At 50.9% G+C, this 57,671-nt stretch carries 52 protein-coding genes, 2 tRNA genes, 1 other RNA gene, 1 pseudogene and 1 other annotated feature (1 of these 57 running past the window's edge); of the genes and pseudogenes, 29 read left to right on the top strand and 27 right to left on the bottom strand.

Annotation, left to right across the window (positions count from 1 at the left end):
- Positions 1 to 33 carry the 3' portion of a gamma-glutamylcyclotransferase gene (locus tag NNO08_RS05470; RefSeq protein ID WP_101743259.1) on the top strand. Its footprint begins 663 nt before the window's first position, so 33 of the gene's 696 nt are visible here — the last part of the coding sequence; its start codon lies beyond the left edge, outside the window; it ends in the stop codon at positions 31 to 33.
- 60 nt (positions 34 to 93) lie between these two features.
- Here NNO08_RS05470 and NNO08_RS05465 read toward each other — a convergent pair whose 3' ends face one another.
- Complete coding sequence (locus NNO08_RS05465; protein ID WP_042318612.1) at positions 94 to 339, bottom strand: DUF1883 domain-containing protein; 246 nt, start codon at positions 337 to 339, stop codon at positions 94 to 96.
- A 263-nt stretch (positions 340 to 602) separates the two neighbouring features.
- Positions 603 to 956, bottom strand: coding sequence for a DsrE/DsrF/TusD sulfur relay family protein (locus tag NNO08_RS05460; RefSeq protein ID WP_271456308.1), 354 nt, complete (start codon positions 954 to 956; stop codon positions 603 to 605).
- A gap of 208 nt (positions 957 to 1,164) precedes the next feature.
- Here NNO08_RS05460 and NNO08_RS05455 point away from each other — a divergent pair, with 208 nt between their 5' ends.
- On the top strand, positions 1,165 to 2,550 hold the full coding sequence (locus NNO08_RS05455) for a YchO/YchP family invasin (RefSeq protein WP_271456307.1): 1,386 nt from the start codon (positions 1,165 to 1,167) through the stop codon (positions 2,548 to 2,550).
- A gap of 11 nt (positions 2,551 to 2,561) precedes the next feature.
- Here NNO08_RS05455 and narL read toward each other — a convergent pair whose 3' ends face one another.
- The gene (narL, locus tag NNO08_RS05450) at positions 2,562 to 3,212 is read right to left on the bottom strand and encodes a two-component system response regulator NarL (protein WP_061068018.1); all 651 of its coding nucleotides are present in this window, start codon (positions 3,210 to 3,212) and stop codon (positions 2,562 to 2,564) included.
- Positions 3,205 to 5,001 (bottom strand): nitrate/nitrite two-component system sensor histidine kinase NarX, encoded by a 1,797-nt coding sequence (narX, locus tag NNO08_RS05445; RefSeq protein WP_271449259.1) that lies wholly within the window; start codon positions 4,999 to 5,001, stop codon positions 3,205 to 3,207. The genes narL and narX overlap by 8 nt, the downstream gene beginning before the upstream one ends.
- 339 nt (positions 5,002 to 5,340) lie before the next feature.
- Here narX and NNO08_RS05440 point away from each other — a divergent pair, with 339 nt between their 5' ends.
- The 5 genes from NNO08_RS05440 to narI all read left to right on the top strand — a co-directional run bounded on the left by NNO08_RS05440 (position 5,341) and on the right by narI (position 13,911).
- Complete coding sequence (locus NNO08_RS05440) at positions 5,341 to 6,732, top strand: NarK family nitrate/nitrite MFS transporter (protein ID WP_271456306.1); 1,392 nt, start codon at positions 5,341 to 5,343, stop codon at positions 6,730 to 6,732.
- A 516-nt stretch (positions 6,733 to 7,248) separates the two neighbouring features.
- A complete protein-coding gene (locus NNO08_RS05435) occupies positions 7,249 to 10,992 on the top strand; it encodes a nitrate reductase subunit alpha (RefSeq protein ID WP_271456305.1) in 3,744 nt (1,247 codons plus the stop codon).
- Entirely contained in the window at positions 10,989 to 12,527 is a 1,539-nt protein-coding gene (gene narH, locus NNO08_RS05430) for a nitrate reductase subunit beta (protein WP_137381696.1), read from the top strand. The genes NNO08_RS05435 and narH overlap by 4 nt, the downstream gene beginning before the upstream one ends.
- On the top strand, positions 12,524 to 13,234 hold the full coding sequence (gene narJ / locus NNO08_RS05425; protein ID WP_271440925.1) for a nitrate reductase molybdenum cofactor assembly chaperone: 711 nt from the start codon (positions 12,524 to 12,526) through the stop codon (positions 13,232 to 13,234). The genes narH and narJ overlap by 4 nt, the downstream gene beginning before the upstream one ends.
- Complete coding sequence (gene narI, locus NNO08_RS05420; protein WP_045443634.1) at positions 13,234 to 13,911, top strand: respiratory nitrate reductase subunit gamma; 678 nt, start codon at positions 13,234 to 13,236, stop codon at positions 13,909 to 13,911. The genes narJ and narI overlap by 1 nt, the downstream gene beginning before the upstream one ends.
- A 181-nt stretch (positions 13,912 to 14,092) precedes the next feature.
- Here narI and NNO08_RS05415 read toward each other — a convergent pair.
- From NNO08_RS05415 to NNO08_RS05395, 5 genes are all read right to left on the bottom strand, one after another.
- Positions 14,093 to 14,223: non-coding RNA, RtT sRNA (locus tag NNO08_RS05415), on the bottom strand.
- 44 nt (positions 14,224 to 14,267) lie between these two features.
- Positions 14,268 to 14,352, bottom strand: a tRNA-Tyr gene (locus NNO08_RS05410).
- Between the two features lie 36 nt (positions 14,353 to 14,388).
- Positions 14,389 to 14,473: transfer RNA gene (locus NNO08_RS05405), tRNA-Tyr, on the bottom strand.
- 157 nt (positions 14,474 to 14,630) lie between these two features.
- Positions 14,631 to 15,473, bottom strand: a complete 843-nt coding sequence (gene purU / locus NNO08_RS05400) for a formyltetrahydrofolate deformylase (protein ID WP_005126391.1) — start codon at positions 15,471 to 15,473, stop codon at positions 14,631 to 14,633.
- Positions 15,474 to 15,528: 55 nt separating this feature from the next.
- The gene (locus NNO08_RS05395; protein WP_271440926.1) at positions 15,529 to 15,984 is read right to left on the bottom strand and encodes a YchJ family protein; all 456 of its coding nucleotides are present in this window, start codon (positions 15,982 to 15,984) and stop codon (positions 15,529 to 15,531) included.
- A gap of 111 nt (positions 15,985 to 16,095) precedes the next feature.
- Here NNO08_RS05395 and rssA point away from each other — a divergent pair, with 111 nt between their 5' ends.
- The 3 genes from rssA (at position 16,096) to galU (ending at position 19,218) form a co-directional block, all read left to right on the top strand.
- A complete protein-coding gene (gene rssA, locus NNO08_RS05390; protein ID WP_271440927.1) occupies positions 16,096 to 17,001 on the top strand; it encodes a patatin-like phospholipase RssA in 906 nt (301 codons plus the stop codon).
- 90 nt (positions 17,002 to 17,091) lie between these two features.
- Complete coding sequence (gene rssB / locus NNO08_RS05385; RefSeq protein WP_271456304.1) at positions 17,092 to 18,105, top strand: two-component system response regulator RssB; 1,014 nt, start codon at positions 17,092 to 17,094, stop codon at positions 18,103 to 18,105.
- A 204-nt stretch (positions 18,106 to 18,309) separates the two neighbouring features.
- Positions 18,310 to 19,218: a UTP--glucose-1-phosphate uridylyltransferase GalU gene (gene galU / locus NNO08_RS05380; RefSeq protein ID WP_271440929.1), complete on the top strand. Its 909-nt coding sequence runs from the start codon at positions 18,310 to 18,312 to the stop codon at positions 19,216 to 19,218.
- A gap of 138 nt (positions 19,219 to 19,356) precedes the next feature.
- Here galU and hns read toward each other — a convergent pair whose 3' ends face one another.
- Positions 19,357 to 19,770: a histone-like nucleoid-structuring protein H-NS gene (hns, locus tag NNO08_RS05375; RefSeq protein WP_003020723.1), complete on the bottom strand. Its 414-nt coding sequence runs from the start codon at positions 19,768 to 19,770 to the stop codon at positions 19,357 to 19,359.
- A gap of 644 nt (positions 19,771 to 20,414) precedes the next feature.
- Between hns and tdk the strand changes: the two genes are divergently transcribed.
- Entirely contained in the window at positions 20,415 to 21,032 is a 618-nt protein-coding gene (tdk, locus tag NNO08_RS05370; RefSeq protein ID WP_005126397.1) for a thymidine kinase, read from the top strand.
- 233 nt (positions 21,033 to 21,265) lie between these two features.
- Here the strand turns inward: tdk and adhE are convergent, their stop codons facing one another.
- Positions 21,266 to 23,944: a bifunctional acetaldehyde-CoA/alcohol dehydrogenase gene (gene adhE / locus NNO08_RS05365; protein WP_271456303.1), complete on the bottom strand. Its 2,679-nt coding sequence runs from the start codon at positions 23,942 to 23,944 to the stop codon at positions 21,266 to 21,268.
- Between the two features lie 487 nt (positions 23,945 to 24,431).
- On the opposite strand from adhE, the gene ychE reads away from it, so the two are divergent.
- The 7 genes from ychE (at position 24,432) to NNO08_RS05330 (ending at position 32,471) form a co-directional block, all read left to right on the top strand.
- On the top strand, positions 24,432 to 25,079 hold the full coding sequence (ychE, locus tag NNO08_RS05360) for an NAAT family transporter YchE (RefSeq protein WP_137381703.1): 648 nt from the start codon (positions 24,432 to 24,434) through the stop codon (positions 25,077 to 25,079).
- 773 nt (positions 25,080 to 25,852) lie between these two features.
- The gene (oppA, locus tag NNO08_RS05355; protein WP_271456302.1) at positions 25,853 to 27,484 is read left to right on the top strand and encodes an oligopeptide ABC transporter substrate-binding protein OppA; all 1,632 of its coding nucleotides are present in this window, start codon (positions 25,853 to 25,855) and stop codon (positions 27,482 to 27,484) included.
- A gap of 233 nt (positions 27,485 to 27,717) precedes the next feature.
- Positions 27,718 to 28,638 carry an oligopeptide ABC transporter permease OppB gene (gene oppB, locus NNO08_RS05350; RefSeq protein ID WP_005126405.1) on the top strand — a complete coding sequence of 307 codons (921 nt, stop codon included), beginning with the start codon at positions 27,718 to 27,720 and terminating at the stop codon, positions 28,636 to 28,638.
- Between the two features lie 14 nt (positions 28,639 to 28,652).
- A complete protein-coding gene (gene oppC, locus NNO08_RS05345; RefSeq protein ID WP_048211481.1) occupies positions 28,653 to 29,561 on the top strand; it encodes an oligopeptide ABC transporter permease OppC in 909 nt (302 codons plus the stop codon).
- Positions 29,562 to 29,572: 11 nt separating this feature from the next.
- Complete coding sequence (gene oppD / locus NNO08_RS05340; protein ID WP_124021107.1) at positions 29,573 to 30,586, top strand: murein tripeptide/oligopeptide ABC transporter ATP-binding protein OppD; 1,014 nt, start codon at positions 29,573 to 29,575, stop codon at positions 30,584 to 30,586.
- Entirely contained in the window at positions 30,583 to 31,587 is a 1,005-nt protein-coding gene (gene oppF, locus NNO08_RS05335; protein ID WP_048211482.1) for a murein tripeptide/oligopeptide ABC transporter ATP-binding protein OppF, read from the top strand. Before oppD ends, oppF begins: the two co-directional genes overlap by 4 nt.
- 47 nt (positions 31,588 to 31,634) lie before the next feature.
- Positions 31,635 to 32,471 carry an ion transporter gene (locus NNO08_RS05330; RefSeq protein WP_137381706.1) on the top strand — a complete coding sequence of 279 codons (837 nt, stop codon included), beginning with the start codon at positions 31,635 to 31,637 and terminating at the stop codon, positions 32,469 to 32,471.
- Positions 32,472 to 32,508: 37 nt separating this feature from the next.
- Here the strand turns inward: NNO08_RS05330 and NNO08_RS05325 are convergent, their stop codons facing one another.
- Both NNO08_RS05325 and cls read right to left on the bottom strand, forming a co-directional pair.
- Positions 32,509 to 32,838, bottom strand: coding sequence for an HI1450 family dsDNA-mimic protein (locus NNO08_RS05325; RefSeq protein ID WP_040233211.1), 330 nt, complete (start codon positions 32,836 to 32,838; stop codon positions 32,509 to 32,511).
- 34 nt (positions 32,839 to 32,872) lie between these two features.
- Positions 32,873 to 34,333, bottom strand: a complete 1,461-nt coding sequence (cls, locus tag NNO08_RS05320) for a cardiolipin synthase (RefSeq protein ID WP_048211484.1) — start codon at positions 34,331 to 34,333, stop codon at positions 32,873 to 32,875.
- A gap of 142 nt (positions 34,334 to 34,475) precedes the next feature.
- Between cls and NNO08_RS05315 the strand changes: the two genes are divergently transcribed.
- Positions 34,476 to 34,649, top strand: a complete 174-nt coding sequence (locus NNO08_RS05315) for a YciY family protein (protein ID WP_005126414.1) — start codon at positions 34,476 to 34,478, stop codon at positions 34,647 to 34,649.
- Between the two features lie 53 nt (positions 34,650 to 34,702).
- On the opposite strand, the gene NNO08_RS05310 is transcribed toward NNO08_RS05315, so the two are convergent.
- Positions 34,703 to 34,999, bottom strand: coding sequence for a YciI family protein (locus tag NNO08_RS05310; RefSeq protein ID WP_048211485.1), 297 nt, complete (start codon positions 34,997 to 34,999; stop codon positions 34,703 to 34,705).
- 214 nt (positions 35,000 to 35,213) lie between these two features.
- Between NNO08_RS05310 and tonB the strand changes: the two genes are divergently transcribed.
- On the top strand, positions 35,214 to 35,942 hold the full coding sequence (gene tonB / locus NNO08_RS05305) for a TonB system transport protein TonB (RefSeq protein ID WP_271440930.1): 729 nt from the start codon (positions 35,214 to 35,216) through the stop codon (positions 35,940 to 35,942).
- A gap of 69 nt (positions 35,943 to 36,011) precedes the next feature.
- Here tonB and yciA read toward each other — a convergent pair whose 3' ends face one another.
- The 4 genes and pseudogenes from yciA to NNO08_RS05285 all read right to left on the bottom strand — a co-directional run.
- Entirely contained in the window at positions 36,012 to 36,413 is a 402-nt protein-coding gene (yciA, locus tag NNO08_RS05300; RefSeq protein ID WP_048211486.1) for an acyl-CoA thioester hydrolase YciA, read from the bottom strand.
- A 165-nt stretch (positions 36,414 to 36,578) separates the two neighbouring features.
- A complete protein-coding gene (locus NNO08_RS05295; RefSeq protein ID WP_003020667.1) occupies positions 36,579 to 37,118 on the bottom strand; it encodes a septation protein A in 540 nt (179 codons plus the stop codon).
- A 56-nt stretch (positions 37,119 to 37,174) separates the two neighbouring features.
- Complete coding sequence (locus NNO08_RS05290) at positions 37,175 to 37,918, bottom strand: YciC family protein (RefSeq protein ID WP_040233207.1); 744 nt, start codon at positions 37,916 to 37,918, stop codon at positions 37,175 to 37,177.
- Between the two features lie 28 nt (positions 37,919 to 37,946).
- Positions 37,947 to 38,033 (bottom strand): annotated as a pseudogene (locus tag NNO08_RS05285) (YkgJ family cysteine cluster protein); the annotation flags it as partial.
- Positions 38,034 to 38,314: 281 nt separating this feature from the next.
- Between NNO08_RS05285 and ompW the strand changes: the two are divergent.
- From ompW to NNO08_RS05270, 3 genes are all read left to right on the top strand, one after another.
- Positions 38,315 to 38,953, top strand: a complete 639-nt coding sequence (gene ompW, locus NNO08_RS05280) for an outer membrane protein OmpW (protein ID WP_040233206.1) — start codon at positions 38,315 to 38,317, stop codon at positions 38,951 to 38,953.
- Between the two features lie 129 nt (positions 38,954 to 39,082).
- A complete protein-coding gene (locus NNO08_RS05275; protein WP_271450391.1) occupies positions 39,083 to 39,358 on the top strand; it encodes a hypothetical protein in 276 nt (91 codons plus the stop codon).
- A 191-nt stretch (positions 39,359 to 39,549) separates the two neighbouring features.
- Positions 39,550 to 41,022, top strand: a complete 1,473-nt coding sequence (locus NNO08_RS05270; RefSeq protein WP_271450390.1) for a GGDEF domain-containing protein — start codon at positions 39,550 to 39,552, stop codon at positions 41,020 to 41,022.
- 32 nt (positions 41,023 to 41,054) lie between these two features.
- Here the strand turns inward: NNO08_RS05270 and trpA are convergent, their stop codons facing one another.
- The 6 genes from trpA to trpL all read right to left on the bottom strand — a co-directional run bounded on the left by trpA (position 41,055) and on the right by trpL (position 47,723).
- A complete protein-coding gene (gene trpA, locus NNO08_RS05265) occupies positions 41,055 to 41,861 on the bottom strand; it encodes a tryptophan synthase subunit alpha (RefSeq protein WP_271450389.1) in 807 nt (268 codons plus the stop codon).
- Positions 41,861 to 43,054: a tryptophan synthase subunit beta gene (trpB, locus tag NNO08_RS05260; RefSeq protein ID WP_202038508.1), complete on the bottom strand. Its 1,194-nt coding sequence runs from the start codon at positions 43,052 to 43,054 to the stop codon at positions 41,861 to 41,863. The genes trpA and trpB overlap by 1 nt, the downstream gene beginning before the upstream one ends.
- A 10-nt stretch (positions 43,055 to 43,064) precedes the next feature.
- Complete coding sequence (gene trpCF, locus NNO08_RS05255; RefSeq protein ID WP_271456341.1) at positions 43,065 to 44,423, bottom strand: bifunctional indole-3-glycerol-phosphate synthase TrpC/phosphoribosylanthranilate isomerase TrpF; 1,359 nt, start codon at positions 44,421 to 44,423, stop codon at positions 43,065 to 43,067.
- 3 nt (positions 44,424 to 44,426) lie between these two features.
- The gene (trpD, locus tag NNO08_RS05250) at positions 44,427 to 46,022 is read right to left on the bottom strand and encodes a bifunctional anthranilate synthase glutamate amidotransferase component TrpG/anthranilate phosphoribosyltransferase TrpD (protein WP_202038509.1); all 1,596 of its coding nucleotides are present in this window, start codon (positions 46,020 to 46,022) and stop codon (positions 44,427 to 44,429) included.
- A complete protein-coding gene (locus tag NNO08_RS05245; RefSeq protein WP_271456301.1) occupies positions 46,022 to 47,584 on the bottom strand; it encodes an anthranilate synthase component 1 in 1,563 nt (520 codons plus the stop codon). Before NNO08_RS05245 ends, trpD begins: the two co-directional genes overlap by 1 nt.
- A 23-nt stretch (positions 47,585 to 47,607) precedes the next feature.
- Positions 47,608 to 47,702: a sequence feature (Trp leader region), on the bottom strand.
- The gene (trpL, locus tag NNO08_RS05240) at positions 47,679 to 47,723 is read right to left on the bottom strand and encodes a trp operon leader peptide (RefSeq protein WP_212734703.1); all 45 of its coding nucleotides are present in this window, start codon (positions 47,721 to 47,723) and stop codon (positions 47,679 to 47,681) included. Its footprint overlaps the feature before it by 24 nt.
- Positions 47,724 to 47,858: 135 nt before the next feature.
- Between trpL and rnm the strand changes: the two genes are divergently transcribed.
- From rnm to rluB, 3 genes are all read left to right on the top strand, one after another.
- Complete coding sequence (rnm, locus tag NNO08_RS05235; RefSeq protein ID WP_271440934.1) at positions 47,859 to 48,737, top strand: RNase RNM; 879 nt, start codon at positions 47,859 to 47,861, stop codon at positions 48,735 to 48,737.
- On the top strand, positions 48,734 to 49,354 hold the full coding sequence (locus NNO08_RS05230; RefSeq protein WP_003833336.1) for an L-threonylcarbamoyladenylate synthase: 621 nt from the start codon (positions 48,734 to 48,736) through the stop codon (positions 49,352 to 49,354). Before rnm ends, NNO08_RS05230 begins: the two co-directional genes overlap by 4 nt.
- 100 nt (positions 49,355 to 49,454) lie before the next feature.
- Entirely contained in the window at positions 49,455 to 50,330 is an 876-nt protein-coding gene (gene rluB, locus NNO08_RS05225; RefSeq protein WP_271450387.1) for a 23S rRNA pseudouridine(2605) synthase RluB, read from the top strand.
- Between the two features lie 83 nt (positions 50,331 to 50,413).
- Here the strand turns inward: rluB and cobO are convergent, their stop codons facing one another.
- Entirely contained in the window at positions 50,414 to 51,004 is a 591-nt protein-coding gene (cobO, locus tag NNO08_RS05220; protein ID WP_271440936.1) for a cob(I)yrinic acid a,c-diamide adenosyltransferase, read from the bottom strand.
- Complete coding sequence (locus NNO08_RS05215) at positions 51,001 to 51,762, bottom strand: YciK family oxidoreductase (protein ID WP_271456300.1); 762 nt, start codon at positions 51,760 to 51,762, stop codon at positions 51,001 to 51,003. Before NNO08_RS05215 ends, cobO begins: the two co-directional genes overlap by 4 nt.
- A gap of 221 nt (positions 51,763 to 51,983) precedes the next feature.
- Between NNO08_RS05215 and sohB the strand changes: the two genes are divergently transcribed.
- On the top strand, positions 51,984 to 53,030 hold the full coding sequence (gene sohB, locus NNO08_RS05210) for a protease SohB (protein ID WP_271456299.1): 1,047 nt from the start codon (positions 51,984 to 51,986) through the stop codon (positions 53,028 to 53,030).
- 108 nt (positions 53,031 to 53,138) lie between these two features.
- Here the strand turns inward: sohB and NNO08_RS05205 are convergent, their stop codons facing one another.
- Entirely contained in the window at positions 53,139 to 53,390 is a 252-nt protein-coding gene (locus NNO08_RS05205) for a YciN family protein (protein ID WP_003020616.1), read from the bottom strand.
- A 398-nt stretch (positions 53,391 to 53,788) separates the two neighbouring features.
- On the opposite strand from NNO08_RS05205, the gene topA reads away from it, so the two are divergent.
- Both topA and cysB read left to right on the top strand, forming a co-directional pair.
- Positions 53,789 to 56,386, top strand: coding sequence for a type I DNA topoisomerase (gene topA, locus NNO08_RS05200; protein WP_271440939.1), 2,598 nt, complete (start codon positions 53,789 to 53,791; stop codon positions 56,384 to 56,386).
- A gap of 208 nt (positions 56,387 to 56,594) precedes the next feature.
- Positions 56,595 to 57,569 carry an HTH-type transcriptional regulator CysB gene (gene cysB, locus NNO08_RS05195; protein ID WP_271456298.1) on the top strand — a complete coding sequence of 325 codons (975 nt, stop codon included), beginning with the start codon at positions 56,595 to 56,597 and terminating at the stop codon, positions 57,567 to 57,569.
- Positions 57,570 to 57,671: the final 102 nt, after the last annotated feature.

Genomic DNA, 57,671 nt, shown 5'->3' with positions numbered 1-57,671 from the left:
CCGGAAGGCGTCATGCGACCCGGATTTGCCTAAGCGTTGCCGGGTTATCTGTTGTGTGCCCGATAAGCGTAGCTGCTTTCGGGCATTACATCATCAGGCTGCAATATAACTGATTGAATGCTCCAGAGACTGGCTGTGGCTGTCGATCAGCACGTTCCAGACGCCGGTATACGGTACGGTCAGCCATGCATTATCACGATTCTGCACGCTTAAAATGTCGGTCTGCGTGTCTTTGACGTGATTTTTCTCGCTCATCAGATGGATGTGACAACGCTCTGAACAGCGTACCACCACCGTATCTCCACCAAATAATTTCAAACTTGCCTTCACTAATGCCATTTTTCACCCCGTTCTTGAAAACAACGTACTTTCTGTCGAAAGTGCTGCGTGATGTTGTTCACATTTCACTCATTGCATAACACCAAAGGGGAGGGCGTGGGATGCTGATTTTGATCAAAAAATGGCATAACGGTTAAACAAAAATGACAAAATCCCTTAAAAGGGTTGAAAGGGCGAGCTTACGTTTAACGAAACCGCGCCCATCTGAGATTAAATCGGGAAATTTCCGGCACTTTCAGTATGCTTGCCTGAAAGAGTTGGCATCAGAAGGTCAAAACCTTATCTGCTGCCAGCGTCCACTGAGCCAGTTCCACCAGCGTACCGACTTCAACGCCATCAATTAACGGCAGTGCAGTGATCCCGCGGCCATCGGTGCAGGTTTTGCAGAGTTTTACCGGAACGTTTTGTGCTGTCAGGATTTCCAGCATTTGCTGAATATTATAACCTTCTGCGGGTTTCTGCCCGCGCAACCCTGCAGTGACGGCATCCGACATTAAAAACAGGCGCAGGTCGAGGCTACTCTCCTGCTCGCGCAGAGCGATGGCCAGACGCAGACTGTTGAATAACGACTCACTTCCATAGGCTGCACCGTTCGCGATGATCACTATCTTTTGCATTTTGACTCCTGTTGTCGAATGGGAGGGATAATTCCTGGCGTGTATGGTACTCCCTGTACCAGATATCGAAAAGAAAGCATGTGAAGACCCCTTATTATTCGGGTCAGAAAATCCCGAAAACAGGGATAAAGGCTGCAATTAATTGCTGAAGACGTTATGGTTTAGGTTAAGTGTACCTAATTAATTGATTTAAGAAATAACTAACAATTTGAGCCGTATTATTTATTTTTCTCTCGCCGTATTTGCACTCTTGCCACTGGCAGGGGGTACTGCCAGCGCACAATCCTCTTTTGTTCACCAGGCTGAAAACCCTTTCGATAACAACAATGATGGCTTGCCAGACCTCGGTATGGCGCCAGAATCCCGCGCGGGCGAAAAACAGTTTGCTGAAGTGGTCAAAGCCTTTGGTGAAGCCAGCATGATCGATAACGGACTTGATACTGGCGAACAAGCCAAACAGTTTGCATTTGGTCAGGTTCGCGACACGGTCAGTGAGCAGGTAAATCAACAGCTTGAATCCTGGCTTTCTCCGTGGGGGAATGCCAGCGTTGGGCTGCAGGTGGATAATGAAGGCAGTTTTACCGGCAGTCGGGGAAGCTGGTTTATTCCGTGGCAGGATAATCAACGCTTTCTGACCTGGAGTCAGTTGGGGCTCACCCAACGTGACGAAGGGCTGGTGAGTAATGCGGGGATTGGACAACGCTGGGTACGCGACGGTTGGTTGCTGGGCTATAACACCTTTTACGATAACCTGCTGGACGAGAATCTGTCGCGCGGCGGGTTTGGCGCCGAGGCGTGGGGAGAGTATCTGCGGCTATCCGCCAACTACTACCAGCCGTTTTCCTCGTGGCAGAATCGTTCTTCAACACAGGAACAAAGGATGGCGCGGGGCTACGACCTTACCGCGTTGATGCGGCTACCCTTTTATGAGCATCTCAATACCAGCGTCAGCGTCGAGCAATATTTTGGCGATCGGGTAGACCTTTTCCACTCGGGAACGGGCTACCGCAACCCGGTAGCGGTAAATCTGGGACTAAGCTATACGCCAGTGCCGTTGATTACGGTGACCGCGCAGCATAAACAGGGCGAAAGCGGGATAAGCCAGAATAATCTGGGATTGACCCTCAATTATCGTTTTGGCGTTCCGCTAAAAAAACAGTTAATGGTGAGTGAAGTCGCAAGCAGCCGTTCGCTGCGCGGGAGTCGTTATGACGATCCTCAACGTAATAGCGTGCCAACGCTGGAGTATCGCCAGCGTAAAACCTTATCTGTATTTCTGACGACACCGCCGTGGGATCTGAAACCCGGCGAGACGGTAGCGCTGAAATTACAGGTGCGTAGTCAGTACGGCATTCGTCATCTGACATGGCAGGGAGACACGCAAGCATTGAGTTTAACGGCCGGGAGTCATCCTCGCAGAGCGCAAGGCTGGACGATTATTATGCCGAAGTGGGATAGCAGTGAAGGAGCAACCAACCGTTGGCGGCTCTCCGTCGTTGTGGAAGACGAGCAGGGCCAGCGTGTCTCTTCCAATGAGATCACGCTATCACTGACCGAACCGTTTAATACCGTTTCGGGAAATGATCCTCGCTAATACTCGCGTTATCAGAAGATGCGTTCCTGGTGTACCCATACCGCGGCTTCAACGCGTGATTTAAGCTTCATTTTCTTCAGCATATGCTTCACATGCACTTTTACCGTGCTTTCGGTGATGTCGAGGCGGCGCGCAATCATCTTGTTAGGCAGCCCCTGGGCGATGAGCTTCAGAATATCGCGTTCACGCGGCGTCAACTGAGTTACATCACGATCGGAGGTCGCACGGTTAGCGCGCAGGCTGGCGGCCAGAACCGGGGTTAAGGCTTCGCTCAGTACCATTTCGCCGGCGGCGGCTTGTTGCAATGCTTTCAGTAGATCTTCTGGCTCCATGTCTTTCAACAGATAGCCGTCAGCACCGCGTTTCAGGGCGGTCACTACGTCTTCTTCATGGTTGGAAACACTGAAAACGACGATGCGTCCGGACAGAGATTTCTCTCGTAGCTTATCAAGCGTTTCCAGACCGTTCATGCCGGGCATGTTGAGGTCTAACAGGATCAGATCGGGATCAAGGGATTCAGCCAGCTCGATACCCTGCTCGCCATTACTGGCTTCGCCGACCACGGTGATATCGGACGCCATGCTGACAAGCTGTTTTACACCGGTGCGCAGCATCGGATGATCGTCGATCAACAGGATGGTTGCCGGTTCCAGATTACTCATGGGTATCTCCTTGGACTTCTGTGAAGTTTGTTTCGGGAATAAAAGTGACAGCAACTTCAGTACCGCCCGTCTCTCGACGGCGTACACGGCAATCGCCGCGCAAGCTCTGCGCACGGTCGCGCATTATAATCATGCCGTAGTGGTTACTGCGTTCGGCGTTTTCCGGTACGCCGCAGCCGTTATCTTGAACGGTCAATTTGACCTGTTTGCCATTTTGCACCACCGTCACGATTACTTCATTGGCCTGAGAGTGTTTAAGCGCATTACTCAGGGCCTCACGGGCAATCTGCAGCAGGTGGATCGCCTGATGGGATGGAACCAGGCGCGGCGGCAGCTGATAATCCAGCTTCACCGTAAAACCAAAGCGAGCGCTGTATTCCTGGCAACTGGCTTCCAGCGCAGGCCGCAACCCAGGCTCAGTCAACTGCAAACGGAAGGTGGTCAACAATTCACGTAGCTGTGCCCAGGAGGCGTTCAGCTCGTTACGAATCTGACTTAGCAGCTCACGACTGTTCTCAGGGAGTGCGTCGCCCTGCATCTGCAAACAGCTGACCTGCATTTTCATACAGGAGAGCGATTGTGCAATAGAATCATGGAGTTCGCGAGCAATGGTGGCACGCTCTTCCATGACGATCAACTGCTGCTGACGTTCCTGGTGCCTGTCCAGCGCCAGTGTTGCGGTGAGTTGCTCTACCAGAGTATCGACCAGTTGCTGCTGATCGTGACTGAGATGACGCCCGTACGGCAAGGTGGCGAGCAGAATACCGTACTGGGTATGTGCATCGGTCAGCCGCCATTTCAGCGTAGTGCCACCCTCAATGGCGGGCAGTGTGCCTCGAGGACACAGATGACAACCTTTTTCATCGCAACTGGCACTCGACTGGCAGGTAAATTCCTGATGATTATCTTCATCTTCCAGGTCATAAACCCGCAACTCAATATCGTGCAGCAGCGTTAAATTTTGCAACCCGTTGAGTACTGGTGAAAGCCGCTCACACAGCGGTATCTGTGAGTGCAGACGGCGGTTGGCTTGCCACAGGAAAGAGAGTATCTGGTTTTTATGTTCCAGACCTGCGGTTTTTTCCTGTACCCGCTGTTCCAGTACGGCGTAACTTTCGGCCAGTTCTTCTGACATATTGTTCAGTGCCGAACCCAGTGCCGCCATCTCATTACGCCCGCTGATATGCGCACGTTGCGTAAAATCACGCTGGCTGACGGCGCGCGCCATCGCCAACAGCTGTTTCCATGGCTGCAACAGGCGTACGCGCAGCCAGATAATCGTAAAGACCAGCAGCAGAGCCATAAACACCGCCATCAGGCGATGCAGCATAACGACGCGTTCAATACGCAACTCCGTGGTATGGTCAAAGGCGGTAACCAGCTTATCCAGCCCGGTCACAAAGCGCGAAACGTCATCGGCGACCGCATCACCCGTTTGTGCATGCTTAAGCCCCGGTGCCAGTTCGGTGTGCCAATAATCCTGCAATGCCTTTAACTGGGCCTGCTGGCCGTCGCGTTTTGCGGCGCGAGTCAGTTCAGGGCTAAACGCTGTTTGTTCCATTTCATCCAGCAGTGGTTGATCGCTGGCGTCCAGCGGTACGGCAGCCAGCAAACGGTAGCTCTGCATACGTAGCGAGCCGGCTTTATTGATTGCGTGAGCGCTACCCTGAATGCCTTGTACCAGCCAGCCGGAGACAGCCATACCCGCCACGCCAAGCGCGGTAGACAGTAAAACAATCAGCGCCACCTGGTTAACCAGCGTAAGCGGGGAAAGACAACGTTTAAACATGTGACTTCTTCCTTCGGGTTTTCAGTGAGCAGAAAACCTTATTGAATGACGAATCTGCTGCAGGCAGTGCCGCTATTCTCAGCGATACACTGGAGTATACCCATACCTCAAACGGGCTACCCCTTAATTGCCGACGGGGGGAGAGATCCCGGACGTTGGGGAGTAGGGTGCGACAGAAGCGTGAAAAACCACATCTTTTTTACCGAAGTTATGTACTCATTTAGGGTAATGATAAATTTTAGGCGTTAATAATGACACCTTTTCCTTTGATTTATATCAACTTACCCCCGGCTGTAAACCCTAATGTTGCAGGCATCGAAACAAGTATCAGAGGTGTCTATGAGTCACTCATCTGCCCCGGAAAGGGCATCTGGATCTGTAATTACAGAATGGCGGCCGGAAGATCCCGCCTTCTGGGAACAGCGTGGTCAACGAGTTGCCAGCCGTAACCTGTGGATTTCAGTCCCTTGCCTGCTGCTGGCGTTTTGCGTATGGATGTTATTTAGCGCAGTGGCGGTGAACTTACCGAAAGTGGGATTCGATTTTACCACTGAGCAGCTGTTTATGCTGACGGCATTGCCTTCAGTTTCCGGCGCACTGCTGCGCGTACCGTACTCCTTTATGGTTCCTCTGTTCGGCGGTCGTCGCTGGACGGCATTCAGCACAGGTATCCTGATAATCCCCTGCGTGTGGTTAGGCTTTGCTGTGCAGGATACCACCACGCCGTTCAGTACCTTTATTATTATCTCCCTGCTGTGCGGCTTTGCCGGTGCAAACTTTGCGTCCAGCATGGCAAACATCAGCTTCTTCTTTCCAAAGCAGAAGCAGGGTGGTGCGTTGGGGCTGAACGGTGGTTTGGGCAACATGGGCGTCAGCGTGATGCAGTTAGTTGCGCCGCTGGTGGTCTCACTGTCCATCTTCGCCGCTTTTGGCAGCCACGGCGTTGAACAACCGGACGGCACGCAGCTGTATCTGGCCAACGCCGCCTGGATTTGGGTACCGTTCCTTGCGATTTTCACGCTGGCGGCATGGTTTGGTATGAACGAACTGGCAACGTCGAAAGCGTCGCTGAAAGAGCAATTGCCGGTGCTGAAACGCGGACATCTGTGGATTATGAGCCTGCTGTATCTGGCAACCTTCGGCTCTTTTATCGGCTTCTCCGCAGGTTTCGCGATGCTGTCAAAAACGCAGTTCCCGGAAGTGCAGATCCTGCATTACGCCTTCTTTGGCCCGCTGATTGGTGCACTGGCGCGTTCTGCCGGCGGGGCAATTTCCGACCGTCTGGGCGGGACTCGCGTGACATTGGTTAACTTCGTGTTGATGGCCGTCTTCAGCGCCTTACTGTTCCTGACCCTGCCAACCGATGGGGTAGGTGGTAACTTTATTGCCTTCTTCGCGGTATTCCTGGCGCTGTTCCTGACGGCTGGTCTGGGTAGTGGCTCAACTTTCCAGATGATCTCTGTCATCTTCCGTAAGCTGACAATGGACCGGGTGAAAGCGGAAGGCGGTTCTGAAGAGAAAGCGATGCGTGAGGCAGCGACTGACACAGCAGCGGCTTTGGGTTTTATCTCAGCGATTGGCGCGATTGGCGGCTTCTTTATTCCGAAAGCGTTTGGTACGTCTTTGGCATTAACGGGCTCGCCGGTTGATGCAATGAAAGTGTTTCTGATCTTCTATGTCGCCTGCGTGGTCATCACCTGGGTGGTATACGGCCGTCATTCTAAAAAGTAAAAAAGTTGTATACACAAAATCAATCGAGCTGCATCAAGGCAGGCAAGTGAGAAATCCCCAGGCGCTTACTGAAGTGAGTGACTGGGGAGAACGAGCGCAGCCAACGCAGAAGCAGTTTGAATGATGAAGTGTAGGTTGATTATCCATTGCGCGGTGTTAGACCGCGCTTTTTTTTGCCTTAAATTAGTTACAACATACTTTTGTATTGTGACATAACAACAGCCTGTGAGAGTGGTGCCAAGAATATGCTAAGCAGGGGGGATACCCCTTAATACCCACTTGTAAAGAATTTAACATTTGCACGAGAAGTTGTTTTTGGAATCTGCTTATAAATCAATTAATTATATTTAAAATCAATATCCTACTTAAGGGGTATACGAAAATTAACCACCTATTTTCATCCCTGTCTGCCTTGATCGTTATCAATTATCACGCCCTTTCAGAGCGTTACCTTCACTCCCAATCAAGCAATGTCGATTTATCAGAGAGCCGTCAGGCTCCTACAGGAGAAAACCGATGAGTAAATTCCTGGACCGGTTTCGTTACTTCAAGCAGAAGGGCGAAACCTTTGCCGATGGGCACGGCCAGCTTCTCAACACCAACAGGGACTGGGAGGATGGATACCGCCAGCGTTGGCAGCATGACAAAGTCGTGCGTTCAACCCACGGCGTAAACTGCACCGGCTCATGCAGTTGGAAAATCTACGTGAAAAATGGTCTGGTCACCTGGGAAACCCAGCAAACTGACTACCCGCGTACTCGTCCTGATCTGCCAAACCACGAACCTCGCGGCTGCCCGCGTGGTGCGAGCTATTCCTGGTATCTCTACAGCGCTAACCGCCTCAAATATCCGCTGATGCGCAAACGTCTGATGAAGATGTGGCGTGAAGCGAAAAGACTGCACAGTGATCCCGTTGACGCCTGGGCCTCCATCATCGAAGACGCCGATAAAGCAAAAAGCTTCAAACAAGCGCGTGGTCGTGGCGGGTTTGTCCGTTCTTCCTGGCAGGAAGTCAACGAACTGATTGCGGCATCTAACGTCTATACCGTGAAAACCTATGGTCCTGACCGCGTTGCGGGTTTCTCACCGATCCCGGCAATGTCGATGGTTTCTTATGCGTCCGGTGCTCGTTACTTGTCACTGATTGGCGGTACCTGCCTGAGCTTCTACGATTGGTACTGCGACCTGCCGCCTGCCTCTCCGCAGACCTGGGGCGAGCAGACTGACGTGCCGGAATCTGCTGACTGGTACAACTCCAGCTACATCATCGCCTGGGGTTCTAACGTACCGCAGACCCGTACTCCGGATGCGCACTTCTTCACAGAAGTTCGCTACAAAGGGACCAAAACGGTCGCGATTACGCCGGACTACGCAGAAATCGCCAAGCTTTGCGACCTGTGGCTGGCACCGAAGCAGGGGACTGATGCCGCAATGGCGCTGGCGATGGGCCACGTTATGCTGCGTGAGTTCCATCTCGACAACCCAAGCCAGTACTTTACCGACTACGTGCGTCGTTACACCGACTTCCCGATGCTGGTGATGCTCGAAGAGCGTGACGGTTACTATGCCGCCGGTCGTATGCTGCGTGCGGCGGATTTGGTCGATTCTCTGGGCCAGGAAAACAACCCGGAATGGAAAACTGTCGCGATTAACAGCAACGGTGAGATGGTTGCGCCGAACGGTTCAATCGGTTTCCGCTGGGGCGAAAAAGGTAAATGGAATCTGGAGCAGCGCGACGGTACGTCTGGTGCCGAAACCGAACTGCAACTCAGCCTGCTGGGTAGCCAGGATGACATCGCGGAAGTCGGTTTCCCGTACTTCGGTGGCGAAGGAACTGAACACTTCAATAAAGTCGAACTGGAAAACGTTCTGCTGCATAAACTGCCGGTTAAACGACTGCAGTTGGCTGATGGTTCTACGGCGCTGGTGACCACCGTTTACGATCTGACCATGGCTAACTACGGCCTTGAGCGTGGTCTGAATGATGAAAACTGCGCGACCAGCTACGATGACGTAAAAGCGTATACCCCTGCGTGGGCAGAAAAAATCACCGGTGTTTCACGTTCTCAAATTGTGCGCATTGCCCGTGAATTTGCGGATAACGCCGATAAAACCCACGGACGTTCGATGATCATCGTCGGTGCGGGTCTGAACCACTGGTATCACCTCGATATGAACTATCGCGGCCTGATCAACATGCTGATTTTCTGCGGCTGTGTCGGTCAGAGCGGCGGCGGCTGGGCACACTATGTGGGCCAGGAAAAACTGCGTCCACAGACCGGCTGGCAGCCACTGGCGTTTGCACTTGACTGGCAGCGTCCTGCGCGTCACATGAACAGTACGTCCTACTTCTATAACCACTCCAGCCAGTGGCGCTATGAGACGGTAACAGCGCAAGAATTGCTGTCGCCGATGGCGGATAAGTCCCGCTATAGCGGTCATCTGATCGACTTCAACGTGCGCGCCGAGCGTATGGGCTGGTTGCCGTCCGCACCGCAGTTGGGTACTAACCCGCTGTACATTGCGCGTGAGGCGGAAAAAGCGGGGATGACACCCGTCGATTACACCGTTAAATCGCTGAAAGAAGGTTCTATTCGCTTTGCGGCAGAACAACCAGAAAACGGTAAAAACCATCCACGTAACCTGTTTATCTGGCGCTCTAATCTGCTGGGCTCATCCGGTAAAGGCCATGAATACATGCTGAAGTATCTGCTGGGTACTGAGCACGGTATTCAGGGACTGGATCTGGGTAAACAGGGCGGCGTGAAACCAGAAGAAGTGGAATGGCAGGATAATGGTCTCGACGGCAAGCTGGATCTGGTGGTGACGCTGGACTTCCGTTTGTCGAGCACCTGTCTGTATTCCGACATCGTGCTGCCAACGGCTACCTGGTATGAAAAAGACGACATGAATACCTCGGATATGCATCCGTTTATTCATCCGCTGTCTGCTGCTGTTGACCCGGCCTGGGAATCGAAAAGCGACTGGGAAATCTACAAAGCCATCGCCAAGAAATTCTCTGAAGTTTGTGTCGGTCACCTTGGCAAAGAAACTGACGTGGTGACACTGCCTATCCAGCACGACTCCGCCGCTGAACTGGCGCAACCGCTGGACGTGAAAGACTGGAAAAAAGGCGAATGCGACCTGATCCTTGGCGTCACCGCACCGCACATCATGACCGTCGAGCGTGATTACCCGGCAACTTACGAGCGCTTCACCTCTATCGGCCCGTTGATGGACAAAGTCGGTAATGGTGGTAAAGGGATTGCCTGGAATACTCAGAGCGAAATGGATCTGCTGCGTAAGCTCAATTACACCAAGGCAGAAGGTCCGGCGAAAGGCCAGCCTTGTCTTAATACAGCCATTGATGCCGCTGAGATGATCCTGACGCTGGCACCGGAAACGAATGGCCAGGTCGCCGTTAAAGCCTGGGCCGCGCTGAGTGAATTTACCGGCCGTGACCATACGCATCTGGCGCTGAATAAAGAAGACGAGAAGATTCGCTTCCGCGATATTCAGGCGCAACCGCGCAAAATCATCTCCAGCCCGACCTGGTCAGGTCTGGAAGATGAACATGTTTCTTATAACGCCGGTTACACCAACGTTCATGAGCTAATCCCATGGCGCACGTTGTCTGGTCGCCAGCAGCTGTATCAGGATCACCAGTGGATGCGTGACTTCGGTGAAAGCTTGCTGGTCTATCGCCCGCCAATCGACACCCGTTCGGTGAAAGAGGTGATGGGCGAGAAGTCCAATGGCAACCCTGAAAAAGCGCTCAACTTCCTGACGCCGCACCAGAAGTGGGGTATCCACTCTACCTACAGTGACAACCTGCTGATGCTGACGTTAGGTCGTGGCGGTCCGATTGTGTGGATGAGTGAAGCCGATGCGAAAGATTTGGGCATCGAAGATAACGACTGGATCGAAGTTTTCAACAGCAACGGTGCCTTAACTGCCCGTGCCGTTGTCAGCCAACGTGTGCCGGCCGGGATGACCATGATGTACCACGCGCAAGAACGTATTGTGAACCTGCCTGGTTCAGAAATTACCCAGCAGCGTGGCGGGATCCATAACTCGGTAACGCGTATTACGCCGAAACCGACCCACATGATCGGCGGCTATGCACATCTGGCCTACGGCTTTAACTACTACGGCACCGTAGGGTCGAACCGTGATGAGTTCGTTGTGGTACGTAAGATGAAGAACATTGACTGGTTGGATGGTGAAGGCAATGACCAGGTACAGGAGAGCGTAAAATGAAAATTCGTTCACAAGTCGGCATGGTGCTGAATCTCGATAAGTGCATCGGTTGCCACACCTGTTCAGTAACCTGCAAAAACGTCTGGACCAGCCGTGAAGGTGCCGAATATGCCTGGTTCAACAACGTTGAAACGAAGCCGGGAACGGGGTTCCCGACTGACTGGGAAAACCAGGAAAAATGGAAGGGCGGTTGGATCCGTAAAATCAACGGCAAGCTGGTGCCGCGCATGGGTAACAAAGCGCTGCTGCTGGGTAAAATCTTTGCTAACCCGCATCTGCCGGGCATTGATGATTACTACGAGCCGTTTGATTTCGACTACCAGACGCTGCACAACGCGCCCGCTGATAGCAAGGCGCAGCCGATCGCCCGTCCGCGCTCGCTGATTACCGGTCAGCGTATGGACAAAATCACCAAAGGTCCGAACTGGGAAGATGACCTGGGCGGTGAGTTTGAGAAGCTGGCGAAAGACCAGAACTTCGAAAATATGCAGAAGGCGATGTACGGGCAGTTTGAAAATACCTTCATGATGTATCTGCCCCGTCTGTGCGAGCACTGTCTGAACCCGGCGTGCGTGGCGACCTGTCCAAGTGGTGCCATCTACAAACGTGAAGAAGATGGCATCGTGCTGATTGACCAGGACAAGTGCCGCGGCTGGCGTATGTGCATCACCGGGTGTCCGTACAAGAAGATCTACTTCAACTGGAAGAGCGGTAAATCTGAGAAGTGCATCTTCTGCTATCCGCGTATTGAAGCTGGCCAACCGACGGTATGTTCTGAAACCTGTGTCGGTCGTATTCGTTATCTCGGCGTGTTGCTGTATGACGCCGATGCTATCGAAAGCGCTGCAAGCACCGAGAACGAGAAGGATCTGTATCAGAGTCAGTTGGACGTATTCCTCGATCCAAACGATCCGGCGGTGATTGAACAGGCACTGAAAGATGGCATTCCGCTGAGCGTGATCGACGCGGCCCAGCAGTCGCCGGTATACAAAATGGCGATGGACTGGAAGCTGGCGCTGCCGCTGCACCCGGAATACCGCACGTTGCCGATGGTCTGGTATGTGCCACCTTTATCTCCGATTCAGTCCGCTGCTGATGCGGGTGAACTGGGTAGCAACGGTATTCTGCCGGACGTGGACAGCCTGCGTATCCCGGTTCAGTATCTGGCGAACCTGCTGACTGCAGGTGATACCCAGCCGGTACTGCGGGCGCTGAAACGTATGCTGGCGATGCGTCACTACAAACGCGCAGAAACTGTAGACGGCAAAGTCGATACCCGCGCGCTGGAAGAGGTCGGTCTGACTGAAGCCCAGGCACAAGAGATGTATCGTTACCTGGCGATTGCTAACTACGAAGATCGTTTTGTGATCCCGAGCAGCCATCGCGAACTGGCGCGTGAAGCATTCCCGGAGAAAAGCGGTTGTGGTTTCACCTTCGGTGATGGTTGCCACGGTTCTGATACGAAATTCAATCTGTTCAACAGTCGCCGCATTGATGCTGTCGATGTGACCAGTAAAACGGAGCCGCACCAATGATTGAACTCGTCATTGTTTCGCGTCTGCTCGAGTACCCGGATGCTGCCTTGTGGCAGTATCAGCAGGAACTTTTCGATGCACTCGCGTCATCTGAAAACCTGGACAAAGAGGATGCCCAGACGCTGGGCGTTTTCCTGCGCGATTTAACTGCGCAGGATATGCTGGATGCGCAGGCAAGCTATAGCGAACTGTTCGACCGTGGTCGTGCGACGTCACTATTGCTGTTTGAACATGTTCACGGTGAATCCCGCGATCGCGGCCAGGCGATGGTTGACCTGATGGCTCAGTATGAGCAGCACGGACTACAACTCGATAGCCGCGAATTGCCTGATCACTTGCCGCTGTATCTGGAATATCTCGCACAGTTGCCAAAAAGCGAAGCGTTAGGTGGCTTGCAGGATATCGCCCCGATTCTGGCGCTGCTCAGCGCGCGACTGCAACAGCGCGAAAGTCGCTACGCGGTGCTGTTCGATCTGCTGTTAAAGCTGGCGAATACCGCTATCGACAGCGACAAAGTGGCCGAAAAAATTGCGGATGAAGTTCGTGACGACACGCCGCAGGCACTGGATGCTGTTTGGGAAGAAGAGCAGGTGAAATTCTTTGCCGACCAGGGATGTGGTGAGTCTGAAATTTCTGCTCATCAACGTCGTTTTGCCGGGGCCGTTGCGCCGCAGTACCTGAACATCACCACCGGAGGACAGAACTAATGCACTTCCTGAATACGTTCTTCTTTGACATCTATCCGTATATTGCGGGTTCTGTCTTTCTGATTGGCAGCTGGTTACGCTACGACTACGGTCAGTATACCTGGCGTGCGGCTTCCAGCCAGATGCTGGATCGCAAAGGGATGAACCTTGCGTCAAACCTGTTTCACATTGGGATCCTCGGCATCTTCGCGGGTCATTTCCTGGGGATGCTGACGCCGCACTGGATGTACGAAGCGTGGTTGCCGCTTGAAGTGAAGCAAAAGATGGCGATGTTTGCCGGTGGTGCCAGTGGTGTGATGTGCCTGGTGGGGGGCGTGCTGCTGCTGAAACGTCGTCTGTTCAGTCCGCGCGTGCGTGCAACGACCACGGGTGCCGACATTCTGGTGCTGTCTGTTCTGGTTATCCAGTGTGCGCTGGGTCTGCTGACCATTCCGTTCTCGGCTCAGCATATGGACGGTAGCGAAATGATGAAGCTGGTGAACTGGGCGCAATCAGTGGTGACCTTCCACGGTGGGGCGTCTCAGTATCTGGATGGCGTAGCATTCATTTTCCGTATGCACCTGGTATTAGGTATGACGCTGTTCCTGTTGTTCCCGTTCTCGCGTCTGGTACATATCTGGAGCGTGCCAGTCGAGTATCTGACACGTAAATATCAGATTGTGCGCGCCCGTCATTAATTTCGCGTTATAACGCACCAAACCCCGCTTCGGCGGGGTTTTTTATGCCTGTTCGCCCGGATGGCGGCGTAACCGCCTTATCCAGCCTACGTAGGTGTCAGTGGACTTTGTAGGCCTGATAAGCGCAGCGCATCAGGCAAATAAAGGGCATTGAAGATTGATTTTGTGTTGGTACTTTATGAAGTAAGGGGGGAAGGATGACTCAGCGCTATGCGCTTCGCCCTTCGGGTCGTTGCCTGCGGCAACGCTTTCTCGCTACGCTCGAATCGAACCTTAGTCGAAGCTTTTCATCCTTCCCGCATGGGCAGAATATAGGGCATTGCGTATTGATTGAGATGTAGTGCTTTAGGAAGTGATGGTGGTGGGGGAAGGATTCGAACCTTCGAAGTCGATGACGGCAGATTTACAGTCTGCTCCCTTTGGCCGCTCGGGAACCCCACCAGGGGTATACTAATTTTATGAATCTACAGGAATGAATGGTGGTGGGGGAAGGATTCGAACCTTCGAAGTCGATGACGGCAGATTTACAGTCTGCTCCCTTTGGCCGCTCGGGAACCCCACCACGGGGTAATGCTATGTTACTGGCCTGCTTCCTTGGGAAGCGGGGCGCATCATATCAAATGACGCGCCGCTGTAAAGCATTCCTTTGCTTAACGTGGATCGTTTGCGTACTTTTCATCCGTAACGCAGTAAAGCTAATCAATTCATATTATTGGTGATTACAGAATAATCGTTCGATTACCGTAAACAAAGACACGCTGCGCGAGAACCTGATACAGCGCACGGCTTAATACGTTTTTCTCAACGTCACGACCGGCACGCATCATATCCTCTGCGGTATAGGTATGATCTACATGAATCACGTCCTGCATGATGATCGGACCTTCGTCGAGATTGTCATTCACATAGTGGGCTGTCGCTCCGATGATCTTCACGCCGCGCTCATACGCCTGATGGTACGGGCGCGCGCCAATAAAGGCGGGCAGGAATGAATGGTGAATATTGATAATCTTATTTGGGAAGCGAGAAACAAATGTCGGCGTCAGGACACGCATATATTTTGCCAGCACGACATAGTCTGGCTGATGTGCGTCGATAGCGTCCGCCATTTTTTGGTCATGCTCGTCACGCGTTAGTCCTTCGTGGCTGACCAGCTCAAAAGGAATATCAAAACGCTCAACCAGGGAGCGCAACGTGTCGTGATTGCCGATAACTGCGGCAATTTCAACATCCAGCCCGCCGTAATTGGCCTTCATTAATAGGTCGCCCAAACAGTGAGCTTCTTTGGTGACTAAAATGACAATGCGGCGACGACCCGCTGGCGTAAGTTCACGAATGGAACCTTCTGGTAGTGCGCTGTCCAGATCGGTCAGCAGTGTGACATCGTTAAAAATGCCTTCCAGTTCGGTACGCATGAAAAAGCGCCCGGTACGGTGATCCACGAACTCATTATTCTGCACGATGTTCAGTTCGTGCTTGTAACAGATATTAGTAATGCGCGCGATCAGACCTTTTTGGTCCGGGCAAATAGTACGCAGCACTTTTCGTTGTAATGAATGCATTTGCAGCGGAGATCCTGTTGAGAATGTTTGCATAGTTGATGCTGTCGGGCGTTGATTAGCCGCAGCACTTTTTAAATTTTTTACCGGAGCCACAAGGGCAGGTATCGTTTCGTCCAATTTGCGGGCGTGTACCATCGATATAGTACCACTGACCGTTTTCTTTTAAAAAACGAGAGCGTTCGATAATTGCGCCTGTTTTTCCCTGTTCAGAAAACCGTGCGACAAAACTGACATAACCGATAGTGTCGGTTTCTGCCGTCTGCTGTTCAAAAACGGTCAGCCCCAGCCATTCGGTATGGGTAAATCCTGCAATAATGTCATCCCGGAAATCGGCGGCATGGCAATCTGGATGCCAGGTTTTGATGAGGTAATCTGCGTCTTTCATCACAAAAGCACAGTAACGAGAACGCATGAGATGTGACGGCGTAGGTGCTACTTGTGCACCGGACACATAACGGTAGCAACATAGGCTATACTCGACAGCGCTACCACAGGGACAAAGCTGAGACACAAAGTACTCCCTGGAATAAAAAAACGGCGTAAAAACGCCAGGGTGGCACTATGTTAACTGAGCCGTGGCGATGTTGCTACGTCTGCAAGCCAGGGGAAGTCTGTAGGTATAATGAGAAAAATAAAAATTGGGCTGGCGCTAGGTTCCGGCGCAGCACGCGGCTGGTCGCATATTGGTGTGATCAAAGCCCTGAAACACATGGGCATTGACATTGATATTGTGGCAGGGTGTTCCATTGGCTCACTGGTCGGCGCCGCCTACGCATGTAACAAACTCCCCGCGCTTGAACAGTGGGTTTGCTCCTTCAGTTACTGGGATGTTTTACGCCTGATGGATCTCTCGTGGCGCAGGGGCGGACTATTGCGCGGCGAACGGGTATTCAACCAGTATCGTAATGTCATGCCGGTAGAATCTATCGAGCAATGCTCACGCCGTTTTGCCACTGTCGCAACCAATCTCAGTACGGGCCGTGAACTCTGGTTTACTGAAGGTGATTTGCACCTTGCCGTTCGGGCCTCCTGCAGTATTCCAGGCCTCATGTCACCTGTGGCGCACAATGGTTATTGGCTGGTAGATGGTGCGGTGGTGAACCCTGTGCCTGTCTCTCTGACGCGTGCGTTGGGGGCCGATATCGTTATTGCGGTCGACCTGCAACATGATGCGCACCTGATGCAACAAGATCTGCTCTCCTTCAACGTCAATAGTGAAACCGAATCGAACGATGATGAGCTGTCATGGCATGCCCGCCTGAAAGAGCGCTTGAGCAACATTACGGCCCGGCGTGCAGTCACGGCACCTACGGCGATGGAGATCATGACGACCTCGATTCAGGTTCTGGAAAACCGTCTCAAGCGCAACCGTATGGCTGGGGACCCACCTGATATTCTGATTCAGCCGTTTTGTCCGCAAATATCCACGCTGGATTTCCATCGCGCCGGTGCTGCAATTGCTGCCGGGCAGTTAGCGGTCGAGAAGAAAATGGATGAGCTTCTGCCCTTGGTAAAAACCAACGTTTAACGCATTTTTTATCAACACTTAAGCAAATTCTGACAGGCGTGAGTTGCAATAGCATGCCACTATTTACTAAAGCCAGTCAGGGGGGAGAATATGACGCAGCCATTGGTCGGAAAACAGATTCTTATCGTTGAAGATGAGCCAGTATTTCGCTCGCTTCTGGATTCATGGTTTTCCTCTTTGGGAGCGACAACAGCAGTAGCGGGAGACGGGCTTGATGCGCTGGAGTTACTGGGGCGCTTCACCCCCGACCTGATGATTTGCGATCTCGCTATGCCGAGAATGAACGGCCTTAAACTGGTCGAGTATCTGCGTAATCGTGGCGATCAGACGCCTATTCTGGTGATCTCCGCAACGGAAAATATGGCCGATATTGCCAAAGCATTACGGCTCGGTGTGGATGATGTTCTTTTAAAGCCCGTGAAGGACCTTAACCGCCTGCGAGAAACCGTTTTTGCATGTCTTTATCCCAATATGTTTAATTCTCGCGTGGAAGAAGAAGAACGCCTGTTTCGTGACTGGGATGCGATGGTGGGCGATCCTGCTGCCGCCGCAAAACTGTTGCAAGAATTACAGCCCCCAGTGTCGCAAGTCATCTCGCATTGTCGGGTCAACTACCGCCAGTTGGTCGCCGCTGATCAACCTGGACTGGTATTGGATATTGCCCCTCTGTCGGACCACGATCTCGCCTTCTATTGTCTGGATGTTACTCGAGCAGGGGATAATGGTGTCCTGGCTGCATTATTACTGCGCGCGCTGTTTAATGGTTTGCTGCAAGAACAACTCACCCATCAGAATCAACGACTGCCTGAGCTCGGTGCGCTATTGAAACAGGTGAATCATTTACTTCGTCAGGCTAATTTACCCGGACAGTTTCCACTGCTGGTGGGGTATTACCACAGCGTATTAAAAAATCTGATTCTGGTATCGGCTGGGCTGAATGCGACATTAAATACCGGTTCACATCACGTACAAATCAGTAATGGTGTTCCGCTGGGCACGTTAGGCAATACGTATCTGAATCAGTTAAGTCAACGCTGTGAATCCTGGCAGTGCCAAATCTGGGGGGCAGGCGGTCGCTTGCGCCTGATGTTGTCTGCGGAATGAACAATCGAGAGGGTAGTGAATAAAATTGGTTCACCTCCCTTACGCTGTGAGTGCTACTATCAGCGCCAGTCTTATTCGTATTTATCTTAATTATACCGACGCGCGTCCTTTTCAGACCTGAAGCTTACTGCGGTACTGATATACTCGGATGCGAAACAGATTGATGAACACGTTCAATACATGAACAGTCCAGGAGAGTTTTAAATGGCTGCCCTTAATTCAAAAGTCAAAAAAGCCGTTATCCCGGTTGCGGGATTAGGAACCAGGATGTTACCGGCTACGAAGGCAATCCCGAAAGAGATGCTACCGTTGGTTGATAAGCCATTAATTCAGTACGTCGTAAACGAATGTATTGCTGCGGGCATCACTGAAATTGTACTCGTGACTCACTCGTCTAAGAATTCAATTGAAAACCACTTTGATACCAGCTTTGAACTTGAAGCGATGCTGGAAAAACGCGTAAAACGTCAGCTTCTGGAAGAAGTACAATCTATTTGCCCTCCGCATGTCACTATTATGCAGGTGCGTCAGGGGTTGGCAAAAGGTCTGGGTCATGCGGTATTGTGTGCCCATCCGGTTGTTGGCGATGAACCGGTTGCGGTCATCCTGCCGGACGTTATTCTTGACGAATATGAATCTGATTTATCCCGTGACAACCTTGCTGAAATGATCCACCGTTTTGATGAAACTGGCAGTAGCCAGATTATGGTGGAGCCTGTAGCAGACGTAACGGCTTATGGTGTTGTTGATTGCAAAGGCGTTGAATTAGCGCCTGGTGAAAGCGTACCGATGGTTGGCGTGGTAGAAAAACCGAAAGCTGACGTTGCGCCATCTAATCTGGCCGTTGTGGGGCGTTATGTTCTCAGTGCGGATATCTGGCCTCTGCTGGCAAAAACACCTCCGGGAGCAGGTGATGAAATTCAGCTGACCGACGCAATCGATATGCTGATCGAAAAAGAAACGGTAGAAGCCTATCACATGAAGGGCAAAAGCCATGACTGTGGTAATAAGCTGGGCTATATGCAGGCGTTCGTTGAATATGGTATTCGCCATAATACGCTTGGCGCTGAATTTAAAGCATGGCTTGAAGATGAGATGGGTATTAAGAAGTAACCTCGCGGTATTATAAGGACAGAGCGGCGCTGCTAATCCAGCGCCGTTTTTTTATACCTAATTTGGGTAGGGCAATGTGCGAAGTGCGGGTAAAAAAAATCCCGCCAGTGGCGGGATTTTAAGCAAACTATTTCTGAATTATTCCTTGATCAGGAAATCGTCCAGTTGTTTACCTTGTTCTTCCATCGCTTTTTTGATCACTGCCGGTGTACGACCCTGGCCAGTCCAGGTTTTAGTTTCACCGTTTTCGTCAACGTAGCTATATTTAGCCGGACGTGCTGCACGTTTAGCTTTGGTGCCGGACTTAACCGCAGCCATGCTATTCAGCAGTTCGTTCGGATCAATACCATCAGCAATCAGCATTTCACGATATTGTTGCAGTTTACGGGTACGCTCTTCAACTTCAGCAGCGGCAGCGCTTTCTTCTTCGCGACGCTCGCTAACTACAACTTCTAATTTTTCCAGCATTTCTTCAAGCGTTTCCAGAGTACATTCTCTCGCCTGCGCACGAAGAGTACGGATGTTGTTCAGAATTTTAAGTGCTTCGCTCATTGTAGTAATCTCAAACTTATATTGGGGTGGTTTGTTGAGCTAATAATAGAGCGATAAATTCAGTTGTGCAATAGCCAGGAATGTAAGGAATTCAAAATTGCTCTTTATTTAGTGGCTGTATTAATTGTTCAGTCTTAATTTTATGACGATGTCGGGCATAAAAAAGGCTTATTGGTATGCGGGCTTCCCGGCAGCAGAGAGTAAAAATTCAAGATTCAGGTCACATTTCATAGTGTACAAATAGTATCTCTTTGCAGTGATTTCAACCTTTTGTATTAGTTTTGCTTACGGAAATCCTCTATTACAAGGCGGCTATCGTTAGATACAATAACAATAAGGGCAGGGTTTCTTTATTGCGCGGTGATGATAAGTGACTTTGATGAATTTCAGGAGCACTATTTGTGAAAGAATGTGTATATACACATCATACTTCAGGTTGTTTGTGCTTTGGCAGCGTACTTTCACTCTATTGTCCACTTAAGAAAGTACCCAAGGGCACTTCCGTGCTGAGGGGTATTTAGACGAAACAGGGTGGTGTTTGCACGTTCTTTTATACATTCCGAATGTCACGCTGCACCGACTTGTTTGTGAAATATGATACAATCCTGCCCATATTTATTCTCCCCGGTGAGGGCCGACACACAATGGCACAGCTTTATTTTTACTATTCTGCAATGAATGCAGGCAAGTCGACGGCATTGCTGCAATCTTCATACAATTATCAGGAACGTGGGATGCGTGCCGTTGTATATACAGCGGAAATTGATGACCGTTTTGGCGCGGGAAAAGTAAGTTCACGTATAGGCCTGTCGTCACCTGCAAAATTGTTTAACCAAAATTCATCTTTGTTCGAGGAGATTCGTGCGGAGAACGCGCAACAACGAATTCACTGCGTGCTGGTCGATGAGTCTCAGTTTCTGACGCGACAGCAGGTTTATGAATTATCAGAGGTTGTTGATCAGCTGGATATTCCAGTTTTGTGTTATGGCTTACGCACTGATTTCCGTGGTGAATTATTTGGTGGTAGCGAATATCTGCTTGCATGGTCTGATAAGTTGGTTGAATTAAAGACCATTTGCTTCTGTGGCCGTAAGGCCAGCATGGTGTTACGCCTTGATCAGGCCGGAAGACCTTATAACGAAGGTGAGCAGGTCGTTATAGGAGGAAATGAACGCTATGTATCGGTGTGCCGCAAGCATTATAAGGAAGCACAGTCTGAAGGCTCTCTGACGGCCATTCAGGAACGTCACAGCCACGATTAACCCTCTGCTCTCCTGCTGAGTTAAATCGCAGGGTAGGCCTCTGCTTTAGCCAGAAGCGTTACCCTGCGGTATTGCCTTCTGGTGTTACTCATACATCTCTTGTTTGCACCTATTTCTCTTACGCCTTTTCACCTCGATGGCTGGTGTCTGCATAGCCTGGTTTTGGCTGAGTATGTCAAAAAAAACGGCCCCAAGGGGCCGTTTATGAAGATACTAAAACTTATGTGAGTACATTAAGCGGATTTTTTCGCTTTTTTCTCAGCTTTAGGCGCGGCTGCTGGTTCAGTTTTAGCAGCAGTTTCACCTTCGCTGTACTCACGACCGTAGTAAGTATCCAGCAGGATCTGTTTCAGTTCAGAAATCAGCGGGTAACGCGGGTTAGCACCGGTACACTGGTCGTCAAACGCATCTTCAGACAGTTTGTCGACGTGTGCCAGGAAGTCAGCTTCCTGAACGCCAGCTTCACGGATAGATTTAGGAATACCCAGCTCAGCTTTGATTTCTTCCAGCCATGCCAGCAGTTTCTGGATTTTAGCCGCAGTACGGTCGCCCGGTGCGCTTAAACCCAGATGGTCTGCGATTTCAGCGTAGCGACGACGAGCTTGCGGACGATCGTACTGGCTGAATGCAGTCTGTTTAGTCGGGTTGTCGTTCGCGTTATAACGAATGACGTTGCTGATCAGCAGGGCGTTCGCCAGACCGTGAGGAATGTGGAACTGAGAGCCCAGCTTGTGCGCCATTGAGTGACATACACCCAGGAAGGCGTTAGCAAACGCGATACCGGCGATGGTTGCTGCACTGTGAACACGCTCACGCGCGACCGGGTTCTTAGAACCTTCATGGTAGGACGCAGGCAGGTTTTCTTTCAGCAGTTTCAGCGCTTGCAGAGCCTGACCGTCAGAGAATTCAGAAGCCAGCACGGAAACGTAAGCTTCCAGGGCGTGAGTCACCGCATCCAGACCACCGAATGCACACAGTGATTTCGGCATATCCATCACCAGGTTGGCATCGACAATTGCCATATCTGGAGTCAGCGCGTAGTCAGCCAGCGGATATTTCTGACCCGTTGCATCGTCGGTAACAACCGCAAACGGCGTTACTTCAGAACCGGTACCGGAAGTGGTGGTGACGGCGATCATTTTCGCTTTCACGCCCATTTTCGGGAACTTATAGATACGTTTACGGATGTCCATAAAGCGCAGTGCCAGCTCTTCGAAATGGGTTTCCGGATGTTCGTACATCACCCACATGATTTTCGCGGCATCCATCGGGGAACCACCGCCCAGTGCGATGATAACGTCAGGTTTGAAGGAGTTAGCCAGCTCAGCACCTTTACGAACAACGCTCAGAGTCGGGTCAGCTTCAACTTCAAAGAACACTTCGGTTTCAACGCCGGCTGCTTTCAGCACGGAGGTGATCTGGTCAGCATAACCGTTATTGAACAGGAAGCGGTCGGTCACGATCAGAGCACGTTTGTGACCATCGGTAATCACTTCATCCAGCGCGATTGGCAGTGAGCCACGACGGAAGTAGATAGATTTCGGAAGTTTGTGCCACAACATGTTTTCAGCTCGCTTAGCAACGGTTTTCTTGTTGATCAGATGCTTAGGACCAACGTTTTCAGAGATGGAGTTACCACCCCAGGAACCACAACCCAGAGTCAGGGAAGGTGCGAGTTTGAAGTTGTACAGGTCGCCGATACCACCCTGTGAAGCCGGGGTGTTAATCAGGATACGCGCGGTTTTCATCATCTGACCGAAGTAAGCAACGCGTTCTGGTTGGTTGTCCTGGTCAGTGTACAGGCAAGAAGTGTGGCCGATACCACCCATCGCAACCAGTTTCTCTGCTTTGTCTACCGCATCTTCGAAATCTTTCGCACGGTACATCGCCAGCGTCGGGGACAGTTTTTCGTGAGCAAACGGCTCGCTTTCATCAACAACTTTCACTTCACCGATCAGGATCTTAGTTGTTTCCGGAACTGAGAAGCCTGCCAGTTCAGCAATTTTATAGGCCGGCTGACCAACGATAGCGGCGTTCAGTGCGCCATTTTTCAGGATAACGTCCTGAACAGCTTTCAGCTCTTTGCCCTGCAGCATGTAGCCGCCGTGGCTAGCGAAACGTTCACGAACTGCATCGTATACAGAGTCAACAACAACAACGGACTGTTCAGAAGCACAGATTACGCCGTTATCGAAGGTTTTAGACATCAGAACGGAAGCAACCGCGCGCTTAATATCCGCTGTTTCGTCAATAACAACAGGGGTGTTACCTGCACCTACACCGATTGCGGGTTTACCGGAGCTGTATGCTGCTTTAACCATACCTGGACCACCGGTCGCAAGGATCAGGTTGATGTCCGGGTGATGCATCAGAGCATTAGACAGTTCAACGGAAGGTTGATCGATCCAGCCGATCAGATCTTTCGGTGCACCAGCAGCGATAGCCGCCTGCAGAACGATGTCAGCCGCTTTGTTAGTGGCATCTTTAGCACGCGGATGTGGAGAGAAGATAATTGCGTTACGCGTCTTCAGGCTGATCAGCGATTTGAAGATAGCAGTAGATGTCGGGTTAGTGGTTGGAACGATACCGCAGATGATACCAATCGGTTCAGCGATGGTGATAGTACCGAAAGTGTCGTCTTCAGACAGAACACCACAGGTCTTTTCATCTTTATAAGCGTTGTAAATGTATTCGGAAGCAAAGTGGTTTTTGATCACTTTGTCTTCGATGATGCCCATGCCGGATTCGGCAACGGCCATTTTCGCGAGAGGGATTCGAGCGTCTGCGGCTGCCAGAGCGGCGGCGCGGAAGATTTTGTCAACCTGTTCTTGAGTGAAACTGGCATATTCACGCTGGGCTTTTTTTACGCGCTCTACAAGTGCGTTAAGTTCAGCGACATTAGTAACAGCCATAATGCTCTCCTGATAATGTTAAACTTTTTTAGTAAATCATCTGCTCGATACGAGAGTATAGACAGACCGACGAAAAATTGTATAACGTTTTGAAAATCAAACGGTTAATTAACGTCCACTTTACTTTGATTTACTAAAAGAGCTTATGCGTTAGCGTCATTTAACTCTAACGCGTTACCTCCAGGTGGCGTAAGCAAGATTACTCACTTCTGAGTAGTAATTGCGTGATCTGGATCAAATTTACGCAAAGCTGACACCTTTCAGCAGGCCCTTTTAGCGTTTCTTGGTAAGTGTTAAAAAATTGATGTAATGAATGAGGTTAACATTAGCATATTTAATACATATTAATAACACCGAGTAATGGTAGCGTATTTACGCAGATATACGCAGATAGCAGGTGAAGTATGCTGACAAAAGGCGTATCTTCAGCGCGGATTTCATCAATTTTTATGACTCATTTTATCCGGCTAACGCTTCGGAGCTAACCGTGATCCATACGCTATTCGATTTTCCTGTCTATTTTAAATTTTTCATTGGGTTATTTGCATTGGTCAACCCGGTAGGGATCATCCCTGTTTTTATCAGCATGACCAGCTACCAGACCGCTGCCGCACGCAATAAAACCAACCTTACGGCAAACCTGTCGGTTGCTATCATTCTGTGGACCTCTCTGTTTCTGGGGGATGGAATTCTGCAATTGTTTGGTATCTCAATTGATTCGTTCAGGATTGCCGGTGGTATCCTGGTCGTGACTATCGCGATGTCGATGATCAGCGGAAAACTTGGGGAAGATAAGCAAAACAAGCAGGAAAAGTCGGAGACGGCAATACGCGAGAGCATTGGCGTTGTCCCGTTAGCGCTGCCGTTAATGGCGGGGCCGGGGGCAATAAGCTCAACGATCGTCTGGGGTACGCGTTATCATAGTGCCATTAATCTGTTCGGTTTTTTCGTGGCAATTGCGCTGTTTGCTCTGTGCTGTTGGGGATTGTTTCGAATGGCGCCATGGCTGGTTCGCCTGTTGGGACAAACCGGCATCAACGTCATTACGCGTATTATGGGGTTGTTACTCATGGCGTTGGGTATTGAGTTCATTGTGACCGGTATCAAGTCCATTTTCCCGGGTTTACTTGCCTGAATACACCCATTCAATATAAACGGAGCTGCTCTCTGGCTCCGTTTCCCTCCATTGTCAGTAAAACTTCTCACGAAAGTTGAAAAGTGGCATAGCAATACTAAAAAATGATGATAGCCAACTGCATTTTTATGTATTGATTTTAAACACAATTACCTTTTCCGCAGAACAGATGAAACAGGGCTGCATTGTTATTTTATTAACATCATACTCTGGGGCTTGCTGAAGGATTATCGAAATGATATTAGTTATTTCAGCACCTAATTTAGATGAATGTGCTAATTAATAACCAATTGTTAAATTTATGTGCATTCTGACGTCTCTTCGATGCCGGACAGGGTGATGAACTGGGTGTCTCATGCAATACATTGAATTAATTGATTTTATTGTTGAAAAATTGCTTTTTTGATGATTTTTTAGTGCGGTTTTTTTTCGATAAAAGAGAATTGGTTAACAAATCTGTAAAATGTATTGGCGGTGAAGAAACGCATTTGATACTTTCCGGCCAGGTATTTAGCAGAAGATTTCACGTTGATGAGAATCATTTTCAGTTAGTTTCTCTCAACAGGATAATAGCGTGCTTCCGGCAGGGGAGGCACGTAGATAATCGACGCAAGGCGATCAAACGAATCGTCAGAATAAATAAAGTCGGTGATAGCGAGCAGTAAACAAAAAAACACCTGACGGTAGAAAATCTCCGGTGCCGTACAGGGATCCTGACAGGATTAACAGTCTGGTTATAAAACCAGCCATAATAATGAGGGAGTACAAACACAATGACTAACATCACTAAAAAAAGTTTAGTAGCTGCGGGGATCCTAACTGCGCTAATCGCTGGAAATGTTGCTACAGCAGCAGTAGTACCAGCAGGTGTACAGTTGGCAGAGAAGCAGACTCTGGTGCGTAATAATGGTTCGGAAGTTCAGTCACTCGATCCGCATAAAATCGAAGGTGTACCGGAATCCAACATTAGCCGTGATTTATTTGAAGGTTTATTAATCAGTGACGTTGATGGCAAACCATCGCCGGGCGTGGCTGATAAATGGGAAAATAAAGATTTTAAAGTCTGGACATTCCATCTGCGTAAAGACGCTAAATGGTCTGATGGAACGCCCGTTACCGCACAAGATTTCGTCTATAGCTGGCAACGTCTGGCGAACCCTAATACTGCTTCACCGTACGCCAGCTATTTACAGTACGGACATATTGTCAATATTGATGACATCATCGCCGGTAAGAAGCCAGTTACCGATCTCGGTGTAAAAGCGATTGACGACCATACCTTTGAAGTCACTCTGAGCGAACCTGTTCCTTATTTCTACAAACTACTTGTGCACTCCTCTCTTTCCCCTGTGCCTAAAGCCGTGGTGGAAAAATTCGGTGAAAAATGGACCCAACCCGCTAACATCGTTTCTAACGGCTCTTATAAACTGAAAGACTGGGTTGTCAACGAGCGTATTGTTCTTGAGCGTAATACCAACTACTGGGACAACGCGAAAACCATTATTAACCAGGTTACATACCTGCCAATTTCTTCTGAAGTGACTGACGTGAACCGCTATCGCAGCGGTGAAATCGACATGACCTATAACAACATGCCGATTGAGTTATTCCAGAAACTGAAAAAAGAGATCCCGAACGAAGTTCACGTTGATCCTTACCTGTGCACCTATTATTACGAAATTAACAACCAAAAAGCACCGTTCAACGATGTTCGTGTTCGTACCGCCCTGAAGCTGGCGCTGGATCGTGACATTATCGTCAACAAAGTGAAAAACCAGGGCGATCTGCCTGCCTATAGCTTTACCCCGCCATATACTGATGGCGCTAAACTGGTTGAGCCAGAGTGGTTCAAGTGGTCACAGGAAAAACGTAACGAAGAAGCGAAAAAACTGCTGGCCGAAGCTGGTTTTACCGCAGATAAACCGTTGACCTTTGATCTGCTGTATAACACCTCCGATCTGCACAAGAAGCTGGCTATCGCTGCGGCATCCATCTGGAAGAAAAATCTGGGTGCGAACGTGAAGCTGGAAAATCAGGAGTGGAAGACGTTCCTCGATACGCGTCATCAGGGCAACTATGACGTTTCACGCGCAGGCTGGTGTGCGGATTATAACGAACCGACGTCTTTCCTGAATATGGTGCTGTCTGACAGCTCCAACAACACCGTCCACTATAAGAGCCCTGCATTTGACAAGTTGATTGCTGATACCCTGAAAGCAACTGATGATGCTCAGCGCAGTGAACTGTATTCGCAAGCAGAACAGCTGTTGGATAAAGACTCTGCAATTGTACCGGTGTTCTACTACGTTAACGCCCGTCTGGTGAAACCTTGGGTAGGCGGATACTCCGGTAAAGACCCGATGGATAATATCCACGTTAAAGACTTGTATATTATCAAGCATTAATGGCAAGACGTGGGGCAATCATTTTTGCCCCACAGTGTCTTTTTCTTCGAACTATAAATACCTCTTTAGACAAAGAGAGGTATACCCTAAATAATTCACGTTGCAGGAAGGCGGCAACGCAGCAAATCGCCAGGAGCTTACTTAAGTAAGTGACTGGCGTGAGCGAGTAAAGCCAACGCACCTGCAGCTTGAAGTATGACGGGTATAAAGGCACACGCCAGAAGGTACGGGCAATGTTGAAATTTATATTACGCCGCTGTCTGGAAGCGATTCCGACGCTATTTATTCTTATTACGATTTCATTCTTTATGATGCGTCTTGCACCGGGAAGTCCTTTCACCGGAGAGCGCGCGTTACCGCCAGAAGTTCTGGCGAATATTGAAGCGAAATACCATCTTAATGATCCGATCTCAACGCAGTACTTTAGCTATCTGAAACAGCTGGCGCACGGTGATTTTGGGCCATCCTTTAAATATAAAGACTACACCGTTAATGACCTGGTCGCGTCAAGCTTTCCGGTTTCCGCGAAACTGGGGGCTGCGGCCTTTATTCTGGCGGTGGTGATCGGCGTCAGTGCGGGCGTAATCGCCGCGTTGAAGCAAAACACGCGGTGGGATTACACAGTTATGGGGGTGGCGATGACCGGGGTGGTGATCCCCAGTTTTGTCGTTGCTCCCTTATTAGTCATGATATTTGCAATCACACTGAAATGGCTACCCGGTGGCGGCTGGAATGGTGGGGCGCTGAAATTTATGATCCTGCCAATGGTGGCGCTATCCCTGGCCTACATTGCCAGTATTGCGCGTATTACCCGCGGCTCGATGATTGAAGTGCTGCACTCTAACTTTATTCGGACCGCGCGTGCTAAAGGGTTACCGATGCGACGGATTATTTTCCGCCATGCGTTAAAACCTGCGTTGTTGCCGGTGTTGTCCTATATGGGCCCCGCGTTTGTCGGCATCATTACCGGTTCGATGGTTATTGAAACTATCTATGGTTTACCGGGCATTGGGCAGCTGTTTGTGAATGGCGCATTAAACCGCGATTACTCGCTGGTACTGAGCCTGACTATTCTGGTCGGCGCGCTGACCATCGTGTTTAACGCGATTGTCGATGTGCTGTATGCCGTAATCGACCCGAAAATCCGTTACTGATACTGGAGCTCGCTATGATGTTAAGTAAGAAAAACAGCGAAGCGCTGGAGAATTTCAGTGAGAAGCTGGAGGTCGAAGGCCGCAGCCTGTGGCAGGACGCGCGTCGACGCTTTATGCATAACCGGGCGGCAGTAGCCAGCCTCGTGGTACTGGTGATTATTGCGCTGTTTGTGACCCTGGCGCCAATGTTGTCGCAGTTTACCTACTTCGATACCGACTGGGGCATGATGTCCAGCGCGCCTGATACGGAGTCCGGGCACTATTTTGGCACTGACTCATCCGGTCGTGACCTGCTGGTGCGGGTGGCAATTGGAGGACGGATCTCGTTGATGGTGGGGATTGCGGCGGCGCTGGTGGCGGTGATTGTGGGCACGCTGTACGGTTCACTATCGGGTTACCTGGGCGGTAAAATCGACTCCGTGATGATGCGTCTGCTGGAAATCCTTAACTCCTTCCCGTTCATGTTCTTCGTTATTCTGTTGGTCACCTTCTTTGGGCAAAACATTCTGCTGATCTTTGTGGCGATTGGGATGGTATCCTGGCTTGACATGGCGCGTATCGTTCGTGGCCAGACGCTGAGCCTGAAGCGCAAAGAGTTTATTGAAGCAGCCCAGGTCGGTGGGGTGTCTACCGTGCGTATTGTTGTGCGCCACATTGTGCCAAACGTACTGGGTGTAGTGGTGGTCTACGCCTCGTTGCTGGTTCCCAGCATGATCCTGTTTGAATCGTTCCTGAGCTTCCTGGGACTTGGCACACAAGAGCCGCTAAGTAGCTGGGGCGCATTACTCAGTGATGGTGCCAACTCGATGGAAGTATCGCCATGGTTACTGCTGTTCCCGGCAGGGTTCCTGGTGGTGACGCTATTCTGTTTTAACTTTATTGGCGATGGCCTGCGTGATGCCCTCGACCCGAAAGACCGTTAAGGAGTGCCGCCATGAGCGTAATTGAGACCTCAACCGCGCCGCTCGCGCAACAACAGGCTAACGCGCTGCTGAACGTTACCGATCTGCGAGTGACGTTTGCCACCCCTGATGGTGATGTTACTGCAGTAAACGATTTAAACTTTTCACTACGCGCCGGGGAAACGCTGGGTATTGTGGGTGAGTCAGGTTCAGGTAAGTCGCAGACTGCATTTGCCTTGATGGGCCTGTTGGCCGCAAATGGCCGAATTGGCGGTTCCGCTACATTTAACGGTCGTGAGATCCTGAACTTACCGGAGCGTGAGCTGAACAAACTGCGCGCCGAGCAAATCTCGATGATCTTCCAGGACCCTATGACCTCTCTGAATCCGTATATGCGGGTCGGCGAACAGTTAATGGAAGTTCTGATGCTACACAAAGGTATGAGCAAAGCAGAAGCCTTTGAAGAGTCAGTCAGAATGCTGGATGCGGTGAAAATGCCGGAAGCGCGTAAGCGAATGAAAATGTACCCGCATGAATTCTCCGGCGGTATGCGTCAACGTGTGATGATCGCCATGGCGCTACTGTGCAGGCCAAAGTTACTGATTGCCGATGAACCCACTACTGCGCTGGATGTTACGGTTCAGGCGCAAATCATGACGCTGCTGAATGAGCTGAAAAGTGAATTCAATACCGCAATCATCATGATTACCCACGACCTCGGTGTTGTTGCCGGTATTTGCGACAAAGTATTGGTGATGTATGCCGGACGCACGATGGAATATGGTAGTGCGCGCGATGTCTTTTATAAGCCTGTTCATCCGTATTCAATTGGCCTGCTTAATGCCGTCCCGCGTCTGGATGCCGAAGGGGAAGAAATGCTGACTATCCCGGGTAATCCGCCGAACCTGTTGCGTTTACCGAAAGGCTGCCCGTTCCAGCCCCGTTGCCCGCATGCCATGGAAATCTGTAGCAGTGCTCCGCCACTGGAAGAGTTTAGTCCGGGCCGTCTGCGTGCCTGCTTTAAACCGGTGGAGGAACTGGTATGAATGCGGTAACCGAACAACGAAAAGTACTCCTCGAAATTGCCGATCTGAAAGTCCATTTCGACATCAAAGATGGTAAACAGTGGTTCTGGCAACCGTCGAAAACGCTGAAAGCCGTTGATGGCGTTACACTACGTCTGTATGAGGGCGAAACATTAGGTGTGGTGGGGGAATCCGGTTGCGGGAAATCGACGTTTGCGCGTGCGATTATCGGTCTGGTAAAAGCGACCGATGGTAAAGTCGCCTGGCTCGGCAAAGATTTGCTTGGCATGAAACCCGATGAGTGGCGGGCGGTACGCAGTGACATCCAGATGATTTTCCAGGATCCACTGGCATCGCTAAACCCGCGTATGACCATCGGTGAAATTATCGCTGAACCGTTGAGGACTTATCACCCGAATCTGCCTGGGCAGGAAGTTCGTGACCGCGTAAAGGCGATGATGATGAAAGTGGGGTTACTGCCTAACCTGATTAACCGCTATCCGCACGAGTTTTCCGGTGGGCAGTGCCAGCGTATTGGTATTGCCCGCGCGTTGATCCTTGAGCCGAAGCTGATAATTTGTGATGAGCCCGTATCCGCGCTGGATGTGTCGATTCAGGCGCAGGTTGTTAACCTGTTGCAGCAATTACAGCGTGAGATGGGTTTATCATTAATCTTCATTGCCCATGACCTGGCAGTGGTTAAACATATTTCCGATCGCGTGCTGGTGATGTATCTCGGGCATGCGGTGGAATTAGGGACCTATGACGAGGTGTACCATAATCCGCTGCATCCCTATACCAAAGCGCTAATGTCAGCGGTGCCAATTCCCGATCCTGATATGGAGAGGAACAAGGTTATCCAGCTGCTGGAAGGTGAGTTACCGTCCCCGATTAATCCGCCTTCGGGGTGTGTGTTCCGCACGCGTTGTCCGATCGCCGGACCAGAATGCGCGAAAACGCGTCCTGTACTTGAAGGGAGTTTCCGACACGCGGTTTCCTGCTTAAAAGTAGACCCGCTATAATCGAGAGGGCTGACATACTGTCAGCCCTTCTTTTTGGTGAGGTAAATGTGTCAGGCTTAGTCTCTTCTGTTCGCCGTACTCTCTACCGTACATTATTTGATTTAGATACACGCTCGGGGCGCCGTTTTGAAGGCATGTGTGCACTGTTCGCATTGCTGAGCGTGATTGTTATCTTCATTGAGTCTGGGGTTGGGACGCAATACCATTTAACCTATGATGAATGGCATATTTTTGTCTGGCTGGAAGTCTTTATTACGCTGGTCTTTACCCTCGAATATCTGCTCAGATTGTGCTGCTGGGCCAATCCTGCAAAATATGTGTTTAGCTTTTGGGGAATTATCGATCTCGCGACGATTCTGCCACTGTATGTGATGTGGCTATGGCCGGAAATTAGTCTGAGTTATGTTTTCGCCTGGCGAGCGATGCGCGTGCTGCGTGTACTGAGAATACTCAAACTGTTGCGATTTATGCCGTCGCTACGTGTGTTCTGGAGCGCAATTAAAAGTGCCCGTCATCAGTTGATGCTGTTTTACTCGTTTATTGCCATTCTGATGATTGTCTTTGGTGCACTGATGTACCTGATCGAAGGCCCGAAATATGGTTTTACCACGCTGAATGCGTCGGTATATTGGGCAATCGTTACGGTTACGACAGTCGGTTATGGTGATATTACCCCGCATACCCCGCTTGGCCGCATGGTTGCGTCAGTACTGATCCTGATTGGTTATTCGGTTATTGCAATCCCGACAGGATTGATAACAACACACATGAGCAGTGCGTTTCAGCATCGGCAAAATCAGCGCAAATGTCCGCAGTGTCAACAAAGCCAGCATGAGCACAGCGCGCAATTTTGTAATCGCTGCGGAAGTAAATTGCCTGACTAGAAATAAAAAAAGCTGCGAGAGCAGCTTTTTGTTTTCACTATTCGCGCCAGAGAATGTGGCAGAGTTTGTGATCTTTTTCGCGACATAACAGAACACGCGCAAAAATATCGTTAATCTCACCGTCTTCTGAGTCTGCCAGACCAATCACTACTTCGGCGAAGAAGTCAGGATTCAGGTCAAAATCGACGTGCTCCTGCCAGTCTTGTGCAGGGTCAAATAACTCTGCACCGCCACGTTCTTCAAACTGCAAATTAAACAGAAGGATGTCGGCCGGATCGAGATTGTCCGCCGCCAGTTCGAGAAAAATGTCATAAGCCTGCTCAAGCGTTTCGTCTTCGGTCAGGCGGTTGTTCAAATCCATATCCATAATGACTACCTGTTTACTGTCTGATGGGCACGTTTTACAGCAACGGGCTAAAGAAGTAAAACAGTCGCTCAGCGATACGCTGCCAGAGTGGTCGTTTTACCCACAAACGTGCATCCAGCAGGCGGGAACGCGAAATATAATCATCCTGTACCGCGGCGAGGTCACCGCCGAATCCGGCATCGTCAATCACCAGTGTTATCTCAAAATTCAGCCACAGGCTGCGCATATCCAGGTTTACGGTACCGACAAGACTCAGTTCGCCATCGACCAGCACGCTTTTGGTATGTAACAACCCGCCTTCGAACTGATAGATTTTCACGCCTGCCGCCAGCAACTCGGTGAAAAAAGCCCGGCTTGCCCAGCCAACCAGCATTGAGTCATTCTTGCGTGGAAGAATGATGCTGACATCTACACCGCGCTGCGCCGCTGTACAGATGGCGTGCAGCAGATCGTCACTGGGGACAAAGTACGGGGTGGTCATGATTAAATATTCACGAGCAGAATATGCGGCGGTCAATAAGGCTTGATGGATCAGGTCTTCAGGGAAGCCAGGGCCGGAGGCAATAGTGTGAATGGTGTGTCCGCTAGCCTGCTCAAACGGCATGATGTTGACATCGGGAGGCGGCGGTAAAATGCGTTTACCGGTCTCAATTTCCCAGTCGCAGGAGTAGACGATCCCCATGGCAGTGGCCACCGGCCCTTCCATTCTCGCCATCAGGTCAACCCATTGTCCGACACCGGCATCCTGTTTAAAGAAACGCGGATCGACCATATTCATGCTACCGGTGTAGGCGATGTAGTTGTCGATCATGATCATTTTACGATGCTGGCGCAGGTCCATACGGCGTAAAAACACACGCATCAGGTTAACCTTTAGCGCTTCGACCACCTCGATACCCGCGTTGCGCATCATTGCCGCCCACGGACTACGGAAGAATGCCACGCTGCCCGCGGAGTCCAGCATCAAACGACAGTGAATCCCCCGTCTGGCGGCGGCCATCAATGATTCCGCGACCTGATCGGCCATACCGCCAGGTTGCCAGATGTAGAACACCATCTCAATGTTGTGACGCGCCAACTGAATATCGCGGATTAACGCCTGCATCACGTCATCAGAGCTGGTGAGAAGCTGTAGCTGATTGCCCTTAACGCCAGCAATGCCCTGGCGACGCTCGCATAACTTAAATAATGATGAGGCAACGCTGCTGTTTTCTTGCGCGAAAATATGTTTGCAGGCTTTGAGATCGTTCAGCCATTTAGCTGTTGAAGGCCACATCGCTCTGGCACGTTCGGCGCGGCGTTTGCCCAGGTGGAGTTCACCAAAGGACAGATAAGCAATGATCCCTACCAATGGCAGTATATAGATGATCAAAAGCCAGGCCATTGCGGAGGGTACTGCGCGTCGCTTCATCAGAATGCGTAATGTAACGCCAGCAATGAGTACCCAGTAACCCAGAATGACCAGCCAACTCACCACGGTGTAGAAGGTTGTCATAAATTTAAAAATCCTTTTGAAAGCGTATTGTTAAGAGTTTACGCATCAGGAGTCATCTGGCAAATAAAAACACGGGAAAACCACTGGTCTGCATTCGGTCTGGGGGTATAATGCCCGCTCTGTGACTGGAAGAGTAGTTAACATGAAGCGTAGTAGAACGGAAGTGGGACGCTGGCGGATGCTGCGTCAGGCTAGCCGCCGTAAAGCACGTTGGCTTGAAGGGCAATCGCGCCGTAACATGCGTATCCACTCCATCAGAAAATGCATTCTCAATCATCAACGAAATTCGTTGCTGTTTGCGATCTACAGCATTTGATCCAAAAAGGGCACCGCTGGCGGTGCCCAATGTATTCCTGTCCGTTCTGTTTCTTAAAATACTTTTTTGTATGGTTTGACCGAAACCTGCGCATAAACGCCTGCAGCCACATACGGGTCGGCATCTGCCCACGCCTGTGCTGCCTCTAAAGATTCAAACTCCGCAATCACCGTCGAGCCGGTAAATCCCGCCGCACCCGGATCGTTACTGTCGACCGCGGGCATGGGGCCTGCTGTCAGTAGACGACCTTCATCATGGAGGAGTTGCAGGCGGGCCAGGTGAGCAGGGCGTACGGAAAGACGTTTTTCGAGAGAATCTGCGATATCTTGAGCATAAATTACATACAGCACGGGTAGAGCTCCTTGATCGGTAAAAGTCGCGTTTACGTTATTGGAAAGCCCTGGTAACTGCAACGTAAAGATAATAGCTTTGTTAAGGCCATATTAAGATAATGGTTTTTTTACATGAAATTGCGTTTTAAATGCGGCTTACTGTCATGGGCTTATTGAATATGATTGCTATTTGCATTTAAAATCGAGGCCTGGTTTTATAACTGAAACGATTATGACTGCAATGACCCTTGATTTACCTCGTCGCTTTCCCTGGCCGACGTTACTTTCCGTCGGCATTCACGGCGCTGTAGTGGCGGGTCTGTTGTATACCTCGGTACATCAGGTTATTGAACTGCCTGCACCCGCGCAGCCGATCTCCATCACGATGGTCGCACCTGCCGATCTTGAGCCGCCTCAGGCAGTTCAACCGCCGCCGGAGCCAGTCGTTGAGCCTGAACCGGAACCTGAACCTATACCGGAACCGCCAAAAGAGGCTCCGGTGGTGATCGAGAAACCGAAGCCTAAGCCAAAACCGAAGCCGAAACCGGTGAAAAAGGTTGAAGAGCAGCCAAAACGTGACGTGAAACCGGCTGAGTCGCGTCCGGCATCGCCGTTTGAGAACACGGCGCCTGCTCGTCCGGCAGCAACCAGTACCGCACCGGCAACCAGTAAACCTGCGGTTAGTGCACCGTCTGGGCCACGCGCCTTAAGTCGTAATCAACCACAGTATCCGGCGCGCGCGCAGGCTCTGCGCATTGAAGGCCGGGTGAAGGTCAAGTTTGATGTCACATCAGATGGCCGTGTAGAGAATGTTGAGGTGCTTTCCGCACAGCCTGCCAATATGTTTGAGCGTGAAGTGAAAAATGCGATGCGCAGATGGCGTTACGAGGCGGGCAAACCGGGATCTGGCCTGGTGGTGAATATCGTTTTCCGTCTGAACGGTACGGCGCAGATTGAGTAACTGGCGTGCCGGAGTTGGCGTCAGGCCTTCTCCGGCAAGCAGGTTTGATAACGGTGTTAACGCTGGTTATCAGACCTGTGTTGGTATCGGACGGGGTTTACCGTCTTTATCTACAGCGACGTAGATAAATAGGGCTTCAGTGGCTTTGTAACGCTGGCCAATGGGTTCCGAAGCGACTTTCTTCACCCAGACTTCAATATTAATGCTGATTGACGTCGTTCCGCGTTTTACACAGCGAGCGTAGCAACAGACGACATCACCTACGGCAACCGGGCGCAAAAAGCTCATTCCTTCAACTCGCACCGTCACCACGCGGCCGTGTGCGATCTCTTTGGCCTGAATAGCGCCACCAATATCCATCTGTGACATCAGCCAGCCGCCAAAAATATCACCGTTAGCATTGGTATCGGCAGGCATGGCCAGAGTGCGTAAAACCAGTTCACCCTGGGGGGTGTTATTCGTTGTTGTCATTGTAGAACCGACTGTAGAGAAAGATTACAGGCGCGATGCTACTAGAATTTACGGGCGGAGAACAGAGGGGATGCGGCGCGCGGAGGGGATGTAAGCCAGCTTGTCTGCCACGAAGAACGCAAGCGGATAAAAATTCGCCAGATCCGCAGATCTGGCGAACACATATTACGATTTATCTTCCTGCGGCAGATGGCGGTAGATATAGACTCCGCTCAGCAACGTGAAGAATAAGGTCAGGGCGGTTAATCCGAACACTTTGAAGTTGACCCAAATGTTCTGCGGCAGCCAAAACGCAATGTAGATATTGGCCAGTCCACACAGGATGAAGAAGACAGCCCAGGCCAGATTCAGCTTTGACCATACCGGCTGCGGCAGTGTCAGCTCTTTTCCTAACATGCGCTGAATCAGTGGCTTTTTCATTACCCACTGGCTAACCAGTAGTGCACCGGCAAACAGTCCGTAAATCACCGTAACCTTCCACTTAATGAATTCATCGTTGTGGAAGAAAATCGTCAGGCCACCGAAGACGGCAACCAGAACAAAGGTGATTAACGCCATCTTCTCGACCTTGCGATAGCGAACCCAACTGTAAATCAACACCACAGCCGTTGCGACAATAAGCGCCGAGGTTGCCGCGTAGATGTCATAGAGCTTATAAAAAGCAAAAAAGACAACCAGCGGTAAAAAATCAAGAAACTGCTTCATTCTTCGAGTCCGTAATCAAAAAGCATTGGGTAACACACCCGGCATGCGTTCAGGGTTTATTGACGAATCAGCATATACAGGCGGAACAAATAGATCAGCAGCACAGCAGAGATCATATTGCTCAGCGTATTCGCCAATACCGCGCCTACGTTTGGCGTTAGTACTGCAAAACTTGGCGCAAAAAGCAACAGCAGCGTTTTTGCCAGTAACCAACCGATTACTGCCGGCGCTACCAGTCGCATATTAGACCACGCCAGACGCATACTGTTGCGCATAGCGGCAAAGACGCCCATTTTATCCTGCACGACCATCACTGGCGCGAGGGCCAGCAAGATAGCCAGCAGAATACCAGGCACGACAACCAGCATAATACCGACCTGTACCAGCAGGGTAGTCAGAAAAATCAGAATAAACAATTTAGGTAATACCGGCGCGCTGGCGCCAATGGCGCGTAATGCGCTAACCCGATGACCCGCCGAAATCAGTTGAATCATCAGGATGATGCCTCCTGCAAGGATGGCATTACCAATCAGCCCTGAAAACGTCGATGCTGCAGAAGCGCGTAGCAAAATTTGCTGCTGCTCCGGCGTCATATTCTGTACCAGGTCGAACAAGCCCACACTGCTGGTTAGCTGATCCCCTTCGCTCAGTTGCGCGATTTGCGCGTCGCTGGGAGAAAAGGCATGCCCTAGCACCACTGTGATAAACGCGCACAATAACGATACCAGCAAGATGGTAATGAATTGATTACGGAAAAAGTTTCCCGTGTCACGGTAAACGGATTTCGCCGTGATAGACATGCACTCTCCTTGAGTTTTGCAGGTGTTCATTTGCGCGCAATTGTACCCTGGATAACTCTACAGTGGCAGCATCGTACGATGTATGGAAAGGCATATCTTTGTAAAGCTCCGGTAATTTTTGGCCAGGACTTCAGCATCTTGCAACATCGTTGTGTGTTCTCTGTACATCACGTTCAAATAACCAACGCTTCCTGTTGGAGCTAAAGGTACTTGCATAGTGAAAATATATCAAAATTGATCTGAATTAATTTAACCAGGATTTTGAATGCAAGTTCTAACTTAATCTGGATCAATAAATGTTAAATTATCAAACTCAATGTGATCCAGGTTAGATCACTTATTACTCCATTGTGGGTATATTCGTTCCGCTTTTATAACCATAACGATGGAGCGGACATGAAAAAATTAACAGTTGCAGCATTGGCTTTAACAACTCTTCTCTCTGGGAACGCATTTGCGCATGAGGCCGGAGAGTTCTTTATTCGTGCAGGTTCGGCTACCGTCCGACCGACGGAAGGCGCGGGTGGTACGCTGGGAAGCCTGGGTGGCTTTGATGTCAGCAACAATACGCAGTTGGGCCTGACATTCACGTATATGGCAACCGACAATATTGGCGTTGAGTTACTGGCAGCCACGCCGTTCCGCCATAAGATCGGTACCGGGGCAACCGGTGATATTGCCACCGTTCATCATTTACCGCCGACATTAATGGCGCAGTGGTACTTTGGCGACTCCAGCAGCAAACTGCGTCCTTACGTTGGCGTGGGTGTGAACTACACGACTTTCTTCGATGAAGGTTTTAACAATAACGGGAAAGAGGCGGGTTTATCCGATCTGAGCCTGAAAGACTCCTGGGGTGCGGCAGGACAAGTCGGTATGGACTATCTGATCAACCGCGACTGGCTGATTAACATGTCAGTCTGGTACATGGATATCGACACCACCGCGAGCTATAAAATGGGTGGCGTCCAGCAGCGCGACAGCGTACGCCTTGATCCGTGGGTGTTTATGTTCTCCGCGGGTTATCGTTTTTAAGTCAGCGATTCCAGTCTGAAAGGCTGGTCGTTTAGCGGCCAGCTTTTCTCCTCTCTTTTTCCCTTCCCGACTTTCTCCCCTTTGATGTAATGCTACTCTTTAAGCAAACTGGCTTTGAGGGTATTGACGATGATATTGACCCGTCAGCTGCTACAACAAAAAATTTCCCTTATGGAAGCATCCATAGACGATGATACGAAAGAGTTTGCCGTGTATGCTGCGCGCGAATTATTGAATTACATGAGCAGGGTGGAAGCCCTGGAAAAGGTCATCGCCACACAAATCACACTACCTTATTGCAGCGCCAGTCCGGTTTGTGAAATCGAAGCGGGGTATGCCGCAGGTGTGAGCGACTGTCGGGAGGCGATTCGGCGTGCCGGCTATCCGATAGCCGGGGATGACTAGTTTGCATTTTTGTTAACAAAAATGTTCTTTTGTTGTATAAATCTGTAACTTAGGTACACGGGAGAGACCTTATTTTCATCCATTATCAGGGCCGCAGGACGATCTATATTATTTTTAATACTCAGCGCTGTTATGCAACAACATAAACGGGTAACCGGTTTGGCATTACCGTTAACTATCAGGGTGGACTCGTGAAGATTGTGCAAGATAAGCTCAGGAACAGGCAGGCACTGCTGGTATCGGGGCTGATTACGCTGATATTTACCTCGTTGTTTCTGTTTATCATCTACGAACAGCGTATGGCCACAGCCAGCGAAGGGATTAACCGCCTGCAGGCCCGTATGCTGGATATCTTTAACGATAATGAACTCATCGCCGATGCGATTGGTGAGCGCTACCATCACATTAAAAATGACGATCAATGTGATAATGCCGCGCAGTTTGTTCCGCGAAATGCGGGTGAATGGGGAATTAATGCCGACCCAAAGCGGGTGCATTCGGCAACAGGGACGATTATCGCCCGACAAGCTAACCTTAAAGCTATATGTATGTATACGGCAGCGGAGTTTATTCGCGGCATGGTTAATGAGTTAAATCCTGGCAGTTTTGACGCGCATCGTTACATCATTGCCAAGAATGCGGATTATTTTTACTGGTTTATGCCTTCTGATTCGCGCAATTTTACGTTCTCTGATTCTGAAATGGCGCAGGACATTACCGGATTTTTCTATCCGCCAGTCGATTTTTATACCCGTTTGCTGCAAAAAAACATCAAGAATAAAGCGCTCAGTTCAACGAATTTTTATACCGATAAAATTACCGGTGAAAAAGCCTACAGCGTGGTGAGCTATATCTATGACCTTTCCGGGAAAGAGATATCGGATCAAATCGTCGCCTATCTGGTCTATGACCATTCAAAGCCGGAGTTGCAGGAGGCGTTGGCAAATGCTTTTGACTATCAAATGCCACCGGGCCTGAATGTGGCTCTGGTGAATTTATCCAATAATGAGCGCCTCTGTTTATCTGGCAAATGTACGGGGAAAACGCGCATTATGGTGCGGAAGTTGTCAGAAAAATATGCGCTGTACTACTCAATAGCATTAGGCCGGTTTATGGTGCGCGATACGCACGCCGGAATTGTGATACTGCTGGCACCATTCTTCTTTATTATGATCAGTTTCTCGCTGAAGTCGTGGCTGAATCAAAGCGACCTCAAAGTCTATATTGATTCGCTGACTGGCTGCTTTAATCGGCGAATTCTCGACATTATTAAGCGTCGGGACTTATCACATTGTTCTGTGGTGCTGCTGGATTGCAATAAGTTTAAGGCAGTCAACGACACCTGGGGGCATGCCGCAGGCGATCGCGCGCTGCAAACTATTGCCAACAGAATGTTGTCAAACACTCGTACCAGCCACGATCTCGTGATTCGTACCGGTGGGGATGAATTTATGATCCTGCTGTTTCGCTCCCAGACAAGTGATGCTATCGCGATTGCGCAGCGTATCAGTGGCCAGGTCAACAATCACGTCTTTGTGGTGGATGGCCACACCGTACCGCTGTCAGTGTCATGGGGCGTTGCTGAGGTGAAGGGCGAACTGGATGTGGCAATCCAGAATGCGGATAACGCCATGTACAAAATGAAGCAGGCGAAAGAAGGGTAAAACCGCCAGACGTTTCTGGCGGTTATTTCAGCTTACTGATGGGTGGCGGCTTTCATTGCACTGACAAAGGTTTTCAGCTCAGCCAGCATTTGCTCTGGTGCTGCAACATTCTTCTCAATGATTTTGACAATCGCCGATCCAGAAATAGCCCCCGCAGCACCTGCTTCAATGGCGCCTGTCACCTGTTCCGGTGCAGAGATACCAAAGCCCTGTAAAGAAGGCGGGGCATTAAATTCTTTCAGCTTCTCGACCAGATGATGTAACGGTAACGCTGCACGATTTTCGGCACCTGTAACACCTGCGCGTGACAATAGATAGGTATAACCGCGGCCATAAGAGGCAATCTGGCGCAGCAGTTCCTCGTCAGCGTTAGGCGGGCAAATGAAAATTGGCGCGACATTATGGCGTAATGCCGCCGTTCTGAATGGCGCAGATTCTTCAACCGGCACATCGGCGACTAATACCGAATCTACACCGACCTTCTCGCACTGTGCGTAAAATTCGTCAATACCTTTACTGAACACCAGGTTGGCATACATCAGTAAACCAATCGGAATGGTTGGGTGTTTTTGCCGAACCAGTGCCAACATTTCAAAGCATTGTGACGGTGTGACGCCTGCCGCGAACGCACGTAAGGTCGCTTCCTGAATGGTTGGACCGTCGGCCAGCGGATCGGAGAACGGAATACCCAGCTCAAGTGCATCGGCACCCGCTTCAATCAGCGTATCAATGATTTTCAGTGACTGTTCAACAGAAGGATCGCCCAGGGTTACGAAGGGGACAAAAGCGCCTTCTTTGCGGTCCTTCAGTTGTGCAAACAGGTTTTCATAACGTTCCATCAGATTTCCCCTCGCGCTTTCAGAATATCGTGTACGGTGAAAATGTCTTTGTCGCCGCGACCAGAGAGGTTGACCACCAGTAATTGCTCTTTCTCCGGGTTTTCCCGCATCATTTTCAACGCATGTGCCAGGGCGTGGGAAGACTCCAGTGCCGGGATAATCCCCTCATGCAGACACAGTGTTTTGAAGGCTTCAAGCGCTTCATCATCAGTAATCGAAACATAGTCAGCGCGTCCGATACTGTTCAGATAAGCGTGTTGTGGCCCGACTGACGGGAAGTCCAGCCCCGCAGAAATGGAGTAGGACTCTTCGATTTGCCCTTCAGTGGTCTGCATCATTGGCGACTTCATGCCGAAGTAAATCCCGACACGACCATGTTTCAGCGGTGCGCCGTGCTCGCCGGATTCGATCCCGTGACCACCAGGCTCAACGCCAATCAGACCAACGCTGGTTTCATTTATAAAATCGGCGAACATGCCGATCGCATTTGAGCCGCCGCCGACACAGGCGATCACGGCATCCGGCAGACGGCCTTCTTTTTCCAGAATCTGTGCTTTTGTTTCTTCACCAATCATGCGCTGGAACTCGCGTACGATAGTCGGGAAAGGATGCGGGCCTGCCGCCGTACCCAGCATATAGTGCGCGGTATCGTAACTGCCAGACCAGTCGCGCAACGCCTCGTTACAGGCATCTTTCAACGTGGCAGAGCCGCTGTGTACCGGAATAACTTCAGCACCCATCAGACGCATACGGAAAACGTTCGGAGACTGACGCTCGACGTCTTTCGCACCCATATAAATACGGCACTTTAAACCCAGCAGGGCGCTGGCAAGGGCAGACGCCACACCGTGCTGACCCGCACCTGTTTCTGCGATGATTTCTGTTTTCCCCATGCGCTTCGCCAGTAACGCTTGTCCCAGAACCTGGTTCGTTTTGTGCGCGCCGCCGTGCAGCAGATCCTCACGCTTGAGATACAGCGTAGTCCTGGTGCCGTTAGTGATGTTCTGGCATTTGGTCAACGCGGTAGGGCGCCCGGCATAGTTTTTCAGCAGGTCGGTAAACTGGGCCTGAAACTCAGGGTCTTTTTGTGCACTGACGAACGCTTCTTCCAGTTGGCGCAGTGCAGGCATCAGAATCTGTGGCACATACATACCGCCAAATTCACCAAAATACGGATTGAGTAATGTTGTCATGTCCTTTTCCTTAATATGCGCGCAGCGTCTGAAAGACTGAAGCCAGAAGACGTGCATCTTTGATGCCCGGCTGTGACTCTACGCCAGAATTAAAATCGAGCCCGGCACAGCCGGTTTTAGCCGCGTCGACGCAGTTATCTGCACCGAGTCCGCCAGCCAGTAAAACGTTATCCAGCGATTGTCCGCCCAGTAGCGACCAGTCAAAGCGCTTACCGCTGCCACCCTGGCCGTTATCAAAAACGTATTTATCAATATGTTGATAGCGACGAGCAGGCAGTGATTCGCCAACACTCAGTGCCTTCCAAATTTGCACCTGTGCGGGCAGCACCTTTCGCAGAGCATCGACATAGGCCTGATCTTCGCTTCCATGTAGTTGTACGGCGGCCAGCGACAGTGCGGTGACTTTTTCGTGGACGTCAGCGATCTCGGCGTTACGGAACACGCCGATGTACTGTAACGGCGCTCCCGTCATAACGTCTCGCGCCTGCTCAACGCTGACCGCGCGCGGAGATGAGGGCACAAAAATCAACCCACCATATATTGCGCCAGCTTCATATGCCGCTTTTGCATCCTGAGTCCGGGTCAAACCGCAGACTTTGTTCTCGCCAAGCAGGACCCGACGCACGGCGGCGTGCAGGTCATCATGCGACATCAGCGCAGAGCCAATCAGAAAGCCGTTGGCAAAATGGCTGAGTTCGCGAACCTGGCCATAGGTGTTGATCCCGGATTCACTGATGACGGTTACGCCATGGCCCAGACGCGGGGCCAGTTGGCGGGTACGATTGAGGTCAATCGACAGGTCACGTAAATCACGGTTGTTAATGCCGACGACTTTTGCACCCAGCGCAATGGCGCGCTCCAACTCTTCTTCATTGCTGACCTCAGTCAGGACGCCCATTTTCAAACTGTGGGCGACGGCAGCGAGTTGACGATACTGTTCATCATCTAAAACCGACAACATCAGCAGGCAGGCGTCGGCCTGGTAGAAACGTGCCAGATAAATCTGGTAAGGATCGATAATAAAGTCTTTACACAGAATCGGCTGTGGTGCGATGCGACTGACGATGGGCAGGAAATCAAAGCTACCCTGAAAATATTTCTCGTCCGTCAGCACGGAAATTGCGGACGCGTAATGTTTGTACACTCCCGCAATCTGTGCCGGGTCGAAGTCATCACGGATCACGCCTTTTGACGGAGAGGCTTTTTTACACTCCAGAATAAAAGCGGTTCGTGTCCCTTGCAGCGCATCGTAGAAATCACGCGTGCTGGGTTGAACATCATTTTGAAAGCTGGCCAGCGGTTGTTGCTGTTTGCGGGCTTCTACCCAAATCGCCTTGTCAGCGACAATTTTCGCTAAAACGGTTTGCATCATTTACCCTCTTGCGGCCAGTGCAGTGACACGGTCGTAAGCCGCACCGCTGCGCAGCACATTAATCACGGTTTGCGCGTTGGCTTTTAAGTCTTCTTTACCGTGCAGGCGCATTAACATGGCGACATTCGCGGCAACAGCAGCCTCATGAGCGGCCTCACCTTTACCTTGTAACAAGCGACTCAGAATGTCACGGTTTTCTTCCGGCGTGCCGCCAGCCAACTGTTCCTGATGATATGGCGTCAGGCCAAAGTCTTCCGCCGTTAGCTGGTAGCTCTTGATTTCACCATCATGCAGTTCTGCCACTATGGTCGGCGCATGCAGTGAAACTTCATCCATTCCGCCGCTGTGTACCACGGCTGCCCGTTGATATCCCAGCACGCGCAGTGTTTCGGCAATCGGCAACACCAGTTCCGGGCTGTAAACGCCGATCAGCGCCAGCGGTGGATGCGCCGGATTTATCAATGGCCCAAGCACATTAAACAACGTGCGGGTTTTCAACTGCTGGCGTACCGGCATCGCATGGCGAAAACCTGTGTGATATTTCGGTGCAAACAGGAAACACACGCCCAGGTCATCGAGCGCCTGACGGGATTTATCGGCGTTCATATCCAGATTGATACCAAATGCCGCCAGCAGATCCGAGGATCCTGATTTACTGGAGACGCTACGGTTGCCGTGTTTGGCCACTTTTAATCCACAGGCCGCCGCGACAAACGCGCTGGCGGTGGAAATATTGATACTGTTACTGCCGTCACCGCCGGTTCCGACAATGTCGGCAAACAGATAATCCGGTCGCGGGAACGGGGCGGCATTTTCCAGTAATGCCGTTGCCGCACCGGCAATTTCATTCGGGTGTTCGCCACGAATTTTCATACTGACCAGCGCTGCAGCCAACTGTTCTGGTTTCAGTTCACCACGGACGACAGCAGAGAACAGCTGGTGGCTTTCCTGTTGTGACAGCGTCTGAGCCTGGTACAGTTTTTCCAGGATCGGTTGCAGCGTATTGGTTTGTTCGAGCTTCTGTTGCGCCCAGGCCAGCGTTTGCTCCAGCAGACGCGCACCCTGAGTGGTCAGAATCGATTCCGGATGGAACTGGAAACCGCATACGCGGTCGGTATCGTGACGAACTGCCATGACCATACCGTTAAAATGCGCGTTAATGGTCAATCCGGCCGGTACGTTGCTGCCAACCAGCGAGTGATAGCGCGCCACCGGCAGCGGGTTTGCCAGACCGGCGAACATCGCCTGCCCATCGTGTTCAATGCTGGAGGCTTTGCCGTGCAGGATTTCCCCCGCCTGACCGACATATCCACCATAGGCTTCAACAATCGCCTGATGCCCCAGACAAATACCGATAATGGGCAGTTTGCCGCGCAGGCGGGTTAACAGCTCTGGCATGCAGCCCGCTTCACTGGGTGCGCCAGGCCCTGGAGAAAGCATCAGCACAGGGTTTTTCATCGTCGCTAAACGGTCAATTAACGTCTGAGCCGGAATATGGTTACGGTAAATCACTACGTTGTGACCATTAGTGCGCAGCTGATCTGCCAGGTTGTAGGTAAATGAGTCGATATTATCGAGCAGCAGAATGTCAGCCATTAGAAAGTCTCCTGTGCATGGTGCGCGGTGGCGATAGCACGCAAAACGGCACGCGCTTTATTACGGGTTTCATCGGCTTCAGACTGCGGAACAGAATCCAGAACAATCCCGGCACCGGCCTGCACGGTGGCGATACCGTCTTCCACCAGAGCTGAACGGATCACAATGCAGGTATCCAGGTCGCCATGGGCGGTAAAGTAGCCGACCGCGCCGCCATAGCTGCCCCGACGGCGACCTTCGGCCTCGGCGATCAATTGCATCGCGCGGACTTTTGGCGCACCACTCAGCGTGCCCATGTTCATACAGGCGCGGTAAGCATGAAGCACATCCAAATCGCTACGCAGTTCGCCCACCACACGGGATACCAGGTGCATTACGAAAGAGTAACGGTCGACTTTGGTCAGGTCGGCAACATAGCGGCTACCTGGGGTACAGATACGTGCGAGATCGTTACGAGCCAGGTCTACCAGCATCAGGTGTTCGGAAAGTTCTTTATGGTCGGTACGCATTTCCAGCTCGATACGACTGTCGAGATCGCGATCCAGCGAGCCATCCGCACGGCGACCACGCGGGCGGGTCCCGGCAATCGGGTAAATTTCAATCTGACGGCTGGTGGCATCGTATTTCAACGAACTCTCCGGCGACGCGCCGAACAGTGTGAAATCGTTGTCCTGCATGAAAAACATGTACGGGCTGGGGTTGCTTTTCTTCAGCACATAGTAGGCTGCCAGCGGCGACGGGCAGGGCAGCGAGAAGCGACGAGATGGAACCACCTGGAAAATCTCACCTGCGCGAATCGCTTTTTGCAGGCCACGCACTACTGCACCGAACTCTTCATCGCTCTGATTGCATTCGCAGCGCATTTGCGGGACTTCAGTGACGGGCAGCGGCGGTGCGGGTTCGGTGAGCTGTTGGCTCAACTGTGCCAGGCGGGCGTTCAGTCGCTGTTTTTCCTCGTCATTTGGCGTAAAGATGCTGGCCTGAATGCGGGTGCTTTTTTTCTGGTGGTCGATAACCATCAGTGTTTCTGCCAGATAGAAGCAGTAGTCCGGGCAACGGTTGCCCGCTTCAAGCTGGGGTAAATCTTCAAATCCGGCAACCAGGTCGTAGGAAAACAGACCGCCGAAGAACATGGCTTCACGCTCTTGCGCCGGAACATTGACCAGCTCCTGCAACAAACGGAACGCGTCAAATACAGAAAGTGAACATAAACGGGCATCTTCATCCAGCAGCGGGCTTACGCTGGGGAATGTCAACTGACGAATGTTCGGCTGTTTATCGTTTTCAACGCCCGTGGGCAGGGCTGCGTCCAGCAGAGGAAGTAGCGATGCGCCATTCGCCGACAATGCCTGAATAGTGACAGTGTCACCCAGGGCAGTAATACGCAACGCGCTGTCTACCAGTAGCAGGCTCTTGAGATCGTTCTTGCTGTCGATATCGGCGGATTCCAGCAATAACGTTGCCGGTCGTGCGCCACATACCTGATGAAACAGCGCCGTTGGGTTCTCACGGTAGGCGGCATCGCAGGCGAGCAGTTCAAGTGTTGGTTTTTGTGTTTGCATCGTTCTTCTCATTAATTTTGTTCAAAAAAAAGCCCGCTCATGTGGCGGGCCGGGTATCTGGTTGCATAGTGCAGACGTAAGACACTGCCCGAAATCAGGAAGTGCGCCACCAACCGTGCAGAACAAAGCGTGCTTTCATCTCAGATACCTTCTTCATGTGAACTTGTGTACTAGTTAACTAGTTCGATGGAGTAAAGTCAACACCTGATTTCAGTTAATTTGTCGAAACCGCTATGATGATCGTGATACGACATTTATTGAAACGGGAGACGCCTTGAGCGACACGAATTACGCAGTGATTTATGACCTGCACAGCCATACGACAGCCTCCGATGGGCGATTGACGCCAGAGGCCTTAGTACATCGTGCGGTAGAGATGCGAGTCGGTACACTGGCGATCACCGATCATGACACCACGGCAGGTATTGCGGCGGCAAGAGAAGAAATTTCACGTTCGGGGCTAGCGCTAAATCTGATCTCGGGTGTTGAAATTTCAACGGTCTGGGAAAACCATGAGATCCATATTGTGGGTCTGAATATTGATACCGCACATCCTATGATGCATGCGTTTTTGGCACAGCAAACGGAACGCCGCCAGCAGCGCGCGCGCCTGATTGCAGAACGGCTGGACAAAGCGCATATTCCGGGAGCGTGGGAAGGGGCTTTGCGTTTGGCTGACGGCGGGGCCGTCACGCGGGGCCATTTTGCGCGTTTTCTGGTGGAATGCGGAAAAGCCACAACCATGGCGGATGTCTTTAAAAAATATCTTGCCCGCGGGAAAACCGGTTACGTTCCGCCACAGTGGTGTACAATAGAACAAGCTATTGATGTCATTCATCATTCTGGCGGTAAGGCAGTTCTGGCTCATCCTGGGCGGTACGATCTTAGCGCTAAGTGGCTGAAAAGACTGGTTGCACATTTTGCTGAACATCACGGTGACGCGATGGAAGTGGCACAGTGCCAGCAGTCTCCCAATGAACGTACCCATCTGGCGACGCTTGCGCGCCAGCATCAGTTGTGGGCATCGCAAGGGTCTGATTTTCACCAGCCGTGTCCATGGATTGAACTGGGGCGCAAACTTTGGTTGCCTGCCGGCGTCGAAGGCGTGTGGCAGCTTTGGGAACAGCCCGAGATCACAGAGAGGAAAGTATGAGCCAGTTTTTTTATATTCATCCCGAAAACCCACAGCAGCGGTTGATCAATCAGGCCGTTGAAATTGTGCGTAAAGGTGGGGTGATTGTCTATCCAACCGATTCCGGCTATGCGTTGGGATGCAAAATTGAAGATAAAGGCGCGATGGAGCGTATTTGTCGTATCCGTCATCTGCCGGACGGCCACAACTTTACGCTGATGTGCCGCGATTTGTCGGAGCTGTCTACCTATTCATTTGTCGACAACGTGGCCTTTCGTTTAATTAAAAACAATACGCCAGGCAACTATACTTTTATCCTGAAAGGGACGAAAGAAGTTCCACGCCGACTGCTGCAGGAAAAGCGTAAGACTATTGGCCTGCGAGTTCCGTCGAATCCCATTGCGCTGGCGTTGCTCGAAGCTTTGGGTGAGCCAATGCTTTCTACTTCACTGATGCTTCCGGGCAGCGAATTTACCGAGTCCGATCCCGAAGAGATCAAAGATCGTCTGGAGAAGTTGGTCGATCTGATCATTCACGGTGGTTACCTTGGTCAACAACCGACGACGGTCATTGATTTAACCGATGATTCCCCGGTGGTATTGCGCGAAGGCGTTGGTGACGTTAAACCTTTCTTATAAGGGCGCGAACCGCTATACTACGCGGCCTTAAAATGGCGCTGACTGGTGCCGTTGATTCTCCTGTTCGACGCCTGTGAAGGCGACACCTAAAGGAAGCTCTATGAGCGAAAAGTTACAAAAAGTGCTGGCGCGTGCTGGCCACGGTTCTCGCCGTGAAATTGAATCCATTATTGCAGCAGGTCGTGTGAGCGTTGATGGCAAAATTGCCACGCTTGGCGATCGCGTTGAAGTGACGCCGGGTCTGAAAATCCGTATCGACGGCCATCTGATTTCGGTGAAAGAATCTGCAGAACAAATCTGCCGCGTTCTGGCCTATTACAAGCCGGAAGGTGAACTGTGTACCCGTAACGACCCGGAAGGTCGTCCAACCGTTTTTGACCGCTTGCCAAAGCTGCGCGACGCGCGCTGGATTGCCGTAGGTCGTCTGGACGTCAATACCTGTGGTCTGCTGCTGTTTACTACAGATGGTGAATTGGCGAACCGTCTGATGCACCCGAGCCGTGAAGTTGAACGCGAGTACGCGGTGCGTGTGTTCGGTCAGGTTGATGAAGCTAAACTGCGTGATCTGAGCCGTGGCGTACAGCTGGAAGATGGTCCGGCTGCGTTTAAAACCATCAAGTTCAGCGGTGGTGAAGGGATTAACCAGTGGTATAACGTCACGCTGACTGAAGGCCGCAATCGCGAGGTTCGTCGTCTGTGGGAAGCGGTAGGCGTGCAGGTAAGTCGTCTTATCCGTGTACGTTATGGCGATATTCCATTGCCGAAAGGTCTGCCGCGTGGCGGCTGGACGGAGCTTGATCTTGCACAGACCAACTATCTGCGTGAACTGGTGGAGTTGAAACCGGAAACCACGTCTAAAGTCGCTGTCGAGAAAGACCGTCGTCGCATGAAAGCGAATCAGATCCGCCGTGCGGTGAAACGTCACTCTCAGGTCGGCAGCAGCCGTCGCCCGGGTGGACGCAGCAACAACGGTTAATCATAAACAGGCCTGATAAGCAAAGCGCTATCAGGCGTTAGCGTGGAGCCGGATGCGGCGCAAGCGCCTTATCCGGCCTGCTATTAGTAATCAATCCCCATTTGGGCTTTAATGCCCGCTTCAAAAGCATGCTTGACCGGACGCAACTCGCTGACCGTGTCGGCTAACTCCAGAATATCGCGATGGCATCCACGACCCGTAATTATGACCGTCTGCTGGGCCGGGCGCGCGTTTAAGGCGTTGATCACCTCTTCAAGCGGGAGGTAGTCGTAGGCCACCATATACGTCAGTTCATCCAGCACAACCATATCCAGCTCAGGATCGGCCAGCATTCGTTTACCGTGTTCCCATACGGCCAGACAGGCAGCGGTGTCAGCTTCACGATTCTGTGTTTCCCAGGTAAACCCGGTCGCCATCACCTGAAACTCTACACCATGAGGTTCGAGCAGGTTTCTTTCGCCGTTTGGCCATGTACCTTTAATGAACTGCACTACACCGACTTTTTTACCGTGGCCCACTGCGCGAGTTGCTGTGCCGAACGCAGCGGTAGTTTTACCCTTACCATTACCGGTAAAAACGATGACAATTCCGCGCTCGTCCCTGGCGGCCGCAACACGCGCGTCAACCCGGTCTTTTACGCGCTGTTGGCGCTGCTGATAGCGTTCTTCACTCATTGGGCAATTCCTGGTTTACGGCCCGGCTGGGCATCAAAAGTCATGCCGGTTTTACGGCGGCTGTCATCGCCCATCAGCCACAGGTAAAGCGGCATAATATCGGCGGGGGTTTTGAGTTTTTGCGGATCTTCTGTCGGGAATGCGCTGGCACGCATGCCGGTACGCGTGCCGCCTGGATTAATGCAATTTACGCGCAGATGGCGATTCTGGTATTCGTCTGCCAGTACCTGCATCATCCCTTCGGTTGCAAACTTAGAGGTGGCATACGCTCCCCAGTTAGCCCGTCCCTGACGACCGACGCTTGAGGAGGTAAAAACCAGCGATCCTGAATCTGATTTGAGTAACAGCGGCAGCAATGCCTGAGTCAACATAAACGTCGCGTTGACATTGACCTGCATAACATCCTGCCATACCTGCGGATTTTGTTCGCTCATCGGGCAGATATCGCCCAGCAGCCCGGCGTTATGCAACACCCCATCCAGACGCGGATAATGTGCGGCGAGGCGTTGCGCCAACTGGTGACACTCTTCAGCGGTACAGGTCAGCAGATCCAGTGTAAACCATTGTGGTTGTGTTCCGTTTTCATCGGCGATGGTGCGGGCAACCTGACGTAATTTTTCTTCATTACGTCCAAGCAGGATAACGGTCGCACCGTAGCGTGCGTAGGTAAGCGCGGCTTCACGCCCGATACCATCACTGGCACCGGTGACCAGAATAATGCGATCCTGTAACAGGTCTTGTTTAGGTTGGTAATGCACGGCTACTCCTCGGCGACGCTTTGGCCATCTCGTTCGCGATAACTTTTCGGCTTTATGCCTTAAACACTGGTGTTTTTCAATCAGCCAAAGGCAATAACACCGCAAAATGAACACTTTGTCATGCTTTTTGCCGATTCAGCATCGGATGGATGAAGCAAGACGGGTTTACACGCCTGTTGTACACTGAGCGAAAGTAGCGTTGTTTAACCAAGGTGGGTCTCGTGGAATTGTTGTCTGAATATGGGCTGTTTTTGGCAAAAATTGTCACTGTTGTGGTGGCTATTGCGGTGATTGTCATGCTGATTGTAAACGCGACACAACGTAAGCGTCAGCGTGGTGAATTACGCGTTATTAATCTTAGCGATCAATATAAAGAGATGAAGGAAGATCTGTCGATGGCATTGCTGGATAGTCATCAGCAGAAGTTATGGCATAAAGCGCAGAAAAAGAAGCATAAGCTAGAGGCCAAAACCGCCAAAGCCAAAGCAAAACTGGGGGACAGTGCGTCATCAGAAAAACCTCGCGTCTGGGTGCTCGATTTTAAGGGCAGTATGGATGCCCACGAGGTCAGCGCATTGCGGGAAGAGGTCACGGCGGTACTGGCGGTGGTGAAACCGCAGGATCAGGTGGTTGTGCGTCTGGAAAGCCCCGGTGGTGTGGTACATGGTTATGGGCTGGCTGCCTCGCAGTTGCAGCGCCTACGCGATAAAGCGATTCCCTTGACGGTAACGGTGGATAAAGTCGCAGCGAGCGGTGGATATATGATGGCCTGTGTAGCGGATAAAATTGTCTCAGCGCCGTTTGCCATTGTGGGCTCGATTGGCGTGGTGGCGCAGATCCCGAACTTCAACCGTTTCCTGAAAGGCAAGGATATTGATATCGAGCTGCACACGGCTGGACAGTACAAACGTACGCTGACACTGCTTGGTGAAAATACGGAAGAAGGGCGACAGAAATTCCGTGAAGATTTGAATGAAACCCATCATCTGTTTAAAGATTTTGTGCAACGTATGCGTCCAACTCTGGACATCGAACAGGTTGCTACAGGTGAACACTGGTTTGGGCAACAGGCGCTGGCAAACGGGTTGGTCGATGAGATCAATACCAGTGATGAAGTGATTCTCGGGTTGATGGATGGCCGTGAAGTGCTGAGCGTCCGCTATATGCAGCGCAAAAAGCTGATGGACCGTTTCACTGGTAGCGCGGCAGAAAGTGCAGACCGCTTACTTATGCGCTGGTGGCAGCGGGGACAGAAGCCCCTGATGTAAAATTGCAATTGCCGGATGGCGATGCTCACGCATCTAATCCGGCCTACAGGTTCGTAACATCGTAGGCCGGATAAGGCAGCGCAGCCATCCGGCAAATCATTTCTCGCGTTAATCGATCAAGTGGTACTTTTCAGAAAGCACATGCGCCAGGTGTTTAAACATATTAAACACTGCAGTGCTTTTGGGCGTTGGTAGCCCTTGCTCGTCTAAAAAGTAATCTCCGCTGAAAACCAGCACGCCATTTCGCTGCGTTACGCCGGTGGCGACAATCCCCGCCAGCGTGTCCTCATGCTCACGAATGATTTTGTTGGCTTCAATCAGCAGTGTTTCGCGATCGATGGGTTGAGTGTCTTTATGCATTATTTACTCCTTAAACAAGGACATTAGTCTACGCCGAGCCCAGCTTATGGGCAAATATTCCCTGACTTAAATGAAGGCTATAGGAGGGGATTGCAACTGGCGAGATTTGTTTTTGCATGCTAATAAAGTTGCGTAACGCATTTTATCAGGTACAGTGTGACGCTTTCGTCAATCTGGCAACAGATTTGCTTGACATTCGACCAATACTCCGTCGCGCCAAAGCGTTTGTGTGCGAAAAAGCCTGTTAACTCAGTTACATGAGAGTTACATTACAAGCGCAAATCAGTTTAAGGGGTTGATATCCGCCGACGCAGAGACCATATCGATGTCTCGTCGCCAGTGGAAGGTGAATCAACGTGCGACGCATTCTGGAAGAATCAAATTAGGTAAAGGTGAATATGGGTAAAGCTCTTGTCATCGTTGAGTCCCCGGCAAAAGCCAAAACGATCAACAAGTATCTGGGTAATGACTACGTGGTGAAATCCAGCGTCGGTCATATCCGTGATTTGCCGACCAGTGGCTCAGCAACTAAAAAGAGCGCCGACTCAACCTCCACCAAAACGGCTAAAAAGCCCAAAAAGGATGAACGTGGCGCTCTCGTCAACCGCATGGGCGTTGACCCGTGGCACAACTGGGATGCGCGCTATGAAGTGCTGCCTGGTAAAGAGAAAGTTGTCTCTGAACTGAAACAACTGGCTGAAAAAGCCGACCACATCTATCTCGCAACCGACCTTGACCGCGAAGGGGAAGCCATTGCCTGGCACCTGCGGGAAGTTATCGGTGGCGACGACACCCGCTACAGCCGCGTGGTGTTTAACGAAATTACTAAAAACGCTATTCGTCAGGCGTTTGAAAAACCGGGCGAGCTGAACATCGACCGCGTTAATGCACAACAGGCTCGTCGCTTTATGGACCGCGTTGTCGGCTATATGGTGTCGCCGCTGCTGTGGAAAAAAATTGCCCGTGGCCTGTCTGCCGGCCGAGTACAGTCGGTTGCCGTGCGTCTGGTTGTTGAGCGTGAGCGTGAAATTAAAGCATTCGTCCCCGAAGAGTTCTGGGAAATTGATGCCAATACCACGACGCCAGCCGGTGATGCATTGCCGCTTGAGGTTACTCACCAGAACGATAAACCGTTCCGTCCGGTTAATCGCGAACAAACACTCGCGGCAGTAAGCCTGCTGGAAAAAGCACGTTATAGCGTTCTGGAACGCGAAGATAAGCCAACCAGCAGCAAGCCGGGCGCCCCCTTCATCACGTCCACGTTACAGCAGGCTGCCAGCACGCGTCTGGGCTTTGGCGTGAAGAAAACCATGATGATGGCGCAGCGCTTGTATGAAGCGGGTTATATCACCTATATGCGTACTGACTCCACCAACCTGAGTCAGGATGCTGTGGCGATGGTCCGTGATTACATTAGCGATAATTTTGGCAAAAAGTATCTGCCAGAAAGCGCAAACCAGTACGCCAGCAAAGAGAATTCGCAGGAAGCGCACGAAGCTATTCGTCCTTCTGATGTCGCTGTTCAGGCGGAATCTCTGAAAGATATGGAAGCCGATGCTCAAAAACTGTATCAACTGATTTGGCGCCAGTTTGTTGCCTGTCAGATGACGCCAGCAAAATACGATTCCACTACGTTAACCGTGGGCGCGGGTGATTTCCGCCTGAAAGCTCGTGGCCGTATTCTGCGTTTCGATGGCTGGACAAAAGTGATGCCTGCACTGCGTAAGGGTGATGAAGATCGCATCTTACCGGCCGTGGATAAAGGCGATGTACTGACACTTGTCGAGCTGACACCCGCTCAGCACTTTACCAAGCCACCAGCGCGCTTCAGTGAAGCCTCGTTGGTTAAAGAACTTGAAAAACGGGGTATTGGTCGTCCATCAACGTATGCCTCGATCATCTCTACAATTCAGGATCGCGGTTACGTTCGCGTTGAGAACCGTCGCTTCTACGCTGAAAAAATGGGTGAAATTGTCACCGATCGTCTGGAAGAAAACTTCCGCGAATTGATGAACTACGATTTCACCGCGCAGATGGAAGACAGCCTTGACCAGGTGGCGAACCACGAAGCTGAGTGGAAGGGTGTGCTCGACAACTTCTTCAGTGATTTTACTCAGCAGTTGGATAAAGCCGAGAAAGATCCCGAAGAAGGCGGCATGCGTCCGAACCAGATGGTACTGACCAGCATTGATTGTCCAACATGTGGGCGCAAGATGGGTATCCGTACCGCCAGCACCGGTGTCTTCCTTGGGTGTTCCGGCTATGCGCTTTCACCGAAAGAGCGTTGCAAAACCACGATTAACCTGGTGCCGGAGAATGAAGTCCTGAACGTACTGGAAGGGGATGACGCTGAGACTAACGCCTTGCGCGCAAAGCGTCGCTGCCAGAAGTGTGGTACGGCGATGGACAGCTATCTGATCGATCCAAAACGTAAGCTGCATGTCTGTGGTAACAACCCGACCTGTGATGGTTACGAAATCGAAGAGGGCGAGTTCCGTATTAAGGGTTATGACGGTCCTATCGTTGAGTGCGAGAAATGTGGTTCTGAAATGCACCTGAAAATGGGGCGTTTCGGTAAATACATGGCATGTACTAACGACGAGTGTAAAAACACCCGTAAGATCCTGCGTAACGGTGAAGTGGCTCCGCCGAAAGAAGATCCTGTTCCGTTGCCGGAACTGCCGTGTGAAAAATCGGATGCGTATTTCGTGTTGCGTGACGGTGCAGCAGGTATTTTCCTGGCCGCTAACACCTTCCCGAAATCACGTGAAACCCGTGCACCGTTAGTGGAAGAGTTGTATCGCTTCCGCGATCGTCTGCCGGAAAAACTGCGTTACCTGGCTGATGCGCCGCAGACGGACCCCGATGGTAATAAGTCGATGGTTCGCTTTAGCCGTAAAACTAAGCAGCAATATGTCGCTGCGGAAAAAGACGGTAAAGCAACCGGGTGGTCTGCATTTTTCGTTGACGGTAAATGGGTAGAAGGTAAGAAATAACAGCATTCTGGCTGAATTTCTCCTCAAAGGGTCGCGTAAGCGACCCTTTTTGTTTGCGGCGTATTATTTTTTGTCATACCTATACAGCGTACATATAAATGATATAGTGGTTATAGTTGACAGGCTTTTTATTATTAAATCGTATTAGCAGCGCGTGTGAGTCTGCTTTTAAACGATGTTCTGATGGCACAATTCTGGATGGCTTAACATGAAATTACAGCAGCTTCGCTATATCGTTGAGGTGGTAAACCACAACCTTAATGTCTCCTCAACGGCCGAAGGACTCTATACCTCCCAGCCGGGGATCAGTAAGCAAGTTCGTATGCTGGAAGATGAGCTTGGCATCCAGATTTTTGCCCGTAGCGGTAAGCACCTGACGCAGGTGACTCCTGCAGGGCAGGAAGTTATTCGTATTGCCCGCGAAGTCTTGTCAAAAGTGGATGCCATTAAGTCGGTTGCTGGTGAACATACCTGGCCCGACAAAGGTTCGTTATATATTGCTACCACACACACGCAGGCGCGTTACGCGCTGCCCAACGTGATTAAAGGTTTTATTGAGCGTTATCCTCGCGTTTCGTTGCATATGCATCAGGGATCGCCGACGCAAATTGCCGAGGCTGTTTCGAAGGGGAATGCTGATTTTGCCATCGCGACGGAAGCACTGCATCTGTACGATGATCTGGTGATGCTGCCATGCTATCACTGGAACCGTTCGATTGTTGTTACGCCAGACCATCCGTTGGCGGGCAAAACCTCCGTATCCATTGAAGAGCTGGCGCAATATCCGCTGGTGACGTACACCTTTGGTTTTACAGGGCGCTCAGAACTGGATACCGCGTTTAATCGCGCGGGTCTTGAGCCGCGTATTGTTTTTACGGCAACCGATGCTGATGTGATAAAAACCTATGTCCGACTGGGGCTGGGCGTGGGCGTGATTGCCAGCATGGCAGTGGATCCTCTCTCTGATCCGGATCTGGTGCGTGTTGATGCTCATGATATTTTCAGTCACAGCACCACGAAAATTGGTTTTCGTCGCAGCACATTTTTACGCAGCTACATGTATGATTTCATTCAGCGTTTCGCACCGCATCTGACACGCGATGTGGTGGATACGGCGGTGGCGTTGCGTTCCAACGATGACATTGAAGCTATGTTCAAAGATATTAAATTGCCAGAGAAATAATAACGGAAGCTGCCTCGCTGGTATCCTCGTTCTCCAGCCATACCAGCGGGGCGGTTGAATGTATTTATGATTTTCTTTTTGGCTATTATCCCTATATTATTT

The sequence above is a fragment of the Citrobacter sp. Igbk 17 genome, assembly GCF_028069775.1.
In the GTDB taxonomy this organism is placed as follows: domain Bacteria; phylum Pseudomonadota; class Gammaproteobacteria; order Enterobacterales; family Enterobacteriaceae; genus Citrobacter.
Note: the sequence above shows the minus strand (reverse complement) of the source record. Positions and strands in the feature narration are given on the sequence as shown.

Coding starts and splice junctions, on each gene's coding strand:
- NNO08_RS05465 (WP_042318612.1), bottom strand. CDS start 339: ATGGCATTAGTGAAGGCAAGTTTGAAATTATTTGGTGGAGATACGGTG.
- NNO08_RS05460 (WP_271456308.1), bottom strand. CDS start 956: ATGCAAAAGATAGTGATCATCGCGAACGGTGCAGCCTATGGAAGTGAG.
- narL (WP_061068018.1), bottom strand. CDS start 3,212: ATGAGTAATCTGGAACCGGCAACCATCCTGTTGATCGACGATCATCCG.
- narX (WP_271449259.1), bottom strand. CDS start 5,001: ATGTTTAAACGTTGTCTTTCCCCGCTTACGCTGGTTAACCAGGTGGCG.
- NNO08_RS05440 (WP_271456306.1), top strand. CDS start 5,341: ATGAGTCACTCATCTGCCCCGGAAAGGGCATCTGGATCTGTAATTACA.
- NNO08_RS05435 (WP_271456305.1), top strand. CDS start 7,249: ATGAGTAAATTCCTGGACCGGTTTCGTTACTTCAAGCAGAAGGGCGAA.
- narH (WP_137381696.1), top strand. CDS start 10,989: ATGAAAATTCGTTCACAAGTCGGCATGGTGCTGAATCTCGATAAGTGC.
- narJ (WP_271440925.1), top strand. CDS start 12,524: ATGATTGAACTCGTCATTGTTTCGCGTCTGCTCGAGTACCCGGATGCT.
- narI (WP_045443634.1), top strand. CDS start 13,234: ATGCACTTCCTGAATACGTTCTTCTTTGACATCTATCCGTATATTGCG.
- purU (WP_005126391.1), bottom strand. CDS start 15,473: ATGCATTCATTACAACGAAAAGTGCTGCGTACTATTTGCCCGGACCAA.
- rssA (WP_271440927.1), top strand. CDS start 16,096: ATGAGAAAAATAAAAATTGGGCTGGCGCTAGGTTCCGGCGCAGCACGC.
- rssB (WP_271456304.1), top strand. CDS start 17,092: ATGACGCAGCCATTGGTCGGAAAACAGATTCTTATCGTTGAAGATGAG.
- galU (WP_271440929.1), top strand. CDS start 18,310: ATGGCTGCCCTTAATTCAAAAGTCAAAAAAGCCGTTATCCCGGTTGCG.
- hns (WP_003020723.1), bottom strand. CDS start 19,770: ATGAGCGAAGCACTTAAAATTCTGAACAACATCCGTACTCTTCGTGCG.
- tdk (WP_005126397.1), top strand. CDS start 20,415: ATGGCACAGCTTTATTTTTACTATTCTGCAATGAATGCAGGCAAGTCG.
- adhE (WP_271456303.1), bottom strand. CDS start 23,944: ATGGCTGTTACTAATGTCGCTGAACTTAACGCACTTGTAGAGCGCGTA.
- oppA (WP_271456302.1), top strand. CDS start 25,853: ATGACTAACATCACTAAAAAAAGTTTAGTAGCTGCGGGGATCCTAACT.
- oppB (WP_005126405.1), top strand. CDS start 27,718: ATGTTGAAATTTATATTACGCCGCTGTCTGGAAGCGATTCCGACGCTA.
- oppC (WP_048211481.1), top strand. CDS start 28,653: ATGATGTTAAGTAAGAAAAACAGCGAAGCGCTGGAGAATTTCAGTGAG.
- oppD (WP_124021107.1), top strand. CDS start 29,573: ATGAGCGTAATTGAGACCTCAACCGCGCCGCTCGCGCAACAACAGGCT.
- oppF (WP_048211482.1), top strand. CDS start 30,583: ATGAATGCGGTAACCGAACAACGAAAAGTACTCCTCGAAATTGCCGAT.
- NNO08_RS05325 (WP_040233211.1), bottom strand. CDS start 32,838: ATGGATATGGATTTGAACAACCGCCTGACCGAAGACGAAACGCTTGAG.
- cls (WP_048211484.1), bottom strand. CDS start 34,333: ATGACAACCTTCTACACCGTGGTGAGTTGGCTGGTCATTCTGGGTTAC.
- NNO08_RS05315 (WP_005126414.1), top strand. CDS start 34,476: ATGAAGCGTAGTAGAACGGAAGTGGGACGCTGGCGGATGCTGCGTCAG.
- tonB (WP_271440930.1), top strand. CDS start 35,214: ATGACTGCAATGACCCTTGATTTACCTCGTCGCTTTCCCTGGCCGACG.
- yciA (WP_048211486.1), bottom strand. CDS start 36,413: ATGACAACAACGAATAACACCCCCCAGGGTGAACTGGTTTTACGCACT.
- NNO08_RS05295 (WP_003020667.1), bottom strand. CDS start 37,118: ATGAAGCAGTTTCTTGATTTTTTACCGCTGGTTGTCTTTTTTGCTTTT.
- NNO08_RS05290 (WP_040233207.1), bottom strand. CDS start 37,918: ATGTCTATCACGGCGAAATCCGTTTACCGTGACACGGGAAACTTTTTC.
- ompW (WP_040233206.1), top strand. CDS start 38,315: ATGAAAAAATTAACAGTTGCAGCATTGGCTTTAACAACTCTTCTCTCT.
- NNO08_RS05275 (WP_271450391.1), top strand. CDS start 39,083: ATGATATTGACCCGTCAGCTGCTACAACAAAAAATTTCCCTTATGGAA.
- trpA (WP_271450389.1), bottom strand. CDS start 41,861: ATGGAACGTTATGAAAACCTGTTTGCACAACTGAAGGACCGCAAAGAA.
- trpB (WP_202038508.1), bottom strand. CDS start 43,054: ATGACAACATTACTCAATCCGTATTTTGGTGAATTTGGCGGTATGTAT.
- trpCF (WP_271456341.1), bottom strand. CDS start 44,423: ATGCAAACCGTTTTAGCGAAAATTGTCGCTGACAAGGCGATTTGGGTA.
- trpD (WP_202038509.1), bottom strand. CDS start 46,022: ATGGCTGACATTCTGCTGCTCGATAATATCGACTCATTTACCTACAAC.
- NNO08_RS05245 (WP_271456301.1), bottom strand. CDS start 47,584: ATGCAAACACAAAAACCAACACTTGAACTGCTCGCCTGCGATGCCGCC.
- NNO08_RS05230 (WP_003833336.1), top strand. CDS start 48,734: ATGAGCCAGTTTTTTTATATTCATCCCGAAAACCCACAGCAGCGGTTG.
- rluB (WP_271450387.1), top strand. CDS start 49,455: ATGAGCGAAAAGTTACAAAAAGTGCTGGCGCGTGCTGGCCACGGTTCT.
- cobO (WP_271440936.1), bottom strand. CDS start 51,004: ATGAGTGAAGAACGCTATCAGCAGCGCCAACAGCGCGTAAAAGACCGG.
- NNO08_RS05205 (WP_003020616.1), bottom strand. CDS start 53,390: ATGCATAAAGACACTCAACCCATCGATCGCGAAACACTGCTGATTGAA.
- topA (WP_271440939.1), top strand. CDS start 53,789: ATGGGTAAAGCTCTTGTCATCGTTGAGTCCCCGGCAAAAGCCAAAACG.
- cysB (WP_271456298.1), top strand. CDS start 56,595: ATGAAATTACAGCAGCTTCGCTATATCGTTGAGGTGGTAAACCACAAC.